55 protein-coding genes and 3 pseudogenes (1 of these 58 only partly in view) are annotated in these 56,838 nt (G+C 67.3%); 32 read left to right on the plus strand and 26 right to left on the minus strand.

From position 1 onward, the window contains the following. The 25 genes from ACODS4_RS23585 to ACODS4_RS23705 all read left to right on the plus strand — a co-directional run. The coding region (locus tag ACODS4_RS23585; RefSeq protein ID WP_488868116.1) for a leucine-rich repeat domain-containing protein at window positions 1-2,612 on the plus strand (2,612 nt) is incomplete at its 5' end. Window positions 2,613-2,707: 95 nt separating this feature from the next. Further along, a complete protein-coding gene (locus ACODS4_RS23590; protein WP_488868117.1) occupies window positions 2,708-3,244 on the plus strand; it encodes a hypothetical protein in 537 nt (178 codons plus the stop codon). Continuing rightward, entirely contained in the window at window positions 3,241-3,528 is a 288-nt protein-coding gene (locus ACODS4_RS23595; RefSeq protein ID WP_488868118.1) for a hypothetical protein, read from the plus strand. The genes ACODS4_RS23590 and ACODS4_RS23595 overlap by 4 nt, the downstream gene beginning before the upstream one ends. 24 nt (window positions 3,529-3,552) lie before the next feature. Beyond that, window positions 3,553-4,416 carry a hypothetical protein gene (locus ACODS4_RS23600; protein WP_488868119.1) on the plus strand — a complete coding sequence of 288 codons (864 nt, stop codon included), beginning with the start codon at window positions 3,553-3,555 and terminating at the stop codon, window positions 4,414-4,416. Then, complete coding sequence (locus ACODS4_RS23605) at window positions 4,416-4,634, plus strand: hypothetical protein (RefSeq protein WP_488868120.1); 219 nt, start codon at window positions 4,416-4,418, stop codon at window positions 4,632-4,634. Before ACODS4_RS23600 ends, ACODS4_RS23605 begins: the two co-directional genes overlap by 1 nt. 16 nt (window positions 4,635-4,650) lie before the next feature. Beyond that, on the plus strand, window positions 4,651-6,369 hold the full coding sequence (locus ACODS4_RS23610) for a hypothetical protein (protein ID WP_488868121.1): 1,719 nt from the start codon (window positions 4,651-4,653) through the stop codon (window positions 6,367-6,369). A gap of 15 nt (window positions 6,370-6,384) precedes the next feature. Next, complete coding sequence (locus ACODS4_RS23615; RefSeq protein ID WP_488868122.1) at window positions 6,385-6,807, plus strand: hypothetical protein; 423 nt, start codon at window positions 6,385-6,387, stop codon at window positions 6,805-6,807. Continuing rightward, on the plus strand, window positions 6,807-7,127 hold the full coding sequence (locus ACODS4_RS23620) for a hypothetical protein (RefSeq protein WP_488868123.1): 321 nt from the start codon (window positions 6,807-6,809) through the stop codon (window positions 7,125-7,127). Before ACODS4_RS23615 ends, ACODS4_RS23620 begins: the two co-directional genes overlap by 1 nt. A gap of 16 nt (window positions 7,128-7,143) precedes the next feature. Beyond that, window positions 7,144-7,407, plus strand: coding sequence for a hypothetical protein (locus tag ACODS4_RS23625; protein WP_488868124.1), 264 nt, complete (start codon window positions 7,144-7,146; stop codon window positions 7,405-7,407). Between the two features lie 63 nt (window positions 7,408-7,470). Continuing rightward, window positions 7,471-9,342: a hypothetical protein gene (locus tag ACODS4_RS23630; protein WP_488868125.1), complete on the plus strand. Its 1,872-nt coding sequence runs from the start codon at window positions 7,471-7,473 to the stop codon at window positions 9,340-9,342. Beyond that, window positions 9,342-10,751 carry a hypothetical protein gene (locus tag ACODS4_RS23635; protein ID WP_488868126.1) on the plus strand — a complete coding sequence of 470 codons (1,410 nt, stop codon included), beginning with the start codon at window positions 9,342-9,344 and terminating at the stop codon, window positions 10,749-10,751. The genes ACODS4_RS23630 and ACODS4_RS23635 overlap by 1 nt, the downstream gene beginning before the upstream one ends. Next, entirely contained in the window at window positions 10,748-11,539 is a 792-nt protein-coding gene (locus tag ACODS4_RS23640) for a hypothetical protein (RefSeq protein ID WP_488868127.1), read from the plus strand. Before ACODS4_RS23635 ends, ACODS4_RS23640 begins: the two co-directional genes overlap by 4 nt. A 47-nt stretch (window positions 11,540-11,586) precedes the next feature. After that, complete coding sequence (locus ACODS4_RS23645; protein ID WP_488868128.1) at window positions 11,587-12,711, plus strand: hypothetical protein; 1,125 nt, start codon at window positions 11,587-11,589, stop codon at window positions 12,709-12,711. Further along, window positions 12,708-13,334: a hypothetical protein gene (locus ACODS4_RS23650; protein WP_488868129.1), complete on the plus strand. Its 627-nt coding sequence runs from the start codon at window positions 12,708-12,710 to the stop codon at window positions 13,332-13,334. Before ACODS4_RS23645 ends, ACODS4_RS23650 begins: the two co-directional genes overlap by 4 nt. Next, on the plus strand, window positions 13,318-14,421 hold the full coding sequence (locus tag ACODS4_RS23655) for a baseplate J/gp47 family protein (protein ID WP_488868130.1): 1,104 nt from the start codon (window positions 13,318-13,320) through the stop codon (window positions 14,419-14,421). The genes ACODS4_RS23650 and ACODS4_RS23655 overlap by 17 nt, the downstream gene beginning before the upstream one ends. Next, window positions 14,421-15,941 (plus strand): hypothetical protein, encoded by a 1,521-nt coding sequence (locus ACODS4_RS23660; RefSeq protein WP_488868131.1) that lies wholly within the window; start codon window positions 14,421-14,423, stop codon window positions 15,939-15,941. Before ACODS4_RS23655 ends, ACODS4_RS23660 begins: the two co-directional genes overlap by 1 nt. Next, on the plus strand, window positions 15,938-16,327 hold the full coding sequence (locus ACODS4_RS23665) for a hypothetical protein (RefSeq protein ID WP_488868132.1): 390 nt from the start codon (window positions 15,938-15,940) through the stop codon (window positions 16,325-16,327). The genes ACODS4_RS23660 and ACODS4_RS23665 overlap by 4 nt, the downstream gene beginning before the upstream one ends. Window positions 16,328-16,405: 78 nt before the next feature. Beyond that, the gene (locus ACODS4_RS23670) at window positions 16,406-16,888 is read left to right on the plus strand and encodes a hypothetical protein (protein ID WP_488868133.1); all 483 of its coding nucleotides are present in this window, start codon (window positions 16,406-16,408) and stop codon (window positions 16,886-16,888) included. A gap of 10 nt (window positions 16,889-16,898) precedes the next feature. Next, window positions 16,899-18,842: a DUF4815 domain-containing protein gene (locus ACODS4_RS23675; RefSeq protein WP_488868134.1), complete on the plus strand. Its 1,944-nt coding sequence runs from the start codon at window positions 16,899-16,901 to the stop codon at window positions 18,840-18,842. A 12-nt stretch (window positions 18,843-18,854) separates the two neighbouring features. Beyond that, window positions 18,855-20,054: a hypothetical protein gene (locus tag ACODS4_RS23680; RefSeq protein ID WP_488868135.1), complete on the plus strand. Its 1,200-nt coding sequence runs from the start codon at window positions 18,855-18,857 to the stop codon at window positions 20,052-20,054. An 11-nt stretch (window positions 20,055-20,065) separates the two neighbouring features. Next, the gene (locus tag ACODS4_RS23685) at window positions 20,066-20,263 is read left to right on the plus strand and encodes a hypothetical protein (RefSeq protein ID WP_488868136.1); all 198 of its coding nucleotides are present in this window, start codon (window positions 20,066-20,068) and stop codon (window positions 20,261-20,263) included. A gap of 10 nt (window positions 20,264-20,273) precedes the next feature. Then, window positions 20,274-20,642: a hypothetical protein gene (locus tag ACODS4_RS23690; protein WP_488868137.1), complete on the plus strand. Its 369-nt coding sequence runs from the start codon at window positions 20,274-20,276 to the stop codon at window positions 20,640-20,642. Window positions 20,643-20,654: 12 nt separating this feature from the next. Then, a complete protein-coding gene (locus tag ACODS4_RS23695) occupies window positions 20,655-21,023 on the plus strand; it encodes a hypothetical protein (RefSeq protein WP_488868138.1) in 369 nt (122 codons plus the stop codon). Between the two features lie 14 nt (window positions 21,024-21,037). Further along, window positions 21,038-22,741 carry a hypothetical protein gene (locus ACODS4_RS23700; protein WP_488868139.1) on the plus strand — a complete coding sequence of 568 codons (1,704 nt, stop codon included), beginning with the start codon at window positions 21,038-21,040 and terminating at the stop codon, window positions 22,739-22,741. Between the two features lie 3 nt (window positions 22,742-22,744). Beyond that, window positions 22,745-23,344: a DUF4376 domain-containing protein gene (locus ACODS4_RS23705; protein WP_488868140.1), complete on the plus strand. Its 600-nt coding sequence runs from the start codon at window positions 22,745-22,747 to the stop codon at window positions 23,342-23,344. Here ACODS4_RS23705 and ACODS4_RS23710 read toward each other — a convergent pair. The 5 genes from ACODS4_RS23710 to ACODS4_RS23730 all read right to left on the minus strand — a co-directional run bounded on the left by ACODS4_RS23710 (window position 23,320) and on the right by ACODS4_RS23730 (window position 27,227). Further along, the gene (locus ACODS4_RS23710) at window positions 23,320-23,874 is read right to left on the minus strand and encodes a hypothetical protein (protein WP_488868141.1); all 555 of its coding nucleotides are present in this window, start codon (window positions 23,872-23,874) and stop codon (window positions 23,320-23,322) included. The two genes, ACODS4_RS23705 and ACODS4_RS23710, sit on opposite strands and share 25 nt — an antisense overlap. Continuing rightward, a complete protein-coding gene (locus tag ACODS4_RS23715; RefSeq protein ID WP_488868142.1) occupies window positions 23,864-24,772 on the minus strand; it encodes a hypothetical protein in 909 nt (302 codons plus the stop codon). Before ACODS4_RS23715 ends, ACODS4_RS23710 begins: the two co-directional genes overlap by 11 nt. Window positions 24,773-24,927: 155 nt before the next feature. After that, complete coding sequence (locus ACODS4_RS23720; RefSeq protein WP_488868143.1) at window positions 24,928-25,155, minus strand: hypothetical protein; 228 nt, start codon at window positions 25,153-25,155, stop codon at window positions 24,928-24,930. Between the two features lie 199 nt (window positions 25,156-25,354). Beyond that, window positions 25,355-26,212 carry a ParB/RepB/Spo0J family partition protein gene (locus ACODS4_RS23725; protein ID WP_488868144.1) on the minus strand — a complete coding sequence of 286 codons (858 nt, stop codon included), beginning with the start codon at window positions 26,210-26,212 and terminating at the stop codon, window positions 25,355-25,357. Continuing rightward, a complete protein-coding gene (locus tag ACODS4_RS23730) occupies window positions 26,202-27,227 on the minus strand; it encodes an AAA family ATPase (protein ID WP_488868145.1) in 1,026 nt (341 codons plus the stop codon). Before ACODS4_RS23730 ends, ACODS4_RS23725 begins: the two co-directional genes overlap by 11 nt. Before the next feature lie 692 nt (window positions 27,228-27,919). Here ACODS4_RS23730 and ACODS4_RS23735 point away from each other — a divergent pair. Beyond that, window positions 27,920-28,960, plus strand: a complete 1,041-nt coding sequence (locus ACODS4_RS23735) for a replication initiation protein (protein WP_488868146.1) — start codon at window positions 27,920-27,922, stop codon at window positions 28,958-28,960. Window positions 28,961-28,988: 28 nt separating this feature from the next. Here ACODS4_RS23735 and ACODS4_RS23740 read toward each other — a convergent pair whose 3' ends face one another. The 3 genes from ACODS4_RS23740 to ACODS4_RS23750 form a co-directional block, all read right to left on the minus strand. Next, entirely contained in the window at window positions 28,989-29,522 is a 534-nt protein-coding gene (locus ACODS4_RS23740) for a DEAD/DEAH box helicase (protein WP_488868147.1), read from the minus strand. A gap of 193 nt (window positions 29,523-29,715) precedes the next feature. Beyond that, complete coding sequence (locus ACODS4_RS23745; RefSeq protein ID WP_488868148.1) at window positions 29,716-31,524, minus strand: DEAD/DEAH box helicase; 1,809 nt, start codon at window positions 31,522-31,524, stop codon at window positions 29,716-29,718. Continuing rightward, window positions 31,415-32,641, minus strand: coding sequence for an SWIM zinc finger family protein (locus ACODS4_RS23750; protein WP_488868149.1), 1,227 nt, complete (start codon window positions 32,639-32,641; stop codon window positions 31,415-31,417). The genes ACODS4_RS23745 and ACODS4_RS23750 overlap by 110 nt, the downstream gene beginning before the upstream one ends. 378 nt (window positions 32,642-33,019) lie before the next feature. Here ACODS4_RS23750 and ACODS4_RS23755 point away from each other — a divergent pair, with 378 nt between their 5' ends. Then, the gene (locus tag ACODS4_RS23755) at window positions 33,020-36,568 is read left to right on the plus strand and encodes a CHAT domain-containing protein (protein WP_488868150.1); all 3,549 of its coding nucleotides are present in this window, start codon (window positions 33,020-33,022) and stop codon (window positions 36,566-36,568) included. Window positions 36,569-38,565: 1,997 nt separating this feature from the next. Here ACODS4_RS23755 and ACODS4_RS23760 read toward each other — a convergent pair. Together ACODS4_RS23760 and ACODS4_RS23765 are read right to left on the minus strand one after the other, a co-directional pair. Next, window positions 38,566-38,892, minus strand: coding sequence for a hypothetical protein (locus ACODS4_RS23760; protein ID WP_488868151.1), 327 nt, complete (start codon window positions 38,890-38,892; stop codon window positions 38,566-38,568). 13 nt (window positions 38,893-38,905) lie between these two features. Then, window positions 38,906-39,958: a hypothetical protein gene (locus ACODS4_RS23765; protein ID WP_488868152.1), complete on the minus strand. Its 1,053-nt coding sequence runs from the start codon at window positions 39,956-39,958 to the stop codon at window positions 38,906-38,908. Between the two features lie 404 nt (window positions 39,959-40,362). On the opposite strand from ACODS4_RS23765, the gene ACODS4_RS23770 reads away from it, so the two are divergent. From ACODS4_RS23770 to ACODS4_RS23780, 3 genes are all read left to right on the plus strand, one after another. After that, entirely contained in the window at window positions 40,363-41,541 is a 1,179-nt protein-coding gene (locus ACODS4_RS23770; protein WP_488868153.1) for a type II toxin-antitoxin system HipA family toxin, read from the plus strand. Then, window positions 41,517-42,521 (plus strand): helix-turn-helix domain-containing protein, encoded by a 1,005-nt coding sequence (locus ACODS4_RS23775; protein WP_488868154.1) that lies wholly within the window; start codon window positions 41,517-41,519, stop codon window positions 42,519-42,521. The genes ACODS4_RS23770 and ACODS4_RS23775 overlap by 25 nt, the downstream gene beginning before the upstream one ends. A 153-nt stretch (window positions 42,522-42,674) precedes the next feature. After that, on the plus strand, window positions 42,675-43,364 hold the full coding sequence (locus tag ACODS4_RS23780) for an ISAs1 family transposase (protein ID WP_488868155.1): 690 nt from the start codon (window positions 42,675-42,677) through the stop codon (window positions 43,362-43,364). Window positions 43,365-43,453: 89 nt separating this feature from the next. On the opposite strand, the gene ACODS4_RS23785 is transcribed toward ACODS4_RS23780, so the two are convergent. The 14 genes and pseudogenes from ACODS4_RS23785 to ACODS4_RS23850 all read right to left on the minus strand — a co-directional run bounded on the left by ACODS4_RS23785 (window position 43,454) and on the right by ACODS4_RS23850 (window position 54,751). After that, on the minus strand, window positions 43,454-43,870 hold the full coding sequence (locus ACODS4_RS23785) for a type II toxin-antitoxin system VapC family toxin (RefSeq protein WP_488868156.1): 417 nt from the start codon (window positions 43,868-43,870) through the stop codon (window positions 43,454-43,456). Beyond that, window positions 43,870-44,145: a type II toxin-antitoxin system Phd/YefM family antitoxin gene (locus ACODS4_RS23790; RefSeq protein WP_488868157.1), complete on the minus strand. Its 276-nt coding sequence runs from the start codon at window positions 44,143-44,145 to the stop codon at window positions 43,870-43,872. Before ACODS4_RS23790 ends, ACODS4_RS23785 begins: the two co-directional genes overlap by 1 nt. 296 nt (window positions 44,146-44,441) lie before the next feature. Beyond that, window positions 44,442-44,864, minus strand: coding sequence for a PIN domain-containing protein (locus ACODS4_RS23795; protein ID WP_488868158.1), 423 nt, complete (start codon window positions 44,862-44,864; stop codon window positions 44,442-44,444). Further along, window positions 44,864-46,120 carry a type II toxin-antitoxin system HipA family toxin gene (locus tag ACODS4_RS23800; protein WP_488868159.1) on the minus strand — a complete coding sequence of 419 codons (1,257 nt, stop codon included), beginning with the start codon at window positions 46,118-46,120 and terminating at the stop codon, window positions 44,864-44,866. The genes ACODS4_RS23795 and ACODS4_RS23800 overlap by 1 nt, the downstream gene beginning before the upstream one ends. Beyond that, window positions 46,117-46,410, minus strand: coding sequence for a helix-turn-helix domain-containing protein (locus ACODS4_RS23805; RefSeq protein WP_488868160.1), 294 nt, complete (start codon window positions 46,408-46,410; stop codon window positions 46,117-46,119). The genes ACODS4_RS23800 and ACODS4_RS23805 overlap by 4 nt, the downstream gene beginning before the upstream one ends. Window positions 46,411-46,488: 78 nt before the next feature. After that, window positions 46,489-46,626: pseudogene (locus ACODS4_RS23810) on the minus strand (nitrilase-related carbon-nitrogen hydrolase); the annotation flags it as partial. A 16-nt stretch (window positions 46,627-46,642) separates the two neighbouring features. After that, window positions 46,643-47,671, minus strand: coding sequence for an ABC transporter permease (locus ACODS4_RS23815; protein ID WP_488868161.1), 1,029 nt, complete (start codon window positions 47,669-47,671; stop codon window positions 46,643-46,645). 10 nt (window positions 47,672-47,681) lie between these two features. Next, on the minus strand, window positions 47,682-49,181 hold the full coding sequence (locus ACODS4_RS23820; RefSeq protein ID WP_488868162.1) for a sugar ABC transporter ATP-binding protein: 1,500 nt from the start codon (window positions 49,179-49,181) through the stop codon (window positions 47,682-47,684). 64 nt (window positions 49,182-49,245) lie between these two features. Beyond that, window positions 49,246-50,334, minus strand: coding sequence for a TMAO reductase system periplasmic protein TorT (torT, locus tag ACODS4_RS23825; protein WP_488868163.1), 1,089 nt, complete (start codon window positions 50,332-50,334; stop codon window positions 49,246-49,248). Between the two features lie 73 nt (window positions 50,335-50,407). Next, a complete protein-coding gene (locus ACODS4_RS23830) occupies window positions 50,408-51,379 on the minus strand; it encodes a 5-oxoprolinase subunit C family protein (RefSeq protein WP_488868164.1) in 972 nt (323 codons plus the stop codon). Then, window positions 51,369-52,244 (minus strand): 5-oxoprolinase subunit B family protein, encoded by an 876-nt coding sequence (locus ACODS4_RS23835; protein WP_488868165.1) that lies wholly within the window; start codon window positions 52,242-52,244, stop codon window positions 51,369-51,371. The genes ACODS4_RS23830 and ACODS4_RS23835 overlap by 11 nt, the downstream gene beginning before the upstream one ends. Before the next feature lie 9 nt (window positions 52,245-52,253). Next, on the minus strand, window positions 52,254-53,651 hold the full coding sequence (locus ACODS4_RS23840) for an acetyl-CoA carboxylase biotin carboxylase subunit (RefSeq protein ID WP_488868166.1): 1,398 nt from the start codon (window positions 53,649-53,651) through the stop codon (window positions 52,254-52,256). A 4-nt stretch (window positions 53,652-53,655) separates the two neighbouring features. Continuing rightward, the gene (locus tag ACODS4_RS23845; protein ID WP_488868167.1) at window positions 53,656-53,892 is read right to left on the minus strand and encodes an acetyl-CoA carboxylase; all 237 of its coding nucleotides are present in this window, start codon (window positions 53,890-53,892) and stop codon (window positions 53,656-53,658) included. A gap of 73 nt (window positions 53,893-53,965) precedes the next feature. Continuing rightward, window positions 53,966-54,751 carry a 5-oxoprolinase subunit PxpA gene (locus ACODS4_RS23850; protein WP_488868168.1) on the minus strand — a complete coding sequence of 262 codons (786 nt, stop codon included), beginning with the start codon at window positions 54,749-54,751 and terminating at the stop codon, window positions 53,966-53,968. Between the two features lie 264 nt (window positions 54,752-55,015). Here ACODS4_RS23850 and ACODS4_RS23855 point away from each other — a divergent pair, with 264 nt between their 5' ends. Further along, window positions 55,016-55,927, plus strand: coding sequence for a LysR family transcriptional regulator (locus tag ACODS4_RS23855; RefSeq protein ID WP_298380392.1), 912 nt, complete (start codon window positions 55,016-55,018; stop codon window positions 55,925-55,927). A gap of 6 nt (window positions 55,928-55,933) precedes the next feature. On the opposite strand, the pseudogene ACODS4_RS23860 reads toward ACODS4_RS23855, so the two are convergent. Further along, window positions 55,934-56,139: pseudogene (locus ACODS4_RS23860) on the minus strand (IS30-like element ISAzs27 family transposase); the annotation flags it as partial. 239 nt (window positions 56,140-56,378) lie between these two features. Here ACODS4_RS23860 and ACODS4_RS23865 point away from each other — a divergent pair. After that, window positions 56,379-56,717 (plus strand): annotated as a pseudogene (locus ACODS4_RS23865) (DDE-type integrase/transposase/recombinase); the annotation flags it as partial. A 111-nt stretch (window positions 56,718-56,828) separates the two neighbouring features. Here ACODS4_RS23865 and gcvA read toward each other — a convergent pair. Beyond that, window positions 56,829-56,838: the 3' portion of a transcriptional regulator GcvA gene (gene gcvA / locus ACODS4_RS23870; RefSeq protein ID WP_488868169.1), read on the minus strand. It continues 917 nt past the right edge of the window; the window shows 10 of its 927 coding nt (coding positions 918-927); the start codon falls outside the window, past its right edge; its stop codon occupies window positions 56,829-56,831.

Here is a 56,838-nt window from a genome sequence, read left to right on the forward strand (position 1 = left end):
AGGTCAGCGATCTGGCCCCGCTGGCCGGATGCGCAACACTCCAGACACTCCACTGCTCCGTCACCCAGGTCAGCGATCTGGCCCCGCTGGCCGGATGCGCAACACTCCAGACACTCCACTGCTCCTTCACCCAGGTCCGCGATCTGGCCCCGCTGGCCGGATGCGCAACACTCCAGACCCTCCGCTGCTCCAACACCCAGGTCAGCGATCTGGCCCCGCTGGCCGGACGCGCAACACTCCAGACACTCAACTGCTCCTACACCCAGGTCCGCGATCTGGCGCCGCTAGCCGGATGCGCAACACTCCAGACACTCAACTGCTCCTTCACGCAGGTCAGCGATCTGGCCCCGCTGGCCACCTGCACGGCGCTGAAAACACTCGACTGCTCTGGCTGCCAATTGCGGTCTCTGCCGGCGGAGGTTCTCAATCTTCCGGCGCTCTCCTGCCTGCTGTTGATTGAAAGCCGCGTGGTCGGCATGCCGCCAACCGGGGTGCTTTCCACGAACCAACTCGACAATTGCCTGGATCGGGTGCGCGCCCATGTTGCCGATCTTGCGGCGGGGGCGGAGGCGATTCTCAGCGTCAAGCTTTTGCTGCTGGGCAATGGCGGGGTCGGCAAGACGCAGATCGCCCGCAAACTGACCGGCCAGCCCTTCGCCCCCGACTGGGATTCCACCCACGGGATCGAGGTTGGCGGCGTCGTTCTGCCGGGCGATCCGGCCATCCGGCTGCGCATCTGGGATTTCGGCGGTCAGGACATCTACCACGGCGCCCACGCCCTGTTCCTGACCAGCCCGGCCATCCTGGCCGTGGTCTGGACCACGGACAGCGAGGGGCGGGACACCCACCGCTGCGGCGGGTTGGAGTTCCGCAACCAACCGCTGCCCTATTGGATCGATGTCGCCCGCCACCAGGGCCACCCGGACAGCCCGCTGTTGATCCTTCAGACCCAGTGCGACCAACCGGGCGACGACGCCCGGCGCTTTCCCCTGCCGGACGCGCAGTTGGACGCTCTGCCCTACGTTCAAACGCGCTGCGTCAGCGCCAAGACGGGACGCGGTTTCGCCAGCGTGATGGAAACCCTGTCGGACGCGGTGGCCTGGCTGCGCGCGCCCGAACGGCTTGGCCAGCCGCAGATCGGGGCCGGTCGCCTGCGGGTGCAGCGCCGGTTGGAGGCGCTGCGCGACGCCGACCAAAGGCTGCCCGCGCGCGCGCGCCGCCATCGGCTGCTGAGCCTGGACGAGTTCGCGGCGATCTGCGCCGAGGAGGGCGGGGTGTCGGCGCCCGAACATCTGTTGACCTATCTGGACGCCGACGGGACCATCCTGTACAAGCCCGGCCTGTTCGCGGATCGCATTGTGCTGGATCAGAATTGGGCGTTGGAGGCGGTCTACGCGGTGTTCGAGCGGGCGAACGGCGCCCTGACGGAGATCCGTCGGGCGAACGGCCGTTTCACCCAATCCCTGCTCGCCCGCCTCGTCTGGCGGGAGCATGAACCGGCCGAGCAGGCGCTGTTCATCGACCTGATGCGCTCCTGCGGCGTCTGCTTTCTCCATCGTCGTTTCAACGATGGAACGGACGAGATCGCCGAGTACATCGCGCCCGACCTGCTGCCGGAACGCGCCGCCGTCGCCGACCGTCTGGCCGGGCGGTGGGAGGAGGGACGGGCGGGCGAAACGGCGCGGTTCCATTACCCGCTGCTGCATGGCGGGTTGATCCGAACGATCATGGCGACGGTGGGCGAACAGGCGGGGCCGGACGCCCTCTATTGGCAAGGCGGTTTGTGGGGCTATGAGGCGACCAGCGGCAGCCGGTTGCGCATCGAACAGACCATGACCGGCCCCTGGCAGGGCGACATCACCGTTCGGACCCAGGGCGGACGGGCGGCGGAGTTGCTGGACCGCCTCATCGGTTTGGTGGAAGGGGCGCAGCATCGCCTGGGCCTGCGCCCGTCGGCGATGGAACGCTCGACAATGATGAACCCGACGTCGGAGACAACGGACATGCGTTTCGCCCAAGAGAAACCGGCCCAGCCGGAATGGTATGTGTCCTACGCCTGGGGCGACAAAACGCGCGCGGGGAAGGCGCGTGAAGAGGTGGTGGACCGGCTGTGCGCCGCCGCCGAGGCGCGTGGGCGCAAGATTCTGCGCGACAAAGAGGTTCTGGGGCTGGGCGACAGCATTTCCGCCTTCATGCGGCGGATCGGCGGCGGCGACCGCGTCTTCGTCATCCTCAGCGACAAATATCTGCGCTCGGCCCACTGCCTGTTTGAACTCAGCGAGATTTGGCGCACCAGCCGACAGGAGGGGGCGGATTTCCTGGACCGGGCGCGCGTCTTCGCCCTGCCCGACGCGACGATCTGGACTCCGCTGGATCGGGTGAATTGGGGGGTCCATTGGAAGAAACAGCATGACGCGCTCGACGCCATCGCGCGCGAGCATGGCGTGGGCGTTCTGGGTGAATCCGGCAGCGCCGAACTGCGGCTGACGCAGCGTTTCTACACCCAGGTGACGGACATTCTGGCGACGCTCACCGACATCGTGCTGCCCCGCAGCTTTGAGCAGTTGGAACAGTATGGCTTCGGCGAGGATGACGCGGCGGGATCGCCCTGACGGATCGCCCTGGACTTGCGCCAGAACGCGTTGCGCGGCGGATGATGGGGTGATATTCCTAGGACTGAAAACCATCACGACCGACGGGGCAGGCCATGGAACCGACGCTGATCCGGTGCGACCGGCGCGCCTTGACGCTTTCCCGCGAGAGTTGCGCCGCGTCCTGGCGGGCGGCGGAGCGCAAACGGCCCGATCCGTGGGAAGGCCGCTGGCATTGCCGGGCCTGCCCGGTCGGCGCCGCCCACGCCGGACGCCCGCAGGCGGAAACCGCCATGGTCGTCGAATCCCTTCAGCGCGTCTGCCCCCGCTGCGGGCGGCGCGCCATGCGGATCATTCAGGGCCGCCTGTGCGTCAGTTGCTACAACCGCGAGCGCGAGGTGTTGAAGGGGCGCAACGCCAAGGGCGGCGTGCCGCAATTGACCGCCGTCCTGCATGATGAAACGGTTCTGATCGTCCGCGACGGGCTGCTGTTCCGCCACACCCTGCGCCGCGTCACCGGGGCGACCGAAGCGATGCTGACGCTGGGCAAGGCCGCCACCGGCGCCCTGCTGTTCTCCCGCCCGCCCGCGCCGCTGGTGGCGCGCCCCCGCGCCGCCCACACGGCCCCCCGCCAGTTGGAGTTGGCGCTGTGAGCGGCGGTTGGAGCTTGACCCCGCATTGCTGCCGCCATTGCGGCATCGGGCGGGTGTTGGAGCGCGAGGGCCTGTTCCGCTGCGCCCTGTGCGGGGTGGAGGCCAAGGGCCGGGTCGCCGCGCTGTGCGCCTGCGGGGTCCAGGGCTATCGCTGCGCCGCCAACCCCGCCCGCAGCGCCGCCAACCCGTATGAGTTTCTGCCGCGCCTGAGCGCCGCCGCGCCGTCCAAGGCCCGGCCCGCCGCCGATCCGCCGACCGACGGCCTGTTCGCCTCGCCCCGTTGATGGTCGTGACGGCATCGTGCCGTCATGAGCATCACGCACATCCACCCCCTGCCGATCGGCAACGCCCTGCGCCTCGTCATCACCCCGCCACGCGGGGCGGACTGGTGGCGCGTGCTGCGGCGAACCGCCGACGCCTTCACCGGCCCCGACGATCCGGGCGCGGTTCGGGTCGCCGACCAGTGCGCCGACAACGCCCTGCTGGACGACGCGGGCCTGGTCAACGGCGTCCCCTATGTCTACCGCGCCTATTACCGGGTGGGGGAGGGCTGGACCGCCTCCGGCCCGGCGGTCGGCGTCGCGGCGGCGACCTATCGCGGCGAAGGGCCGGACGCGCCGTCGATCCTGCGCGACCGTCTGGCCGCCGGGCTGGCGGTGGAGGTCGGGCGCGGCGCGCTGACCCCGGCAAGCGGCGCGGTCCCGGTGATTGCGGCCCCGCTGGCGGCGGTTCCGACCATCGCCTTTCCCTGCCTGTCGGTTCGTCTGGACAGCGACGCCCCCGCCGAACGCGGCCTTGGCGACCTTCCCGCCGCCGACCGCCGCGCCCCGGAGGATGGCTGGCCTGAGGACGGCTGGATTGAATCGGAAGGCTGGTTGTCGCGGGTGCGCATCAGCGTCGTCGGCGCCAGCCGGAACGCCGACGAACGGTCGGCGCTTCGTCAGGCGATCCGCCGCGTCGTCGTCGGAAACCTGCCGGTCTTCGCCGCGCATGGCCTGTCCGAGTGCGAATTCACCCAACAGGACGGCGAGGATCTGACGCGGACCGACGGGCCGCTGTTCCTGACCACCGGCAGCTTCGTCTGTCTTGCCCCGACCCTTGTCAGCGACGCGGTCGGCGCGATCACGGACGTCGACGCGACCCTTTTCACCTCTGGCATGGAGCCAACCTGATGGCCAAGACCGACACCACGAAAACCGCTGCGGCTGGGGCCGAAGCGTCGGAATACCCCGTCACTCTGGACGAATTTTGCGCGCGCTTTTCGGCGACGGACAAGCGCGTCGAGCTGATCGCCGCCTTCCACCAGGACGAGGAGTCCGCCGGACGCCGCGTCGATCTGGAAGGCAATTACAGCAACCGCCTCGCCGCCTTCGCGGCGCGTCCGGTCTAACAGGGAGGTCGCGGCTATGGCTTCGCGTTTGTTTTTCTCCGGTCGGCTGTGGACAACCCCGGCCACCATGTCCACCATCGACGACACCGCCATGCAGCCCAAGGGGCTGACGGTCGGCAACATTCTGGCCCTGGTCGGCAAGGCCGACGGCGGCCAGCCCAACGCCGTCCTGAAATTCGGCGCCCCCGACGAGGCGCGGGCCAGCTTGCGCGGCGGCGAGCTGCTGGACGCCGTGCTGGCGGCCTTTGACCCGTCGGCGGAAACCAACGCCCCATCGACGGTGGTGGCGGTGCGCGTCGGCCAGGCCACGCAAGCGGCCCTGGCGCTGAAGGACGCCGCCGACGCCACGGTCGTCACCCTGCTGTCCGACGATTACGGCCAGGGCGCCAACCGGATCAAGGTCAAGATCGAGGCCGGATCCGCCAAGGGCAAGAAAATCACCACCCAGATCGGCGCCGATTACCGCAGCGCCGACAACATCGCCCGCGACGCCCTGACCGTGCGTTACAACGGCGCGGGCGCGGCGGCGACGCTGGCCGTCGCCCCGGCGGCGGTGACGCTGACGGTGGACGGCGTGGCCACCGTGATCGAGCTGACCGACGGGCTGACGGTGGGCCAGCTTGCCGACCGCGTCGGCGCGACGCCCGGCTTCGCCGCCGCCGCCGCCCCCGGCTCCGAAGACCGCCCGGCCCTGAACGGGCTGGACAGCCTCGCCGCGCAGAACGTCCAATCCGCCCCCGTCACCGTCACCGCCCATCTTCAGGCCGTCGTCGATTGGCTGAATTCGACGGCGGAGGGCTACGTCACGGCCACCCGCCCGCCCGGCGTCGGCGCGGTTCCGGCCAACATCCCCTGGACCTATCTGAGCGGCGGCGTCAGCCCGGCCCCGACCATGGCCGATTGGACCGAGGCCATCGCCGTTCTTCAATCCGCCGACGCCCAATGGATCGTGCCCTTGACCGGCGATCCGGCGATTCACGCGGCGGCGGACGCCCATTGCGCCTACATGAGCGCCGTCGCCCGCATGGAGCGCCGCTGCCTGGTCGGCCCCGCCGCCAACACCAGCCTGTCCCTGGCGCAAACCCTGCCCAAGGCGCTGAACAGCGACCGGACCAGCCTGGTTTGGCCCGGTCATTACGCCTATGACGCCGCTGGCAAGCGGGTTCTGCGCGCGCCCTACATGACCGCCGCCATCGTCGCGGCGGCCTTCGCCGGGGCCAATCCCGGCACGCCGCTGACCAACAAGAGCCTGAAGATCCGGGGGCTGGAGTTCACCCCGCGCAACCCCACCGACACCGACGACCTGATCCAGGCCGGGGTACTGTGCCTGGAAGACACGCCGTCGGGCTTCAAGGTGGTCCGGTCGGTGTCCACCTGGCTGGTGAACGACAATTACAACCGGGTCGAGGTGTCCACCGGCGTGGCCGCCGATTTCGTCGCCCGCAACGTCCGCAACGCGCTGGACGTTCTGCGCGGGGCCAAGGGGTCGCCGATCCTGCTGTCCCGCGCGGTGTCGATCGCCGAAACCACCCTGCGCGAGCTGGCGCGGCCGGAACCGCAAGGGCCGGGCGTCATCGTCGGCGACGCGGCCAACCCGGCTTACAAGGGAATCGCCGCCACCCTGGACGGCGACGTTCTGCGCGTGCAGTTCCAATGCTCGCCGGTGGTTCCCGTCAATTTCATCCCTGTGTCCATCGCGGTCGTGCCCTATTCCGGCGCCGCCGCCGCCGCGTAAGAAGGACGGCCCGCCATGCGCGAGAACTTGCAAACCCATTCCGGCAACCGGATCGTCGTCGAATTTGACGGCAAGGTGATCGGCCTCGTCCAATCCGTCAAAATGGCGGACAGCTACCCGATGGAGGAAGCCGTCGGCATCGGCGACATCCATGTTCAGGAATATGTGCCGACCAAGGCCACGCACATCCTGACCGTCAGCGCCCTGGTGATGATGCGGCACAACATGCGCGACGCCGGCGTCGCCCCGCAGAACGGCGACGACGTCCTGCGCGGTCTGGTGTTCGACCTGTGCATCTACAGCAAGGACAGCGGCCGTCTTCTGCGCAAATACATCGGCTGTTCGTATGAAAGCGGCGACACGACGATCACCGCCAACAAGATCGTCGCGCAGACCGCCACCCTGAAGGCCCTGGACGTCGTGGGGACCAGCCTCTGATGAGCAACCCTGACCGCAGCTATCCGGTCAGCGTGGACGGCGTCGGCGACTTTGTGTTCCGACGCCGGATCATGCGCGACCAGTTCCGCATCCACGCCGAAACGACGCGCATCCTGGGCGGGCCGGTCAACGACGCGACGCTGTGGAACAGCGCCGCCGCGATGGCGACCATCGGCGTTCTGATGGTGTCCGGCCCCAGCCGGGATTGGAACGTCGAAACGCTCGACCCGCTCGACCCCGACGACGTCGCCACCCTCTACAAGGTGCATGGGAGGCTCCTCGACGAGGAGGAGACCTTTCGCCGAACGTCTCAGCCGTAACGCGCGGGCCTGGGGATTGGAACTCAGCGAAACCGTCGAGTTCCATTTCCGCCGCCGCTACAATCTGTCGCCCACCGACCCGCGTTTCCTCGACACCGGCCAGGACGACATGCTGATCGACTGGTGGGCGCATCGTTTCCTGGATGATCCCCGGCTGAAGGACGAGGTCGTCAACCCCGATTTCGACGCCGAAATCGCGGCGTTGGAGCGGGCGGCGGCGGCGGACGGCGACGACGGGTCCGCCGGGTGGGACGAGATCGCCGCCGACCATTACGAATGATCGGCGGCGCCCTTCCGTCGTGACGGCAGGATGGCCCATAGCCTCACCGCATGGGCCACCGCCGTGTCCGATCTTTTTCCGATGTCCCTGGACGCCGAGGGCGTCGCCGCCGCCCTCGACCGCGTCCGCGCCGCGATCCGCCAGTCCGGCCAGGACGGCAAAGCCCTGTCCGACCTGGATCCGACCCACCCCGCCCTGCGCGACGTCGCGGCGGACCTGCCCCGCCTGCAAGACCAGTATGAGGCGCTGCGGCGGCTGCGCCCCGGCGGAACCGCCGCCGCCCTGCGCGCCATCGACGCGGCGGACTGGTTGAGCTGGCACGACCGCCACGCGGCGGCCTTCCCCGACGACGACGACGCCCGGCGGCGGCATCTGGTCCGCGTGGGCGGCCACATCCTGCGGGGAAGCCGCCACGCCGCGCCGCCGCAGGAACCGGGCCTGACCCCCGCGCCCGCCGCGCCGCCGCCCCCGCTCGCCCGCCGGACGGCGGACGCCCCGCCGGACGACGCGCCGTCCCCGCCGACGGCGCCCGCAAGCGGGCTTGAAGCCGCCGCAAACCAGCAGGCGGCCCGACCGATGGGCCAACAGGCGGGCGTGACCCTCGCGCCCATCGGCGGCGACGGCGCGCCCGGCCATGCGGCCACGCTGGACCGGGAGCGGGCGGCTTGGCCGACGATTCCGGCGGTTCCCACGGCGCAAGCGGCGGGGGAGGGCGGGACGACGCCCGTTCCCGCCCCGCCTGAGCGCTCCGACCCGGCCCGTTCGCCCCCGATGGTCGCGCCGCCAATCGACGCGCCGCCGCGCCGATCCGACGACGACCCGCGTCATCCCGCGCCGATCCCACTCCCCCCTGCCCTTCCCGTCCCGCCCGCGACCGCCGCCACCGCCACCCCGGCCCTCGCCCCCGTCATCGGGCGGATCGGCGCGGCCTCCCCCCGCGCGGAGGCGGGCCGCCGTGACGCCAGCCCGTTCGGCGCGGGCGGGTTCGCCCCACGGGAACCGGCGACCGTCGGTCGCGCCGCGCCCTGGTCGGCCCCCCCTGCCCTCTCCACCCCCGACCCGACCGGAACGGCGGGCGTCCGATCCGGGGGCGGCGTCAGCCGGTCGCCCGCCCTCCCCTCTCCGGTCAAGCCGCAGGCGGGACACGCGGCGGCCCCGTTTCCGCCCCTGCCCGCGACGCCGCGCGCGACGCCCCCGTTCACGCCCGCGCTTTCGGTCGCCACGCCCCTCGACCCGTCCTTGCCCCTGCCGGACGCTTGGTCGTCGCCGACGCGCGGCGTCGGCGCCCTCCCCGCCCCCCGCCCGGACGCCTCCCTTCTGAGCCATGCGGAGGGACGCGCGCCGGTCGCCGACAGCCCGACGACGCCCGGCGATGGCGGATGGCGGCTTGGCCCTGCCCCGGCGCGTTCCGAGGGGAGCGGTCGGGAGGAGGGCGGCCCCGCGCCCGCCCTCCTCCCGCCATCCATCCTCCCGTCATCCCTCCTCCCGCCCGCCCTCCTCCCGCCCCTCGTCCCACTGACGACGCGAGAGCCGCCGCCCGCCCCCGACCAAGCCGCGCGTTCCGGGCCGCTGTCCGGCGCCATCCCGCACAACGATGCGACCGCCACAACATCGGCAACTTTAGGTGTTGTTTTTCCAAGCCGCGCCCCGCAACCCGCCACGCCCATCGGGCGGGCGGGCGTCGCGGCGCTCGCCGCCCCGACGCTGTCCGCCCCGAAGGACCACGCGCCCAGTCCGCCCCGGCTGGAAGGGCCGCCGGTCGGCACGCCGATCCCCGGCGGCGACCGCAACATCCGGCCCCAACCGGCCATGGACCTGTCTTTCAGGATCGATCCCCTGCGCATCGTGCATGAAGGACCGAATGGAGAGGTTTTGAACGTGGAACATCGAACCGTCGCCCCGATCCGCCCGCCGCAGCCCTGGGGGGTGGCGTGATGCCCGTCCGCACCCACGCCCCGCGTGTCCAAGTTCGCCTCGTCAAGCTGGTGGCCCGCCGCGACGGCGTGGCGGAGCGTTTCGCCGCCGCCGCCCGCGATCTGGACCTGACGCCTTATCTGGGAACCGCCGGAGACGTCACGGTCAACACGTCCCTGCTGGACGGCAACGGCAATTTTTCCATCACCGTCGCGGATCGGTCCCGCGACGGGCAGGACACCGTTTACGCTCTGGCCGAACCGATGGATCTGGTGGAAATCCGCGCCAGCCGAACCCCGACGGGCGACGGCCCGCTTCCCCTGGTGATGCGCGGCTTCATCGATTCGGTGCAGCGCGCCGAATCCGTGGGCGAGGATGGCGCGGTGAACCGCGCCGTCACCATTCAGGGCCATGATTGCGCGAAGCTGTTGCAGATCACCGCCGCCCGCCCCCAATCGCGCCAACCGGGAAGCGAGCCGATCCTGTCGGAACTGATGCTGAGCAGCAAAGACGGGATGGCCGCGCGGGTCATGCCGGTGGTTTCCTTCATGGAGACGATCATCACCCGCGTCGCCAACCCGGCGATCCAGGCCCTGTTCGCCGTGGAAGGCAAAACGCTGCGCCCCTTCCGGCTTGACGCCGGGGCGGTGGACGGCGCGCTGATCCCCGGCATGACGGCCCCGACCGAAGAATCGGTCTGGACCCTGTTGAACGCGTTCGTGGATCGTCCCTGGAACGAGCTGTTTGTCGAGGATGAGGAAAGCGGCCCGGTCCTCCGCTTCCGGCCCACGCCCTACAAGGACGTCGACGGGCGTTTCATCATGCCCGGCGCGCGCGATCCCGGCGTGGTCGCCCTGTCGATCGACGACGTGGCGTCCTGGTCGGCGCGGCGCGGCGACGCGAACGTCGCCAACTGGTACGTCGTGCCGCCGGGGCAGGCCGCCGCCCTGACCAACAACGCCGTCAACCAACAGACCGTCCCCGGCCTGGACGACCGCGACCACCCGAACGCGCGGCTGGAGCTGTACGGGCGCAAGGCGATGAAGCGGGACACCGCGCTTGGCCCGATCATCGCCCTTTCCCCCACCGCCGCCCCGGCGGCGGAGCGCATGGCCCTGGCCGACCGCCACATCGCGTGGCGCCGGACCCGCGCCGAACAGCTCAAAGCCATGAACCGGGACAACAGCGTCTTTGAATCCGTGACCGCGACGGTCAAGGGCAGCGAAACGCTGAAGATCGGGCGGCGTCTGCGGCTGACGCGCGGCGGCCTGACCATGGAGGGCTACATCACGACCGTCGCCCACACGATCAAGCCTTTGCGCGCCTGGACCACGGCCCTGACCCTGGACCGCTGCACCGGATTTCTGGAGCGCTCCCGCCGCGCCGACCCGCCCTATCGGGCCGAATTCCTTGGAGGACCCTACCGATGACCCTGCGCGTCGCCCAGGTGGTCGCCGTTCACCCGTCCCGCCGCCGCGTCGATCTGGTGTTTCTCGACGATGGTTGGCGGGTCGCCAACGCGCTGGTCGCCGCCGGAACCGCCAGCTCCGACAGCGGAAGCTGGGACGTTCCCGACGTGCCCCGCCCCGCCAGCGAGGCCGACGCGGGCGGTTACAGCCGCAACGGGCGCAGCCTGCTGGCGCTGTGCGGCTTTCTCGACGGGGCGCCGGTCGTCGTCGGTTGGGTCAACCCGCTGGCCGGGGAAATCGGCTTCACCGAACAGAATCGCGAGGTGCGGCGCCACCCGTCCGGCACCTGCTGGACCATCGCGCCCGACGGGTCGGTGGAGATTTTCCATTCCGGCGGGGCCTATCTGCGCATCGGGTCGGGCGATCACGAGGATCTGGCGGGCAAGGCGGCGGGCGGTTGGACCCCGCCCGCCAACAGCCCGGCGCGCATCACCCTGGCCACGACCGGCTTCAGAATGACCGTCGCCCCCGGCGGAACCGTCGCCATCGAGGCCGAGGAGTCCGTCACCCTGACCACGCCGACGCTGACCGTCGCGGCGCCGCAATCGACCTTCACCGGGGCGGTGACGGTGAACGGGCGGCTGACCTACCAGGGCGGCCTGTCCGGGTCGAGCGGCGACGGCGTCGCCGCCGCCATCCAGGGCGACGTGACGGTGGCCAACGGCGACGTCAGAGCCGACGGCGTCGGGCTGAAGACCCACACCCATCCCGACGCGCAGGGCGGCGACACCGGCGTCGGGGCCGGGTGATCGCCCGAGGCGCCCGCCCCGCCCGGTCGTGACGGCAGGATGCGGGCATGGCACCTGAACCCCAAAAACACCGCAAGATCGGCTTCTATCTGGACGGCGGCGGTCCCGCGACGAGCTGGACCTTCGCCATCCGTCCCGAGGAGCTGAATCGTCAGGAACCCTCGCGCCTGACCGTGCAACCGACGCTGGGCGGCGCCTGGGCGGACACCGCCGGTCGGGACGTCTCCACCATCACGCTGGACGGTCACACCGGCTGGCGCGACGGGGCGGGGCGGTTTGAAACGCTGCGCGCGACGGTGTTCAAGGACTGGCATGACCGGCGCATCCTGGCGGCGGCGCGCGGGCAGGATCCCGACGACGTCGCGCTGTATTTCGCCGACACGCTGGACCGCGTCACCGCCCTGGTCGCGCCGAAATCCTTCGCCTTGAAACGCTCGAAAGCCTCGCCGCTGCTGATGCGCTACAAGATCGAGCTGGCCGTTCTCGACGATGTGGGCGAGGGCGAGGGCGAACCCGCCTCCGCCCCCGACGCCATCACCGGCGCGCTGTTCGATCCGCTGCGTTGGATGGCGGCGCGGCTGGGGCTGGAAAAGCTGGTGGCGGAAATCGGCGTCATCATCGACGACGTCCAGCGCCTCTACGCCGACGCCGCCGACGCGGTGACGCAGATCTGCGTCTTCATGCAGAGCTGCGCCCAACGCGCGCTTGACGCCGTGGACGCGGTGGAGGGCGGCGTCGACCGCCTGACCGCCCCCTTTCTGGAGACGGTCCAGCGGCTGGCCGAAGCGGCGCGCAACGGCATCGGCGCCTTGGCCCGCGTGCAGTCCGCCAGCCCGGTCAAAAGCGCGCTGATGCGCGCCGCCAGCACGATGAACGACATCGCTTGCACCCTCGCCAACGGCTTTGGCGTGTCCCGCCAATTCGCCAGCTATGACGATCTGTATGGCGCGTCGAGCTGCTCGTCCACCGGCGGCGGGCGGGGCTGGTCCACCTTCGCCGAAGAGGGAAGCAACCCCTTCCACAGCCTGTTTCCGCCGGTCGCCGCCCGGCTGACCCTGTCCACCAGCGGCCGCGACGCGCTGGACACCCTGCGCCGCGACCCCCTTGGCCTGACGCCGACGACCGCCGCCGCCGCGCTCGCCGCGCTCGCCGCCGGAGCGACCCTTCCATGAGCTGGACCAAACCGCTTCCCGGCTGGCGCCGGGTCGAAACCCGCGTCGGCGACAGCCTGCCGACCATCGCCGCCCGCGAGTTGGGCGACGCCGCCCGCTGGCCGGATCTGGCGCAGATCAACGGCCTTGTCCCGCCCTACGTCACCGACGACCCCGCCGAAGCCGGGCCGGGCGTTCTGCTGTCGGGCGACCCGATCCAGATTCCCGCCCCCGCCGCCCCGCGCGCGGGCGTGACCGACGCCGACGATCCGTTCGGCCAGGACATCGCCTTGACCAACGGGCGCGTCACCGCGACCGACGGCGGCGATTTCCGGCTGGTGGCCGGGGCGGCCAATCTGAATCAGGCGCTGCGCCACGCGCTCGCCACCGATCCCGGCGCCTTGCCGCGCCACCCGCGTTACGGATGCCGGGCGCGCGCGTTGATCGGGCGCGGCGGCGACGCCGTCAACAACCAGCTTGCCGCCGCCTTCGTCGCGCGCGCGCTGCGCGCCGACCGGCGGATCGCCCGCGTCGTCAACGCGACCGCCGCCGTCACCGGCGACGCCCTGTCCGTGGAGGCCACGGCGGTCGCCGCCGACGGCAGCCCTGTTCCCGTGAGGATGACCGATGCCCTTTCAAATTAAGGACTTCCTTTCAATCGTCGCCGGGATGGTCAACCACATGCGGACGACGTCGCGGGCGATCACCGATTTCAACGTCGGCTCGGTCGCGCGCACGATGATCGAGGCCCCCGCCGTCGAAATCGACGAGCTGTACCAACAGATGCTGGCCGGGCTGGTCGAGGGGATTCCGACGGCGGTCTACCGCTCCTTCGATTTTCCGTTGCTGCCCGCCGTCGCCGCGTCGGGGCTGGCGCGCTTTTCCGCCCCCGCCGGGCACGCCGACGCGGTGGTTCTGCCGGTCGGGGTTCGGGTGGCCAGCGACAGCGCCGTCGAATACCGCACGGTCGAGGCCGCCGTCATCGCCGTCGGCCAGACCAGCGTCGAGGTGCTGGTGTCGGCGGTCGCGCCGGGAAGCGGGGGCAACGCCCTGCCCGACGCCGTCACCCGGCTGATCTCGCCGATCAGCGGGGTTTCCGCCGTCACCAACCCCGCCGCGCTGAGCAACGGGCGCGGCGCGGAGACGGAGGCGGAACGCAAGCTGCGCTTCGCCGAATTCATCCAAAGCCTGGCGCGCGGCACCGTCGGATCGCTGATCTTCGCCGCCAAGGCGGCCAAAGTGACCGACCCGACCGGCGCCACGACGTTGGAGCGCGTCGCGCGGGTGGCGGTGCGCGAAGGGCCGGGCCATGTCCGGCTCTACGTCCACAACGGGGCGGGCGCCACCTCCGCCCAGCTTGTGCGAGCGGTGACGGACCGGATCGAAGGCGGCGAGGATCCCGCGACCGGGACGATCACCCCGGGATACCGTCCGGCGGGAATGCGCGTGGACGTCGAAGCGATGACGGAAATCCCGGTCGCCGTCGCCATCCGGGCGCAGGTTCCGGCGCTGCGCCAGACCGAGGAGACGCGCGGGCAGGTGGCGGCGGCGCTGTCGCGCGTCATCCGCGCCACCCGCAGCGGCGGCGAGCTGCGCCCCCTGGATCTGGTCAACGCCACGCTGGCGCTCGCCGGGATTCAAGGGGCGGAGATCGCGCAGCCCACCCTGTCCGTCCCCTGCCCCGCCAGCGCGGTTCTGGTTCCCGGCGCCATTCTGGTGGAGTGGGTCTGATGATGCGGACCCGGCTTCTGTCGCGGCTGCACCGCGTCTTCAACCCAACCCCGGAGACCGCGCCCGCCTTGCGTCTGCGGTCGCCCGGCGGGTTGCGGTGGCGGATCGCCGACGACGCCCTGACCGTCGCCCGTCCCGGACAGCCCGACCTGACGACGCCGCTGGCGGGCCTGACCATCGCCGCGTTGGGAAATCATCTGGCGGCGGCGGGCGTCGCGGTCGCCCTGCCCGACCCGGCGCTTGAACGGCTGGGGGCGTTGGCGCTGCTGCCCGGCGCGGGCGACCAGGACGCCAGCGACGGCGACCGCCTCGACGCCTATGGCTCCATCCTGTGGAGTTGGGCCGACGCGGTGGGGCGGGCGCTGGACCGCGCGAAGGCCGACATCGGGCAGGCGCTGAACCAATTGACGGTTCCCACGGCCGACGGCGAATGGCTGGATCTGTGGGGAAGCTATTTCGGCGTCGCACGCCGCGCCGACGAAGCGGACGCGGCCTTCGCCGAACGGATCCTCCAGGAACCCCGCCGCCCCCGCTCCAACCCCGCCGCGATGCGCGCCAACATCCGCCGCGCCACCGGGGCGGAGGTTCGCGCGCGCGAACCCTGGCGGGAAATGATGACCCTGGGCCGGTCCCGTCTGAGCGGCGGCGACAAGCTGCCCGACGGGCGGGAATACGGCTACCACACGCTTCAACTGGTTTCGCGCCGGTTCGTGGATTGGGACGCCGTGACGCGCGAGGCGGAGGCCGACCGCCCCGCCGGAACGCGGCTGCTGCCGCCCGTCACCATCCCGCCGCCCTTCGGCGTCGTCGCCGACGCGGGCGTCGCCGCCGGGCTGGCGCGCCATGACCTGTGGTCCGGGCGGGCGCAGGATTCCGACGGCCAGATCATCGGGTACAATTTCCGCCCGTCGGCGGGCTTCGTCCGCCGCAACCCGGCCTTCGCCATCTTCGACAATTGGTCGGGCGAGGCGGACGGCCTGCCCGATCCGGCGGGTTTCGGGCCGACGCGGACGGTCTGCAAGGGCGAAATCATCCTCAACGTCCAGGGGCCGTTGGGCGGCCTGCAAGCGCGCCTGCCCGGCCGCCGCCGGGTCGAACGCGGCGCGCCGCTGACGGCGTCCGGTTCGGCGCGCCTGTCCGATCACCTCTGGCGGCTGGTCGCCGAGCCGGTCGAGGAGTGGCGGGTGGACCGCCTGCCGGTCGCCAACCCCGCGCCCGATTACCCCGGCCCGCTCCGCTTGGCCCGGCTGGAAACCCGGTTCCTGACCGCCGCGCGCGACGACGGGAACGACAGCCCGATCGGCTGGGAGGACACCCACGCCCTGGCGGTCCCCACCCTGTATGGCGACGCCTGGGTCGCGGGGTGGGACGAACGCCGGTGGGGCGCCATCGCCTTCGTCGGCCCGGATTTCTCCAGCCCGCGCGTCACCGGCCTGACGCCGGACACCCTGGCCAGCGGAACGGGCGAGCCATTCGCCGACGCCGACGGCGCGCCCTTGCGCATTGAGAGGACCGTATGATTTCGATTGCAAGCCTGCCGGTCGCCGACCGCCTGACCGGCGATGAAAAGCTCCTGATCCTGCGCGACGGGCAAGCCATGCTTCTGGCCTGTTCCGACGCCGCGCAGGCGTCCCCCGACCTGATCGCCGACGCCGCCGGATCGCCGCTCGACCAGGGGCGCGAGAGCAAGCGCAAGGCGATGGCCGCCGTCGCGGCGGCGCGGCGGCTGAGGGCGCACGCGCAACACGCCAGCGTCCTGTCCGGCATGCCCGGCGCGCTGAGCCTTCCCGGCGTGAAGACGGAGTTCGACAACGCCCTGGCCGCCATCGCCAACCGTTTGACCGCGCTGACGGCGGCGGTGGACGCGGCGGCGACCCTTGAAGACCTCGACGCGATCACATGGTGACGCACGGCGCCCCGTCGTGACGCCATGGTCGCGTGACTGGCGCGCCTGTCACGGGCGCAACTCTGGGAGACGACCTGCATGGCCATCCTGACGACCAGCGGACGCACGGCGATCGCCGTCGCGCTCGCCGCTCAACCGATTCATTTGGCGTGGGGGACCGGCGACAGCGCCTGGGACGCCGCCCCCGAAGCCGAACCAACCGCCGCCACCGCGCTGGTCAACGAATTGGGACGCCGCACCGTCTCGGCGCTGAAATATTGCACGCCGGATCCGGCGGGCGAAATCGACGTGCCGACCGGGCGTTACCGCGAGACGGCGGAGCCGTCCAACCACCTCTATGTCCGCTTCAACTTTGAATACGCCGACGCGAGCGCGGCGAAAATCCGCGAATTGGGCGTGTTCTCCGGCGCCGCGCCGAAAAGCGGCCTGCCGCCCGGACAAACCTATTTCGCCCCGACGGAGCTGGAGAAAGCCGGCACGCTGCTGGCCTTGCAGCGCATCCCGGCGATCACCCGTTCCCCATCCACCCGCCAGAGCTTCGAGCTGGTGCTGACGCTGTAAGGACACCGCGATGGCCATCCAACTGCAAGATTACTACAGCCGGTACGGAACCGGACGGCACGGCGATTACGAACGCGTCCTCTACCGCACCGGGCGCGTGGTGCAAGGCGCGGAGCTGAACGAAACGCAAGAGGCGCAGATCGACCGCGTCCGGCGCATCGCCGACGTGCTGTTCAAAGACGGGTCGATCATCCGCGACGCCCGGATCGTCGTCAATCCCAACAGCGGGGCCGTCACCGCCGAAAGCGGCGCGGTCTATGTGCGCGGCGCCGTGCGCGGCCTGCCGCCCGCCACCTTCGTCATCGCCCTGTCCGGCACGGTCCAGATCGGCGTCTATCTGCGCGATCTGGTGGTGACGGAGCTGGAGGATCCCAGCCTGCGCGATCCCGCCCAGGACGTGTTGAACTACAGCGAGGGCGGGGCGGCCCGCCTGCGCGTCGACGCCCTTTGGGGCTTCCAGGGCGACGGCCAGAGCGGCGAATTCTATCCGGTCTACACCGTCGTCAACGGCGTGATCCTGTCCAAGGAGCCGCCGCCGCAGATCGACGGCGTGGCCGTGGCCATCGCCGATTATGATTTGGCCTCCACCGGCGGCAATTACGTGGATTCCGGCCTGCGCCTGACCCTGCTTCCCGACGTCGACGGCGATCAGGTCTATTCGCTGGCCGAGGGATCGGCCCGCGTCAACGGGCGCGCCGTGCGGTTGGCCCACGCCCTGCGCCTGACCCAAGCGGCCACGCCCGACCTGAAGGAGGTCGTGGCCGAACCGCACGCGGCGGCGGGCGGCAGCGAGCGCGTCACCCTGAACCATGGCCCCATCCACGCCGTCACCCAGGTGACGATCACCGTCGAACGCACCGTCACCCTTCAGCATGGCGGCTTCGCCGGGGCCGCCGACGCCCTGCCCGACAGCCCGGTCATCGCCCTGGCGTCGGTGACGCAGGGCGCCGTCACCTACGTCCAGGGAACCGATTACAAGCTGACCAGCGACAAGGTGGATTGGAGCCTGACGGGGGCGGAGGTCGCCCCCGGCTCGACCTACAGCGTCACCTACCGCTGCATCAAGACGGTCACGCCGACGGCGGTGGACGCCACCGGCCTGACCATTTCCGGGGCCGTGCCCGGCACGCTGGTCAACACCACCTACAAATGGCGGCTGCCGCGCGTGGATCGCCTGTGTCTGGGGCCGGACGGCTCCACCACCTGGATCGTCGGAACGCCGAGCGAAACGACGCCGTCGATCCCGAACGCGCCGTCGGGCTTGCTGCCCATCGCCTCGGTGCTGCAAAGCTGGGACGCCAACCGCAAGATCGTCTCCGACGCCACGCGCGCGGTGTCGATGTCCCAGCTTGAAGCGATGCAGACGCGCATCGACACCCTGTTCGCGCTGGTGGCCACGCAACAGCTTCGCGTTGACGCGACCATCGCCGACCCGGCGGCGAAAAAGGGCGTCTTCGCCGATCCGTTCCTGGACAACGACCTGCGCGATCCGGGTCTGGAGCAGGACGCGGCGGTCATCAACGGCGAACTGATGCTGCCCATCGAGGCCGCCATCATCGACCCCAAGGGATCGGCGCGCGTCACGCTGGATTATGAGCTGGACGAGGTTCTGGCCCAGACCAAGCGCACCGGCTCGATGCTCATCAACCCCTATATGGCCTTCGATCCGATTCCGGCCACCGTCACGCTGACGCCCGAGGTGGATTTCTGGACCCAGATCCAAACGCAATGGACGGGCGACAGCACCACGCGCTTCATCCAAACCGGGCACGTCACCAGCAGCAGCCACGTCGAATGGACGTCCACCAGCGTGTCGGAGGAGGTGGTGGGAAGCGCCACCACGCGGCTCGAACATCTGCGTCCGATCACCGTCGCTTTCACCATCAAAGGGTTCGGCCCGAACGAGATCCTGGACAAGGTCACGTTCGACGGTCTGGACGTCACGCCGGTCTGAGGGGATTGAGCCATGGCAAAGTTGCAAGCGAACGCGCAAGGCGAACTGACCGGATCCTTCGCGATCCCGCCCAACGTTCCGGCGGGCGCCAAAAAGGTGTCCTTCCAGGGGGCGGGCGGCTCCCACGGCGACGCGGCGTTCACCGGGCGCGGCTCGATCACCGTGGAGCAGCGCCGCCGGATCGTGACGATCAACGAATACCACGTCGATCCGCTGGCCCAGACCTTCACCCTGACGGCGGGGCGCCATCTGGCCGCCATCGACCTGTGGTTCACCGCCAAGGGCGGGGCCAAGCCGGTCTATGTCCAGATTCGCGGCGTGTCGGTCGGCATCCCGACCAGCGAGGTTCTGGCGCAGGGCGTCATCGCCGCCGCCGACATCCGGTTGGGCGGCGCGCACACCCGTTGCGCCTTTGATCCGATCTGGGTCGAGGCCAACAAGGAACACGCCATCGTCGTTCTGACCGACGATCCGGGGCACGCCCTGGCGGTGGCCGAATTGGGCAAATACGACCCGGCCACCGGCTGGGTCACGCAGCAGCCCTATCAGGTCGGCGTGTTGCTCTCCAGCTCCAACGCCAGCACCTGGACCCCGCATCAGGACCGGGATTTGGCGTTCCGGCTGCACGCGGCGACATTCACCAGCCTGACCCGCACGGTCAATCTGGGGATGATCTCGGCGGCGGACGCCACCGACATCATCGCCTCGGCCACCGTGGAGCGCCCGGCGGCGGACACCAACGTGGAGTTCGTGTTCACCCAGGACAATGGCCGCCAGATCCGCGTCGGCGACGGCCAGATCGTCACCCTGACCGAACCGCTGACCGGCGCGCTGGGCGTGTCGGCGGTGCTGAAGGGGTCGGCCCTGCGGTCGCCGGTGCTGTATCCGGGCGCGCAAACGGTGCTGGGCAAGCTGAAGGAAACGGCGACCTACATCAGCCGCGCCTTTCCCTGCGGGGCCAATTCCAAAGTCACGGTTCTGCTGGACAGCCTGACGCCGGGAACCAGCGCCGTGAAGGTCGAGGTCCGCAAGGACGACGGAACCTACGTCACGGTTCCGCTGAGCGCCGCCGCCCCGTCGGGCGACGGTTGGGAGGAGCGCGCCCACGTCCTGACCGGCTTCACCGCCGCCACCACCCGCATCCGCGTCACGCTGTCCGGCACGGCCCTGTACCGCCCGAAAGTCAGCAAGCTGCGCGCGGTCGTGACCTGATGATCGGGGGCATGATGACCGATGATCCCAAAGACGAACGGTCGGCGACGCGGGGCTACCCGCTTCCCCACCCCGACAACCGCCTGCGCGACGACGTCGCCCGGCTGCGAACCGCCACGGCGATGGTGGACGCCGACATGACGGAGACCCGCCGCCGCCTGCTCACCATCGAAGACGCCCTGTTCCTGGGTTTCCAGGATCTGGTTTAGGGGAAACGACATGCCCTATGCGACCACGCCGGACCTGACCGGCGCCATCAACGCCATCAAGGCCAAAACCGAACAGGTCGTCACCGGCCTGACCGATCCCAAGGAGATCGCCTTCCTCGCCAAAAGCGTGGAATCCCTGACCGGCTCCGTGACCATGCAGCAGGTCAAGGACGAGGGCGGTCTCCAAGTGGGCAACCTCCAGACGGCGGGGACCAGCGCCCTCAGCGCCCTGGCCGCCGCCCGAACCGACGCGTTGGACGACGTGGGAACAACCCGCGACGCCGCCATCGCGCAACTGAACAGCCTGTTGGCCACCGGCGCGGCGACCATGACGGACGCCGCCGCCGAAGAGGCCATCGCCCTTTCCCTGGTGCTTTAGGAGCAGCCGCCCATGGCCTCGACTTTTGACCGCAAGGTGTCCACGCCCGGAACCACCCTCGCCGACGCGACCAACCTGGGCGACAGCGCCGTCGTCCAGGTTCCGCCCGGCAAGCAATGGGTGCTGATCGGTTGGATCTACACCAACAAAAGCACGTCGGCGAATTATCTGCTGGAAGCGGCGTTGCTGCGGTCCGGCGGCGTCGCCGGAGCCGACGAGGATTTCCAGGTCCGGGATTTTTCCCTGCCCAAGGGATCGAAAATCAACCTGTTGCCGAACGGCGAGCGGATGATTTTGAAGGCGGGCGACCGCATTCGCCACAAATTCGGCAGCGCCACGGATGGGCGGATGATCCTGTCCTATCTTGAACGCGCGGCCTGAGGAGGGACGCCCCCATGTATGACCGCAACAACGGCCTTTTGGTGGACGGTTGGCAAGGCGCGCGCGGCCTTCTGCACAGCGGCGGCGCCCAAATGGCTCTTCCGACGCAGGCCACTGGAGACGTGCAGGGGGCCTATTCGCTGCAAGAGGCGCTCGCGCTGCGCGATCGTGGCCACCTGCCCTACACCCCGGCCTGGGGCGGCCTGTCGGGAACCGTCAAATCCCCGCTGGTCAACGTCCATCCCAACACCACGGTTGGTCTGTATTATTCGGATGTCCAGTGGACGACGGACGGGCGGATGATCCTGAATCCCAACGTCAACGCCAATCTTCAGATCCAGGTGATCGACTTCAGCGGCGACACGCCCGGCGTCAAGATCGACATTCCCACGCCCACGGCGATTTCCGGGGCGCCGGGCGGCCTGTTTCTGGAGGCCAACGGCGACGTTCTGACCGTGACGCACAGCCACAGCCAGGCCAAAAAACAGTTCGTCTGGTGGCGGTTGAACGCCGACAACAGCCTGACCGAACTGCGCCGCGCCAGCTTCGATTGGACCGGCTACACCCCCGCCAATTTCAGCGCCGCCATCGACGCCCGCGTCCTGGATTGGACCATGATGCGCCCGCGCAAGGTGGCGGAAAACCTCTACATCGTCATGCAGGGCTACAACGGCGTCGGGTGCTTTCATCTGTTCGAGTATGACGGCGCGACCGGGATGATGCGATACCGCGACGGCCGCCAGTTCTACCCAAACGGAACCAACTACAACTGGGCGGGCGCCTTTCTGTTGGACGTGATGCAGGTGGCCCCGCAAGCCTTCCTGTACCGCATGTATCAGCTCAACTGGGACAACTCCGGCAATCAGGCCCGCTACTGGGGGGCGCTTTCCGTCAACCCAACGACGAAGAAACTCATGGTCTCCAGTTACCCTTACGGTTGGGGCGGCGGAACGAACAGCGCCAACTACATGGACCAGCGGTTCAACCGCATCGACGCCCGGACCTTCGCCGTCATCACCAACCGCGTTCGCAGCGACAATGTCCAGGACACCTATGTGCAGATCGGCAAATTCACCGCCGATTACAGCGGTTGGGATTGGTTGATGGATGACCCGGACTCCATGCAGTCGGCGGCAAGCCGCTTCCTGACGATGTATCGCAACGACGAAGGAAGCAGTCATCGGGCGCGGCACACCGATCTGACGGTGATCTCCTCCACCGCGTTCGCCTTGGCTTATTTCAAGGCGAATGTGCAAAATCTGGGGGCCAACCTGAAAAGCACGCGGCTGTGCGTGCGGCCGGTGTGGTTGAACGCGGCGGGCACAGGCTGGGTGTGGGGGCAGGAATACAGCCTGCCGGTCCGCTGGTGGCGCACCAGCTACGACAGCAACAACAGTTTCACCAACGCGCTGTATGTCGGCGAAACCGACAGCGACGGCGTCGCCCCCATCATCACGATCTATAACGCCTTCGCCGGTCTCGGGGCGGCCGGCTACAAGTGCGACTACACGACGGTGCGGTTCCGCCAGAACGCCGACAATTCGGTGGAGGTCACGACGCCGAACAGCGAACCCGTGGAGCTTTTCACCGGCGTCAACAACGCAAGCCCCGACGTCTATCAGGTGGGCGACCAGATCAAACGCCTGCCGGACGGCAGCGCCGTGTTTTTCTTCGGGGTGGGCGGCCCCGGCTACGCCATCAAACTCAGAAAGGGCTGAACCATGCTGGTTCTGACGCATATGGACAGCGGCGCGGTGGTCCACACCGCCCCGGACGACACCCCCGCCGCCTTTGGGGCCGACGGCCTGATGATCGGGGACACGCTGTTCCCGTGGGCGACGCCCGACACCGCCGTCTTGCATCGGGACGCGCCGGATCCTGACGTGCCGTTGACCGGCGACACGCTCTATGACGGCGCGGTCTGGTCGCTGCGGACCGAAGGCCTGCCGGCGCTGCGGTTGCGGCGGGTGGCGGAGGTGGAACGGTTGAAGGCCGACAAGCTGGCCGTTGGCGTCGTCCACAACGGCCACCGCTTTCGCCTGACCGCCCAAGACCGTACGGACATCGGCGGCGGCGTCGCCCGCGCCGCCCTGGCTTTGCAAGGGGCGGCGGATTGGCCGGACACCCGCGTCTGGATCGACGCGGACAACGCCCTGATGCCGGTTCCGACGGCGCAAGCGATGGTGGCCTTCGGTCTGGCGGTGGACGCCGCCTATGAGGCCATCGTCCTGCGCGCCCGCCAGCACAAGGACGCCCTGTTGAGCGCAGGGCTTGTCTCGGTCCCGGCGGTGCGGGATTACGACATCGCCGCCGGTTGGTGACGGTCCCCCGGGCCGTCCGCCGTCGGTCGGCCCGGCCCGGTTCCCGGAATGCGCAGGGCGATTCCGGCCTCCGCCAGAATCCGGCGCACGCGGTCCTGGGCCGGGGCGCTGCGGTCGATGGGGGCGGGGAAGGGCGGGAGCGGGGCGGGGGAGGGCGGCGTTTTCCGCCCGACCGCCGCCGGTCCGGCTTGGCCGCCCGCCTGAACGATGGCGGCCAGCCGCTGGCGTCTCACCCGCAATTCGGTGCGATGATCGTCCAGAACGTCGCACAGCTCCTTGTAACCGGGAAAGAAGGTGAAACGCCGGGCCGCCTTGCGCAGCGAGGCCGGGGTGAAGCAGGCCTCGGGATAGTCCAGGCTGACGGCCAGGGCGTCCACCCGCTGGCGGGCGTCTTCCAGCGTCATGACGCCCGCGACCAGCGGGGCCAGATCGATCAGCCATTGCCGGACGCGCGACGACGGCGCGACCGATTCAGCGGCGTCCATCGCCGCCAGGGCGGCGGCGGCCTCCGCCCGCAGGTCAGGCGACACGGACGGCGGCGGCGTCCAGATCGAAGGCCGTTCCGTCCCATCCGGCAACACCTCCACCCGGCTTTCCAGGGCTGAGGCCAAGCTCCTGTTCGCGGAGTTCAAGCAGGCCGTTGCGGCGGCGCGGCGGCTGGACAGAGGAACGATGTCGGTCATGGGCGGTCTTCCGGTGTTTGAGGGCGGCTTCGATCCAGGCGACGGGACCAACGACGGGGGGCGATTGGCTTCGGCAATCGGACATCACGACCAGCACATGGTCGGCGCCATACACGGCGCACCAGCGGCCAATCAGGGCGCGCAGGCCGTTGGCCGCCTTGCCGCTGGCCTGCGACAGCCACGCCAAGCCGTCGCCCCAGACCAGTTCCGCGTCGGTCGGCGCGGTGGGCGCTTCACGGCGCGCGGTCGCAAAGGCGTCAGCCTTTGTGGATGGTTCCGGGTCGGGTTCAGGTTCTGGGATGGGCAAAGGGTTTGGAAACCGTTTGGCGTACCGTTCCAGGAACCCGTCGGGAAAGCGTTCCCGGCAGGGCGACAGCGCGCGCAACAGCGCGTCGGCGAAGGGCACGGAGGCGGGCACCTGTTCCAGCATCCGCACGCAAGCCTTGCCGACATTGCCGTTTTCAATCTCGTTGTGGCGCAGGTAATTGACGATCAACGTCCAGCCCGTGCGGGGGCAGCGGCGGGCGAAGCGGGCCTCGACCAATTCGCCAAAGGCCCGCTCCACGCGCGCCCGCTCCCACCCCACATCGTCGGACACATAGCCGCTGGGCAGCCGGTAGCACCCGACCGCGTTGGCGTGCGGGCTGGTCAGCAGATACAGCGCCAGCAGCTTTCCATCGTCGCTGAGCGACGCGACGCGGTCGTCGGTCCAAAAGACCGTCCGCACCTTTCCATAGTCTCTCACCGCGTCCTCCCTGGTTGCGCGCCCAACAGACCGCCGCCGCCCGCCAATCGACGCGCGAGCGCGGCGTCCGGCGCCGCGCGTCGCCGAAACTCTGCGCCCATGGCGCGCCTCCTTCATTGTCGGACATTCTGCGCCGCGTCCTGCGGCCCGGCCCGTCAGCCGGGCGGCGACCGCAAGCCGCCCGCGCGCGGCCAGGAACAGGGCAGGGGAGGGAAGGTGGATCGGCTGGCGGACAGGAACAATGTCTTGTGTTCGTCGTCCCCCGGCCATCGGGCGTCGGCCATCGGGCCGCCCGAACGGTTGAAGGCCCGAACCGGCGGGCTTCCTGAATTTCTATCCGCTGATTCGCAGCCTTCGCCGCCCGCGCCCGCCGAACCCGTCACGACCATCCTCCCGCCCCGCCGACGGGAAAACCAGAACACGACAGGAACAAAATCTCAAGCGCGCCGGGTCAAAATTTGCAAAAAGCGGGCGCGCCGCAGCGCGTGGGACCGTCACGCCCGAAACGCTGCGACGTCACAGCTCGCCGAAAAATTGAGTGACAAACAATCCTATGGCGAGCTGTGACGTCGCAGGATGCGGTCAATCACCGGCCAGCAACCGCCCGATCTCGGCGTGCAGTTCGGCCAAACGGCTGCGGTGCGCCGCGCCCAACCCGTCGCGGGCGGCCTTCAACGCGTCGACCTCCCGACCGATGGCCTTGACGCTTTTCGCGACCCGCAAGGCGAGCGCGTCGTCCGTCTCGCCAGCGGCCTCCGCCTTTTTGGCGACGCGGAGCTGTTTGACCGTCAACCCCTCCGACGCTTTGCGCCACAAGCGCCGCTGCGTCGGCTCCTCGCCCGCTTCGGCGATTTCGCGCAGCACGCTGGCGCTGACCTGACGGGCGCGGTTGGTCTGGTAATCGGCCAGAATGTCCGACGGCAGCCGCAACACCGCCAGGGATTTGGTGACGACGGTCGCGTCCTTGCCGATCAACGCGCCAAGCGCGTCGTGGGTGTAGCCGTGACTGTCGATCAGCCGTTCCAGCCCGCGCGCGAAATCGACCGCGTCGAGATCCTCGCGCAGCACATTCTCGATGATGCTGATTTCTTCGGGCTTGCCAGCGGTGATGATGGCGAAGATCGTCGCCCGCCCCAACATCCGATGGGCCAGCAAACGCCGCTCCCCCGCGACCAGCCGATAGACGCCGCGTTCCGGCAGCTCGGCCACCAGGATCGGCTGTTGCAGCCCATGGCGCGCGATGGAGTCGGCCAGGGAGCGGAGCGCCTCCTCGTCGAACACCGTCCGGGGCTGGTCGGGGTTGTCGCGGATGGCGTCCAGGCCAACCTCGATCAGGCGGGGGAAATCGCCGGACACCCCGGTCAGGCCATCCACCACGCCGATTCCGCCCTGCTCATAGGCGCCGATCCGGGTCGGCTTGCGCACCAGTTTAGGCGGCATCGGCGGCCTCCATCCGTTCGGCGGCGTCAATCAGGTCGCGGGCGATGGCGACGTAGCTTTCCACCCCCGGCGCGCCCGGATCCGCCGCCAGGGTGATCGTCTGGGCGGCGGACGCCTGGGCGTAGACGGCGCTGCGCGGCACCGGATCATACACCTTGAAGCGCGGCCCCCACAGCGCGTGAATCTCGTCGAGCGAGGCGCGGTCCTGCGTCTGCCGCGCGTTGTAGAGGGTGGGCAGAATGCCGAGAACCTTCAAACGCGGGTTTTCCCGCTTGGTCAAGGCGCCGATGGTTTCCTGCACCAGATCCTCCACCGCCATCACGGCGAAGCTTTCGGTCTGGCAGGGCATCAGCACCCAATCCGCCGCCACCAGGGCGTTGAGCGTCACCGTGCCGATGGCGGGCGCGCAATCAACGATGACGAAGTCGTATCGGTCGCCGACGCTGCGAATCACCTCCGACAGGCGGGCCAAACGTCCGAAAGGCTGGCCGTTCAATTCGCTTTCCGCCCGCGCCAACGCGATGCTGGACGGCAGCAGATCCAGATTGGGGGCCTGATCCACCGACACGATGGCGGCGGCGGCGGTCGCCCGGTCCAGGATGACGTCGGCCAGCGTCAAGCGCGCCTTGGTCAGCGCGACCAGACGCTCCTTGTCCAGCCCGACGTGAACCGAGGCGTTCGCCTGGCTGTCGGCGTCGACCAGCAGCGTCCGATAGCCCGCGCGGGCCAGAATATAGGCGATGTTGACCGCCGATTCCGTCTTCGCCGACCCGCCCTTGGTCAGGGTGGTGGACAGCACCAGCGGACGCCCGCCGCCGCGCAGCTCCCGCCCGCCCAACGAGGCGATCAACAAAGTGCCTTCAATTTCGCGGGGGATTTTCTCCCGCTCCGTTTCCCAGCGGCTGATTTTCGCGCCGTCGTAACGGCGGTTGAGCGTGTCGTTGAGCCATGCGGCGAAATCGGGCTGCGTCAAGCCCCGCCGCTCGCGGATGGCCCGCATCTCGCTCCCGGTCATAGCGTTTCCCCCTTGAAGGATCGGCGGCATCCTACCGACTTGATACAAGGTGGTCAACGCCATCAAGACGGCGCGGCGCGATCACGAAGCTGGAGCCTGAAACGGAGTCGGAAGGGGACGACTCGGAATCCGACCAAATGTCCGAATTCAATCCGGTGACGGCGCCGCCATCCAGGTCGAAAGGGCAGGGGGCTGTCGATGTTTTTGTCCGCGTCGCGAAGGAAAGGCGACGGCTGAGGCTTTCACGGCCCACACTCTTGCGGAGGAGGAGGGTCGTTTGCCCCGGCCAAATGTCCGAAATCCGCTTTCCTTCTTGATTCCTGGATTCCTTCAGATTCCTAGGGGCCGGATTTTGGATATGAATCAAGGTGTTGCGGGGTAGGTTCGGACATTTGGTCGGGTATTTCGGACGTCTGGTCAGGCTTATACGGACATTCGGACAGGGATATTCGGACGGCAGGGCAGGGGGATCGGGGCTTTATCGGACATTTGGGCAGGGCGACGCAATTCGGACAGTTTGGCAGGGCAGGGCGACGGCGGCGCGAAGGACGGGGCGCGGCGCTGGGGCATGCTGACCGGGTCGGATCGCGGCGTCACCCCTGTTTTTAAATCGGACTTGACAGCGGTTTCCTGTCCGATAGTTAATTCGGACATGAGCGCTGCGGGAATGTCCGGGAGATCGGGGGCGGGGCATGGCGGGGGAAACGACAGCGCGGCAGCAAATCGCCGCCAAACCGGGTGGGCAGTTCCCGAAATCAACCGGCGCGGTTGAAATCAGCGAACCGGAAGGGGCGTTGACGCTGGCCGACCGGCGGCTGTTCAACCATCTGCTGGCCGCCGCCTATCGCGACATGGGCAAGGTGCCGTACCACACCGTCAAAATGTCCGAAATCCGTTCCTTCGCGGCGGCGGCCCGCGACGGGGTGGAGGATTCCAGCAATCGGCGGCTGAAGTCGAGCATCACCCGCCTGCAAAAGACCGTGGTGCAATTCAATTACCTGGATTCCGCCCGTGGCGAGATTTGGCGGTCGTCCCAATTGCTGGGCGAATGCGAACTGGTCGAACGCACCGGCGAATTGACCTACGCCTTTCCCGCCGGATTGGCGGAAAAACTGGTCGAACCGGCGCTCTACAGCTACATCTCCTTGAAGGTGGTGTATCAGTTCGAATCGAAATACTCCCTGATCCTGTACGAGATCCTGAAACGCTACGCCGACCGCGACGCGGCGGCCCCCTTCTGGACGGTCAAAACGTCCGAATTGCGCGATCTGTTGGGCTGCCGCGACAAGCTGAAGGATTGGAAGGATTTCAACATCCGCGCCCTGCAACCGGCGTTGGAGGAAATCAACCAATTGGCCGGATTTGAAGCGGCGATGTCCGAAAAGCGGCAGGGCCGGGGGCGCGGCGGCGGGCAGGTGGTGGAGGTGACGTTCCACATCACCCGCAAGGACACCACCACCGCCGAACAGGCCGCCCGCGAATTGGACAAGCTGCGCATTCAGCGCCGTGGCGAAAAGCGGTTGAAGGTGGAGGAAGCCACGACATCCCGCAACGCCCGGCTGGCGCTGAACTGGCTGGAGGGCGCCGACGTGGCCACCCGAATGCGTTGGCAAAAGCGCGCCGAAGAGGCGGGGATCGCGGTGCCCAAGGGCGGCGCGGCGCGGGAAAATCTGGTCTTCTGGGTTCCGTTGATCGCTGACAGCATCGTCGCCGACGAAGCTCTGGCGGACTGAGGCGGGGGCGGCCCGAACGTCGGCCCGATCACCCTTCGATGGGCGCCAGCAAGACGTCCAGATCGTCGGCGGTCAACAAATCGGCTTCCGTCGCCGTCGCGTCATAGACCGCTTCGCCCAACTGGCGTTTGCGCTCCTGAAGGGTGAGCATCCGCTCCTCCACCGTGCCGACCGTCACCAGCTTGTAGACGAAGACCGGCTTATCCTGGCCGATCCGGTGGGCGCGGTCGGTGGCTTGGTCCTCCACCGCCGGATTCCACCAGGGATCATAATGGATCACCGTGTCGGCGGCGGTCAGATTCAGCCCGGCGCCGCCCGCCTTCAGGCTGATGAGGAACAGCGGCGCCTCGCCCGCCTGAAAACGGCGCACCGGCGTCTCGCGGTCGCGGGTGTCGCCGGTCAATTCGACGAAGGGAATCCCCAACCTCGCCAGTTCCGGCTTGATGAGGTCGAGCATGGATGTGAATTGCGAGAACAGCAAAATCCGCCGACCATCGGCCAGCAGGTCGGGCAGCAGTTCCAACAGACGCTCCAGCTTGGCCGACGCCGCCCCCTTCTCCACCCGCTTGCGCGCGCTCTCCAGCTTGACCAGCCGAGGGTCGCAACACAGGGCAATCGGGTGAAGGCTTGAAATTCCTTCATTAGGAAATTAGTCATCACCGCGAAGGCGGGGATCCAGAGTTCCCAGAGAGAATCTGACCGAAAAGCCTGGATCCCCGCCTTCGCGGGGATGACGGAAAATCCTCTATACAGGATTATAACCCTTCACCCGATTGCCCTGGGTCGCAGCAGACCTGCCGCAGCTTCAACAGCGCGTCCAAAATGGTGATGTGGCTGCGGGCCAAGCCCTTGCGGGCGATTTCCTCGCGCACGCGCTGGTCCATCGCCAGCCGGATCGTTTCGTACAGATCACGCTGGGCGGCCTGGGGATCGACCCGCTCGACCATCTCGGTCTTCGGCGGCAGCTCGCTGGCGACCTCCTCCTTGGTGCGGCGCAGCAGGAAGGGGCGGACCCGACGGGCCAGCACCCGCCGCCGCTCCGCGTCGCCATGCTTTTCGATGGGGGTGCGGAACAGGCGGCGGAAGCCGGTGCGGTCGCCGAACAGCGACGGCGCGGCGACGGAAAACAGCGACCACAGCTCGTCCAGATTGTTTTCCACCGGCGTGCCGGTCAGACACAGACGTTGCCGCGCCTCCAGCGCGTGGGTCGCCTTGGTCGCTTGCGAGGTCGGGTTTTTCAGATACTGCGCCTCGTCGAAGATCGCCAGATGCCAGGGCTGCGCCTCCAGCACCGCGCGGTCGCGCGGCAGCAGGGCGTAAGAGGTGACGACCAGATCATAATCGGCCAGATCACCGTGCGCCGCCTTGCGCTGCGGGCCATGCAGGACCAGCGTGCGCAGATCGGGCGCGAAGCGCGCCGCCTCGCCGCGCCAGTTGCCCAACACGCTGGTCGGGGCGATCAGCAGGCAGGGGCGGTCCATCCGCCCGGATTCCTTCTCGATCAGCAGATGGGTCAGCGCCTGCACCGTTTTGCCCAACCCCATGTCGTCAGCCAGCAGCCCGCCGAACCCGTGCGCGGCCAGGAATTGCAGCCAATTCACCCCCGTGTGCTGATAGGGCCGCAGCGTGGCGCGCAAGCCGTCGGGAAGATCCGCCACCGGCACCCCGCCCGCCTCGCGCAGGCTGCGCGCCATGCCGCGCACGGCGTCGGCCCCCAGCACCGGCACCCCGGCGGCGGTCGCCGCCTCTTCCAACGCGGCCAGATCCCCCAGATGGGTCCGCCCGATCCGCAACGGACCGCCATCCGCGCCCGGAGCTTGCAGCCCGAACAGCTCCATCAGCACGCCCAGCATCGGGCGCAACCGCTCGACGTTCAGCGGCAGGAAACGATCCTTGCCGACCCGAACGAACAGCACCCCGTCGGGGACCAGCGCGTCGAGCGCGGTTTCCATTCCGTCGTCGGCAAACTCATCCTCCCCCAAACGGCCCAAAACCCCGATGAGGGAGCGCAGAACCGGCAGCAGATCGACCCGCTCCCCGCCCACCTCGATGCCGAGCGACAGGCCGAACCAATCGATTCCCGTCCCCTCGCCAACCTCCATCGTCCAGCTCTGCGGCGCTTCGAGGATCTGATAGGGGAAATCGGCGTCGATCTCGATCCCCCACCCCTCGGCCCGCAGATCCGGCAAAAGTTCGAGGCAGAAATTCAGCCAGTGGCTCGTCTCGTCAAATTCGCCGGCTGGGCCGGTTGGCGACACGAACAGGCCCCGCCGCACGCTCGGCCCGCGCCCGACGTTGAGCGGCGTCTCGTTCAGGACCAAGCCCGCCCGGCGCAACCGCGCGGACGCGGCGGCCTCCGCCTTGGGCTGGCGGTGCGCGGTGACGAGAACCCCGTCCTCCATCCATTGCAGCGGCCCCGTCTCCTCCGCCAGACCAACACGTTGCCCGCCATAGTCAAAGCCCAACGCCGCCACCGCGACCTTGTCGGATACGGTCATGCCATAGGCGTAGGGCGTGTAGGGCCGGGTCGCCTGCCCCAGACGCAACAGCGGGCGCGGCGTCACGCGGCGGGTTTCCGTCTGGGTCGGGGCGGCGGGCCCGCGTCGGCAGCGGCAGGCCAAGCGATTCCACCCCGGCCACAAAGGCGGCGACCTCCCCCGGCGGCACGGGCGGCGCGGACAGCAGGGCGGCGGCCAGATGCGGGCGGATGTCGGCCTCCACCACGCCGCACTCCCCGCTCTCCCGATCCACATACAGCAACGGCGTGGTCGGCAACGTCAGCGCGGCGGGGGAGTCCAGCGCGATGGAAAACCGCTGCCGCCCCCGCTCGTCCGCCACCCAACAGGCCGTTCCCCGCCGCGTCGGGCCGGAGCGCAGCGGCGGGTTGGCGCGGAAATCCTGCCAATGGAGCCGCCCGGTTTTCAGCATCCGCTCGACCAACCAGCCGCTCCATTCCCCCCGCAACACCCGGCCTTCGTCGCGCGCGCCAGCGGTCGACCGGGTGTTTTGCGCCAGATCGGTCAGAATGGTCCGGTCGGACGGGGTGATGAACTTCGCCATCGTCACGCTGCGGATCGGGTCGAGGCTGAGGGGCTTCTCGTCCACGCCAAAGGCGCCGTCCTTGCGGATGGAGACGGACAAGGGTTGAACCACCGCCTCGGCGCCGCCCGCTCCGCTGTCCAACCGCAGCGCATACAAAAGCCGCTTGCGCACCGTTTCGGGATAGACGTCGCCGCCGTCCACCGCCGCCGCGTCGCTCAACCGGGACAAAAGCGCCTGCAAGGACGGGGACAGCGCGGGGACCGCCGTTTGAGGCGGCGTAAATTCCGGGTCGCTCGGGACGCGCCGCGCCGTAGTCGTTGGCATCGTCGTCGGCGCCGTTGGCTGGTCGGAACTCAACACCCAGGCGATCAGAGCGGCGGCGACATGCTTGCAATTGAAGCCAACCGGGCAATCGCACTCGCCCGAAAGCGCCGAAAGCGTGTTGCCAGCCCACTGAAACAGGATGCTCTGCGCGTAGGGGATTCGGTGCGACCCCCGCACGGTCGCGGACAGGCGGATCGCGCCGTTCGCCAAGCGCTGCGCCTGAAGGGCGGAAACCCGCCCTTCGCGCTGATAGGCGGCCCCTCGGCTGAAGGTGGCCGCATCGAAGAGGCGTTGGAGAGACGAGAGGGGGATCACGCGCCGGATGTCCTTGTGGCCGGTCGCCGTTCGGCAGGCCCTATCCTTTTTGGCGGCTGCGAGCGCGGTGTCAAGACCGCGTCGGCAGGCGCCGTCATGTGTGGGCGACCGCTGCGGCGCAAGGAAAAGAGAACTCCTTGGACGTTATCCTCATGAGGCCTCCTGATCCGCGCTGTTGTCTCAGAAGGCTCTCCACTTTGCCAGGGCAACTCCACTCTGGGGAACGGGGACCACCTCACCCCCTGAGTGAGGGAAAGAACAGGGGGCGTCATCGCCAAAATCACCTCCATGCAACACGCCTTCTTGCGCTTGCGGCCGTTTATGACCGCAAAGCCGAAACGGGGTACAATCGCGGTGGACCTGCTTGGGAGGTGTCGCGTGGATTGGCTGGAATGCAGGCCACTGGTCGAGGAATTCCTTGAGTTGGAAGAGGATGACCCCGCGCATTTCCGGCGTTGCGCCGAATTGGCGAGGACCATCCTGCCAGCAGCCACGGATATGCTGGAAGCATTGGTCGATGCCGGACAAGCTCCTGAAATCCGCTTGCACTTTGCCGACTTGATCGAGGTGCTGGCCCGTTCGGTGGCGAAGTGGGGAGAGATGCAAGCGGATCCGGGCTTTCTTCAGGACGCCTTGGACGCCTATGCCGCCACCTGGCTGGTGATGACATATGCCGACCGCCCGGCGCAATGGGCGATGGTTCATAACAATCGCGCCAGTGTCCTCGGCAACCTCGCCAGGATTACCGGTCGAAGACAGGAGTTCCTGGAGGCCCTGGCCGCCTACGATGCCGCACTGGAAGTGCAAACTTTTGAAAGGGATGCCAGGGGGTGGGCCATGATCCAGATGAACCGGGCTTCCACCATGGCATCCCTGATCGGGATGGAGGACGGCGAGGAGGATTGGGCGGCCTTCAAACGGGTCGAGGCTATCTATGGCGAAATCCTGGAGCGGATCCCCTTTCAAATCTTGCCGGAACTGTGCATGTCGGTTCGCAGCAACCGCGCGGCTCTGCTTTGTCAGATCGCCGCGCAGGGCAACAGCGACCGTGACGCCCTGCGCCGGGCTGTCGCCGATTCCGATGCCGTCCTGAGCGCGGTAAGCCGACAGACCGATCCTGTCAAATGGGCCAACGCCGCCAACAATCGCGCCAGCGCTCTTGCCGGGCTGGGTGCTCTGGCGGCAGGCGGAGAACAACGGTCATGGTGGCTGGAGGCGCTCGCCCAGTACGATGCCATCCTCCGGATTTTCACGAGGGAAAACACCCCCGCCAAATGGGCCATGGTGCAGGGCCATCGGGCCGACCTGCTCCGCTCCCTCGGACAGATGGATGGGGGGGATGATGGACGCGCATGTCTGCGCGATGCGATCGAAGCCTGCGATCGTGCGCTGGACGTGACGGATAGGCAAACTCATCGGGCGGGCTGGGTGTTCATCCAGAGAATTCGTGCCTCGACTTTGGTGGCGTTGGGGGAGATGACGGGTGAAGCCGAAGGCTGCGGCAGGATCCGCGATGCCGTCGTCATCTTGGAGGACACGCTGACCGCCACGCTCCAGGACGAAACGTCGATCGATTGGGCTCGGGGTCATAGTTGCCGCGGCACCGCTCTTCTCACCTTGGGTGAAATGGTGGACGGCCGTGAGAGAGAGCGGCTTTTGCGCCAAGCTGTTGAAAGCTATGACGCCGCACTCACCGTCTACCGGCAGGACAGCAGGTCGGCGGACTGGGGCATGGTCCAGATGAACCGGGCCACGGTTCTGTTCCGTCTGGGCGAGCAAAAAAGCGGGAGCGCCGGGCTGACCTTTCTGAAGATGGCCCTGGCGGGCTATGACCTTGCCTTGACGGTGACGGATCGTGAGACCATGCCTGTGGGTTGGGCGGCGATCCAGAAAAACCGGGGCAGCGTTCTTTTCCGCCTTGGACAACGGAAGGCGGGTGACGACGGCACGGTATTGCTGGAGCAGGCCATTTCAGCGTTCGATATCGCCTTGCAGCTTGCCCCCAGGAACAGCCTGCCTCTGCCATGGCAAAGGACAGTCATCAACCAGATATCGACCTTGATCGACCTTGCCGAACGCAAAACGGGTGCTGAGCGCCGCCAGCTCCTGCAACAGGTGTTGAACAGCAACGCGATCCTGTGCGCCGACCTTGAACGATCCGGCCATTCCGGGAACCTGATTTCGGCCATCCGCAGCGGCGTGGAGGCGCGCCTTCTGCAAGAGGACTGGTCCGGCTGTGCCGAGACTGCCCTGATTGCGCTGGAACGGGCGAATTCCTGGTTGCTGGAGGCTTCCACCGCTGCGGAGGCCGTCGATCGCATCAACCGCCTGACCGGGCTGGGAGACATGGCCGGCTTCGCGCTTGCCCGGATGAACCGGGGTGCCGAAGCCGTGCTGGCGGTGGAAGCCGGACGGGCGCATTTCCTGCGCGAGCATCTGCGCCTTGCCGAGGCCGCACTGAACGAGGAAGACCGGGAGCGCCTGGATGATTGCAGGCGTCGGCTGCACGAGGCGCGCCGTGAACTCGAACGGCGGCAATCGTCGTGGGCGACTGCCGCCGATGCCGCCGGGCGGGCGACGGCCCATGTCGGCCTTGAGAAGCCGATGGAGGAAATCGCCGCGATCTACCGCGAGTTCGTAGCCCTGCTGGACCGGTGTGGCCTGAACCGTCCGTTCCCACTGGCCTTCGACAGCATCGTGGCCGCCGCCGACATCGGAACGCCGGGGGCCGCCGTGGTGATTTCCACCACCGCCATGGGAACGGCTTTCCTGGCCATTCCCAACGGCGCCACGCATCCGGATCAGATCCTGCGTCGTCTGGTCCCAGGTTTTACCGAGAAGGATCTGGAAAGGCTGTTGGTGAACGACGACGGCGATGGCTGGATGAACGAATACACGGCTTTCGTCGCAGACCTGAATCGCACCGCCGGACGCGGCAGCGAGGAGGGAGGGGCCGCTTGGAACCGGTGCGTCTCCTCCACCCTGGAAAGGCTTTGGCGGGACATGATGGAGCCTCTCGACCGGATGCTGAAGGACATGGGGCTCGAACCGGGTGCGAGCGTCACCTTGATCGCGCCGGGGCGTCTGGCGGTTCTCCCTTTGCACGCCGCCGGGCAACGGGATGGAAACGGCTGCTGGACCTGCATGTTCGACAACTGGAACCTGTCCTACGCCCCCAGCGTTATCGCCCTGGCCCGGACGGGGCGGCGTACATCGGCCGGGAAGACGAACCCGGACCTGCTGCTGGCCGTCACGGACCCGTTGCGGGATCTGTCCATCGATCCCAACCCGGCCGCAGCGCTCTTTGCGGCCGAGCAGGTCGATGACCATCAGGGCAGCCGCGCCACCCTGGCGCGGATTCGGGGAAAGCTGTCCTCCTGCACCTATGCCAGCTTCATGTGTCATGGCCTGTGGGATCCCCAGGATCACAACCGGTCCGGATTGGTTCTGGCTCGCAGGGAACTCCTGACGGCGGGCGATCTGCGCGCTGCCGGCATGGAGCGCTGCCGTTTCGCCGTTCTCGGCGCCTGCATGTCGGGTTTGGCCAGCGTCGAGCGCACGCCCGACGAATTCCTTGGCCTGCCGACAGCCTTTCTTCAGGCCGGCGTGGGCGCCGTCGCGGCAAGTTTCTGGCCAGTCTTTAACACCACGTTGAGCGCGCTCGTCCATGACATCTTCCTCAACCTCCGGGGGCTGGGTCTGGAGCCGACCGAAGCGTTGCGACGAGCCCAGCAACGGCTGCGGAATGGACACGGCGGTCGGTCTGACGCCGTATGTCCGCAAGCCGCGTCCGTTCCCATCGCCGCCGTGTGGGATGAGGAACTCGAAGCGGAGGATCGCGGCGGTGATAGCGCGGTCACGTCCGCGCTGACCATGGACTTGGCGCAACCGATCCACTGGGCCGTGATCGGGCTGTTCGGCCGATGACCCGGATCGGTCGCCATTCGCCGAGCGGAACGCAGGCCTGGCCCCCTGCCCGACGGCATCAGCCGCCGAAGAGGCCATAGACCGCCCAATGTATCGGCTGTGAAAAATCCCCGATCATGACGGTCCTGCGCCCGTAACCACTCGACCGGCGTCGACGACTGGTCCAGCACCGAAAGCGCGGCGCCGCACGCATCGACCGCCGCGTCGAGAAGGGTACGCTCGTCGGCGCCGTCCGTCAGGGCGGCGAGATCCACCAGGGCGTTGGCGCGGTTCATCTGTGACCCGGCCCATTCCAGCGGTGCGGCTTCCGGTGTGCGTACGGTCAGGGAGTCGTCGAAGTCGGCGAGTGCGTTCCGCAGCAGCGCAACACCCTCGAAACCGCCGGTCAGGTCCGCCAGCCGGCGCAAGGCGTTGCCGCAGTTCATGTGGGTGCGCGCCCAGTGGACGGGCATGCCGTGCAAGGTCTGTACGGTCAGCGCCGCGTCGTAGCCAGCCACGGCGGCGTGCAGCAGGTCGATGCCGCGGCGGCCGCCTTCGATGTTGCCAAGGGCCTGCAACGCGTTCGCCCGATTCATTTGCGTCCACGCCCAGTTTTCCGGATGCCGGTCCGGGTCGAGGGCCGTCAAAGCCGCATCGTAGCCGGAGATGGCGGCACGCAGGCCAGCGGTCCCCGCCTCGCCGTCGGTCAAGCTGCCGAGCCGTTCGAGGGCGTTGGCCCGGTTCATCTGGGTGGTCGCCCAACGGAACGCCATGTCCTTGCGTGTCCGGACCTCCAGTCCGGCATCATAGTCGGCAATCGCGGCCTGCAACCATCGCGCGGCCGCCTCGCCGCCTTGGCGATCCGCCAGAATCGCCAAGGCGTTGGCACGGTTGGTGTGGGCCAGGGCCCAGATCGCCGGGGCATCCTGCCGGGATAGGACGGTCAGGGCGGATCCACAATCCGCGATCGCCGACCGAAGGGCCTGGGAGGCCTCGTCACCGCGCAGGATATGTGCCAGTTCGGTCGACACATTGGCCCGTGACGCCAGGGCGGCGGCCCAGTCGGCGGGAAACACAGCGGCGCTCAGCCCGTCCAGCGCCGTGCCGTAACCGGCGACTGCGGCCCGAAGCCGGGCTTCCCTGTCCGGGCCGGAGAGATGTGCCGCCAGATCGCCGAGCGCATTGGCACGGTTGATGTGCAACTGCGCCCGGTCTTCCGGCAAGGCATCGGGATCGCAGACCGCGAGCAGCATGTCATAGTCGTGAATGGCATCCGTGAGATGTGCCGCACCATCTGCCGCGCCCTTGACCGAGCCAAGGCGCAGCCTTGCCGCCGCGCGGTCGGTCATGATGCGGACCCGCTCCCCGTGATCCACGTCTTCCGGAAGCGCTTCCCAGGCGGCATCATGGCCGACGACCGCCGCTTCCAGCAGGGCGATCCCGCCGGAACCGCCCATCATCTCGCCGAGAATCGATTGTGCCGAAGCCAGATATGACATCGTCCGCGCCCATGGTGCGGGCATGCTTTCCGGAGTCCTGACCGTCAATCCGGCCTCATAGCTGGCAATCGCCTCCCCGATCAGGCGTTCCCCCTGGCGGCCCTCGCACAGGGTCGCCAAACTGACCAGCGTCGTGGCCCGGTTGATGTGTGCCGTGGCCCAGTCCTCCGGAGCCGCATCCTTGGGAAAACCCCGGAGGGCAAGGTCGAAGGCGGCAACTGCAAGCTGAAGAAGCGTGGCGTCGTTCCGAATCTCGCCATATTGCGTCAGTGCGTTTCCGCACTCCCCCGCGATGGCGCCTGCGACGGCGATCATATCCGGCGTGTCTTCGGTCGACGGGTGGTCGAGCCATTCCTCGACTGCTGGAAGCAGGATCTCCGCGAGTTCGCCCCCGCGACGGAACCCCTCCACCGTTCCGGGAAGCGAGCCCAGTTCGTCGGCGAGAGCGGCGTAAGCGTCCGGCAACCCCACTGCTGACCGTCTCCATCCTTATTAGGGCCGATCATGGATCGGCCCCGCTCAGGGCGCGTCGAACCCCGGACCATCCCAGCCCGCCCCGTCGCCGATACGGTCGCCGGAGGCTGCGGACCGGCGGCGCAGCCAGCCCCGCACGAACAACACTTCGCCCTGGGTGAGGTCGAGCCGGTCGAGTCCGGTCCCAGCCGCATCCAGGCTGCGGCCGGAATGCACGCCCTCCTGATGGCCGACCGCCCATACCCCCTCTGCGCTGCCCTCGATCACCATGACCCGCGCAGAGGCCTCGTGAACGATCCGGAGCTGGCGGTCCCGGATGACCTGCCGCATCGGGAGCGACACGGTTCGATCCAACACGATCAGATCCTCCATAGCGGACGTCTCCCTATGGACTGGGCGGAGCCGCCAACCCGGTGTAGCCAAGGTGATGACGGGTATAGTCACACATCGTCCAGCTGTTGTTTCTCATGATACACTCTACGCCGCCATTCGCTGCACCGTTCTGGCAATTGTCGTTCGGCCATCCGAGAACGCCATGCCGACCGCCGGTGGAGCAACCGCTGGCGGCATATTCGTCGGGCGCGCCGAAGATGTGGCACGCCTCATGAGCGAACACCCTATCGATGTTGCCGGGACCCCAGCCATTATTGGCGAAATGCATCGTCAGACGCGGGCCGCCCAAATCGGCATAGGCGAAATGCCACAGCCTGTATTTCGTGAAGAGGGCGCAAAATGCGCGCTCGGCATTGAGTTCGTTCTTCAGCGCCAAGGCATAGGAGAAGATACCGCCCATTCCGGGCTGGTGGCCGAGTTGCCGAAGCGCGGCGTCGCGCCACGTCGCTTCGTATGCCTCGAAGCCTTGGCCTGTCGCGGTATTCGGGACATCCACCTCCACGACCCGAATTTCCTGAACCCAGGTTATGTCCATGACCGGCCCGCGGCTGCCCAGCCAACTCAGCGCTTCCTGGACGTCGGCTTGGATCTTGACCAACTCATCGTCGACGAACTGCAGGTCGGGGGTGGGGCCGGAGACGATTATGGTGCCCAGGGCGATCCGGCCGGCCATGCGGTCACTAAGGCATGCCGTCGGCGCGCCGACCGGCCCCTCCTGGATAACGGGAATGCCCGGCGGCACAAGCGGTGTCGGCCCGCCGGCGCCCGGTGCGCCCCAGGAGCGATTTTCATGGGCTCGTTGACGCTTTTCCTGAAGGAACTCGGTGGACCGTCTGAGATCAAATGCCTCCTGTCCCAAACGCTCGGACAGGGTTAACGGCTCGGGGGACAAGATCGGACCCATGGCCCTGGCCATGTTCAGCGGCGGCGTTCCGACGGCGACCTTCACGCGACGGCCATACTCGTGCAGTACCTTCGGAACTGCGGCTTCGTTCGATGATCCGTCGTGGAACAGATACTCTTTGATATTGAGGACTCCGGCCACGGCGCTGTCCTTTCCGGTTGATCGCATTCCAAAGAAAATCTACCGTCCGGTCCCCATCCGTGCATCTTTAATTTTTTTCGGCGACGTTCCTTGGAGTCCATCCACAAAACGGGGGCAACTCCACTGGGGGGCGATCCAGCCCTCCGCAAATTGGCTCGGCAACGCCTCCATGCGCCAACGTCACGGAAAGTGGCTGCCAATGTCGGTTATTTGGATCATTGCTGCCCACGCAGCCCACCAGTCGCGCGATTTGCCTGCCATGCGAGACACAACAGGCGAACTCCTGGCGCTATGTCTCTCATAACGGACATATTGTGTTGAAGATGGCCTTATGCTTGCCATATACAACGTGCAGCCGGTCCTTGCGGCGGTGAGGCTGGCTATGTCGGATAAGGGCGACTGTCGTGACTGAGCGTACCGCAGATATCCTGTATAAGGGACAAAGGGTCGGGGTTCTCTACGAGACGCCGCAGGGCGGCACGCGCTTTGTCTACAATCCAGACGTGACAGAAACGATCGCCTGTGTCCTTCCGGTCCGGGAGCGGGAGCACGCGTGGCCGACTGGTCTGCATCCGTTCTTCCAGCACCTGGGGCCTGAGGGCTGGCTTCGCGAGAAGCAGGCGCGCGCCGGCCGCGTGGAGGACGAGGACGATTTCGGCCTCCTTCTGCGCTATGGCCAGGACTGCATCGGCGCCGTTGGCGTCAGCGCCGTGCAGCCGCTTGCGGCGCCCTTGGTCGCGGTCGATGCCGAAACCACCGCAGCCGCAGCGGGCAAACGCACCGTCTCCGGTGTGCAAAAGAAGCTTCTTGGCTTTCGCCACGGCGACCAATACCACCCGGCTGAAGCCGAAGGGCCGGCCACCCACATTGCGAAATATAACGATCAGACCAACGCTACGTTGGTACGCAACGAATATCTCACCCTGCGCTTTGCCCGCGATGTTCTTGGCGCCAAGCAGGTCACGGAGTTCGAGACGGCATTTCTCGCTGGAATCGAAAATTTGGCGCTCGTCGTAAAGCGCTTCGACCGCACGGACAATGGCGAAAAGCTCCGTCTGGAGGATTTCGCCCAGATCCTTGCCCGCCCGCGCGGTCGCGATTTCACCGGCAAATATGCCGGGAGTTACGAAGAGATCGCCGGCGCCATCCGAGAGCATTCCGCGCGCCCACAAATCGATGTCGAACAGTTCTTCCGGCGCGTGGTCTTCTGTGCGCTCATCGGGAATGCCGACGCGCACCTGAAGAACTTTTCACTTCTGGAAACGTCGCGCGGCTTGCGACTGTCGCCGGCCTACGACCTGCTGAACACGCTGGTCTATGGCGGCGCGTACAAAACCGAGTTCGCGCTGTCGCTGTGCGATGATCGCGTTCAGACCGACCGGATCGACCGCAGACTGATTGTCGCCTTCGGTCAGGCCATCGGGCTTCCGGAGCGGGCCATCAAACTGGCCCTCAAGGAGCTTGGCGATCGTGTCCGCCGCAGCCAAGCCATCGTGCCGCCGGCTGCGGAGCCGGCGGACGGCTTCGTCCATCGCTACGCCGAGATTGTGGAGGGCGCATGCCAGAGAATCCTCAAGGAGTAGTCCAGCCGCTCGACTGGCCGACGCTCGTCGCTGAAACCATCCGCCGGCGCAAGGATGAAGGGCTGACCCAGGCGCAGCATGCCGGCTTGGCTGGCGTCGGCAGGACCACGGTGGTGGCCTTCGATCAGGGCGACACATCGATCACCCTCAGCCGCGCGCTGGCCATCCTAGGCGTGGTAGGACTGGTCGCCGAGAACAACGCCAACCCGCAGGATGCCTTCGTGTCCGTGTGCCGGCAGCGCTGGAACGACTTGGTCGGCAAGCTCCCCGACGATGCCCCCGCGCGCCAGGTGCGCGGCCACTACAGCTTTGACTACGAGGTGGTTGGCCCAATCACTCGACTGTCGCCAAAGCGACTGCTCGTTGCCCTCGACAAGTCCGTGGCGCGCTACACCGGCTGGCCGCCTTTCTGGGTCCCGACCAGGGAAGATTTGGCCCCGGTGTGCGATGAGAGCGGCGTCGAGTGCTGGCTTGGTAATCCCGAAGCAGAGCGGGTGTTTGATGATGCCGCCCACAGCGACTACTGGCGAGCCTCGACAGACGGGCGGCTCTACCTGCAGCGCGGCTACCAGGAGGACGGCTCTGACGTGCTTCAGCCGGGCACCTTCTTCGATATCACCCTGCCGATCTGGCGCGCCTGGGAAGGCCTCTCTCACGCGGCCCGCTTCGCCAGGCTGACCGCACCCGTCGGCGACCCGGAAATCCGTTTCCGCGTCCGTTATGCCGGTCTCGGAGGGCGCGACCTCGCCTCCTGGGCAAAACCGGCGGATCGCAGCCTCATCGTTGGGATCCACCGCAGCCGCTTGCCGGAGGCCCATCTCGCGATCGCCACGTCGGCGCTGCGAATTGACGAGGATCCCGTCGGTGTCGTGCACGAACTGCTCAAACCGCTCTATGAGCGCTTCGACGGCTATGTCCTGGAACGCGATCTTGTTGAGCGCGAAATCCTCGACATGAAGAGCCGGCGCCGTTCTGGATAGGGCACAGATCGGCGTTGGTGCAAAAAGGACCGGAGTGGTGGCGATCGACGGCAAGACGTTGCGCCGCTCTTTCGACCGCGCCGCCGGTCGCTCGGCGCTGCCCGTCGTCACCGCGTTCGCCTCCGGCGCCCGTATGGTGGTGGGCGGCGGGCGGTGGGCGAGAACGAGATCACCGCAGCGCGGGCGCTGCTGGAACTGTTCGACCTCAAAGGCGTGCTGGTCATGGGCGACGCCTTGCATTGCCAGGGGGAGACGGCCCGTCTCATCCAAGAGCGAGGCGGCGACTGGCTGTTCCCGCTCAAGAACAACCGGCCGACGCTGCGGGCCGAGGTGGAGCGCTGCTTCACGGATCCGGCGACGGTGCTGGGAGACGCCCACGTCACCACCGACGCCGATCACGGTCGGCTCAAGGCGCGCCGCCATTGGACCAGCCCGGAGGTGGCGTGGCTGGCTTCCGACCGCCGCTTTCCCGACGAGGCGCCCTTGCCGGGTTTGGCGACCTTGGGTCTGATCGAACGCGCCGTCACCGGTGCGGATCAACGCACGACCACCACCCGCACCCTGTATCTCTCCTCTGCCCAACTGGACGCCAAGGCGTTGGCCCGGGCTGCGCGCAGCCACTGGAGAATCGAGGCCGCCGTCCATTGGGTGCTCGACGCCAGCTTCGACGAGGATCGCGCCCGCAACCGTAAGGACCACGGACCGGAAAATCTCGCTGTCTTGCGCAAGCTTGCTCTTAACGTCCTTCGAGCCGCCAAAAACAGCGACTCAATCCGAGCCAGGCGAAAGCGCGCAGGATGGTCCGACGATTACGCTCGATCCATCCTCGCCCAAATGCGATAGCCGTGCAGTCTTCCTGGGTCAGCGGTTGTTCGGCCATGGTGCGGATCCTCGTGTAGCTGGGCGGCGTTTTCTGGAAATGCTGGACGGTGTTAACTGCTGCTCCAGGGGTTGAACAACGGAACGCCCATCGGCTCGAAATCACGCACGTTGCGGGTAACGACGGTCAAGCGATGAACCAGCGCGGTGGCTGCGATCAGGCTATCGCCCTGTGGCCGAGGATCAGGAACGTGGAGCGTCGCGCAGCGCTGCGCCACATCTACATCGACCGGCAGGATACGGCCCCTAAAGGTCGGCATCACCTGGGTGTCGATCCAGTTGCGCAGCACTGCCCCTTGCGCGGCGTCCCTACGACCGATCTGCCCAGCGCCCAGCTCGATCTCGAACAGGGTGATGGAGGACATGAACAGGTCAGCCGACAGCACGCCGCCCGCCCAAGCGAGAAGGCCGACATTGGCCCGCGCCGGCCGACGCAGTTCGGAAATGGCATTGGTGTCGAGCAGGAACATCAGTCCAGCGCCGTAGGCCGGGCAATGTCGCCGATTCGCGGCGGCTCGAAGTCGAAATCGGCCCCGGCGTCATCTTGGCGCAGCATCTCGACGATGGAACTGCCCTTTTCGCCCGACAAGCGCTGATAGGTGTCGTAACGCAGAAGCACATAGGCTGGCTCTCCGCGATCTGTGACGATCACCGGGCCATCCTTGGCCGCACGCTTAGCTTCGCTGGGATTCTGATTGAACTCTCTGCTGGACATCATTCGGCCCATGCTATGCACCCCAGCCATTATGATAATGCTACAATGCTACATCAAAGCGAGAACAGCAAATCAATATGTAGGCACAATCCTACAAAGTGGTCTGTGGCACAATCGGGGCGAAGTCGCCTACTACGTGTCGTCGGTCGACGACCTCCCGGCCACCGCATGGGCCGCCGCGATCCGAGGCCATTGGGCCATCGAGAATCGCAACTATTACGTTCGCGATGTCTCCTGCGACGAGGACAAAAGCCGGATTCGGGATAACCCCGGCATCATGGCCCGCGCCAGGAGCTTCGCCCTCAACATCTTGCGCAAGAACGGCATCACCAACGTAAGCGGCTGGGGAACGCCGCCTTGTTGGGGCTGAGGAAGTAAGGGAAGAGCGGGTCTACGGAGGCTCCATTGGAGTCCAGAAGGAGGCGCGCTTGATGCAGAGTGGTGCGGCGCTCGCCATCCGGCATGGTGGCGATGCCGAAGCGAATTTCCGCAAGGGTGATGGTGGAGAGGTAGAGCGTCTCGACAGACTGGGCATCGATCCACGTCAGGACGCCCGGATCGGCGTTAGGCTTGAAAAGCCATATTCTTGTGAACGCCGCCGTTTTCCAGCTTGCGGGAGCGTCACCGTTCGCCTTGATCCGCGTCGCGTCGGCCTCAATGGCGGCCCGGTTTTCCGGGGAAAGACTGGTCTGTCGCAAAAGGTCGAGGGCAATGATGGACGTTGCCAGCGGGCGCCGCAGTCCCCTCATCAGGTTTTCCGGCGGGTTCGTCGCGGCGCAATGGCGTTCCCGATCCGGTTGCGCGATGTCCGCCCCACCCCGCTGTCCTCGGCGAAGTCGCGCCAGCGGTCCACCGCGCCGCGCACGAGGTCGATGATGCCGCCAACGTCGGTCGGCGGAAGGGAGAACTCCGCCGCCATCGCCCGCAGATGCCGTTCGCCAGGATCGCGCCCTTCGCCCAGAATGGCCGTGGAATGCTCGCCTCCGGGGCCATCCGCATAGGTCAGGTCGTAGGCGGGCGCCAACGACCAGCGGCCCGTCCGGTCCATCAGGTAGGCGAATTGGCGGCCGTGGTCATCGCGGTTGTGGGCGAACAGGTTGAAGGCGGCGCGCCGGAACATCTCGACCACTTGCCGGTGATCCTTGGTCAGTTGGAAGGTGAGGATCATCAACGTCTTGTAGTCCAAGCTCGGCTGCCGGAAGTCGGCGTGGAGGTGGCCGCAGGCGGAGTGGAGGTGAAGCCGACCGGTCGGACCGACACGGTCGAACCGCTGCGCTGCGAAGTAGGCCGGCGTCTTCGGGGTTCCGCTCGGCAGCAGGCGGGTGGGCGGCAGGGTCACGCCGGCGGCGCGCGCCATCTCAGCATAGGCCTGCTCAATCGGACCGATGTCGGCCGGGTCATCCTTGCCGCGAAACTTCACCAGCCAGTGCGACCAGCCATCCGGCGCCACCAGGGCGCCATGGATCAGGTCGCCGCTTTGATCGTCGCGGCAAACCACCGCCTTCGGTCGGGCGCCGCCGGGAGAGCCGCCCACCCGCAGCAAGGTGGGGAAGAGCGCCTCGGGCGCCCCCGCGAGAACCTGACGGCTCTGTGTGGCGATCCGGTCAAGATCGATGGCGCCGGTGTCCACGGGTTCCTCGGTCTCCGGTCGGTAGACCAAGGCTCCCATCGCCCACTCCCCCATGCAGGCCAGCATGTCGAGGGGAGTCAGCGCCAGGGGATTGAGCTTGCTGGCGGCGGCCCGGCGATGAATCAGCAACCGCCCCCACCCATCGGGCAGGCTGTCGTCGAACACGCCATGGAGGCCGGAGAACGGCGCGTCCGGCCCTTGCAGCACGCCTGGGCGCGGGGTCCGCAGAAACCAGGACAGGACCCGACCAGAGGCGAGAAAGGCGTCGTCGAATTCGACATAGGTTTTCCCGTCGCGGCTGGCGAGGCGTCCGACGGCTTCCTCGTCGCCCTCCCTCCAGCGCAGCGACACCTCCAGAACGCCGACATGCTTCATGGGATCACCGTCCGGCGCCTGCCCCGCTGGCGCTTTGGCCGCTCGATCACCTCATCGAGGCTGCGGAACTCCGGTTCCGGGAACAGCGCCCCGAACTCCTCGATCGCGTCGAGCACGACGGCGACGCGGACCAGCGCATCGAACGCCAGCTTGCCGCTGGCCTCGAACCGCCGCAGCGTCCAGATGTTGACCCCGCTGCGGTCGGCGACCTCCTGCTGGGTGAGCCTAAGGGCGACCCGGCGGGCACGGGCGCGCGCGGCCACGCTCCGCGCCACGTCCCCAGGAGTCATGAGGCTAAGTGGGATCATAAGACAACTTAATCAGGAAATTTTCTATAAATTGGATTATGAGCAAACTTATCGGCGCCGTCAAGTTGGCGGCGGAGCGGTTGCTGGCGGCGGCGTCGGACAGCAGGAAGGCGGCCAGGGCATGATCTTGCGGTATTTCTGCACGATCTCGCCCTGGTCGTTCATCAGGATCAGGGTGTTGTAGGGGGCCTTGTCGGGGTGGTTCTCGCGCCGCTCACCCCATCATCATGCGGTAGCGGATTTGGTCGAAGATCACGGCCAGGATCAACAGGCCGCCAAGCAGCACCATTTGCAGGTAGGATCCGATCTGGGCCAGATTCATGCCGTTCTGGGCCAGAACGATGAAGAAGGCGCCAAGCGTCACCGTGTCCACCCGCCCAATGCCGCCGCGCAGCGACACCCCGGCGATCACGCAGGCGGCGATGGATTCCAGGGCGATGGTTCCGCCCAGATTGGCCTCCCCCGATTCCACGCGGGCGGTCAACAACAGACCCGTCAAGGCGGCCAGACCGGCGCACAGGATGTAGGCGAGGATCAAGGTCCGCCGGGTGTCGACGCCCGACAGGCGCGCGGCCTTCAGGTTGCCGCCCACCGCGTGGATGTGCGCGCCGACACGGGTGCGGGTCATGACCACCCAGACGACCGCCACCGCCAGCCCGGCGACCAGCACCGGAACCGGAACGCCGAACCATTTGCCGAAGCCGAAGAGGTTGGCGAATTCCGGCGGCAGGCCGGACACCGGAACGCCGCCGGTCAGGAACAGCGAGCCGCCCGCGACCACCGAACTGACGCCCAGCGTCATGATGAAGGGCGACACGCCGAACAGCGCGACGCCGACGCCGTTCGCCAACCCGACCAGCAGCGCCGCCGCGAAACCGGCCAGCGCCCCCAGCGCGATCACCGGCGCGACGGCGTCGGGCATCAGCGCCAGCAGGCTGACCATCACCAGGGCTGAGACGACGGAGGTGACGGCGACGGTCGCCCCCACCGCCAGATCAAAGCCGCCGGTGATGAGCGCCACCATCTGCCCCATCGACACCAGAACCAGATAGACCGACTGCCGGGCGACGTTGACGAGGTTGTCCAGCGTCAGGAATCGGTCGGACGCCAGCCCGAAGAGGATCAAGGCGGCGACCAGGAAAAAGGGCAGGACGCCCAAGCGAACGAACAGGGCGCGGGCCAGCGCCCGCAGGCGGGGGGAGGCGTCGGTCGGGGCGACCGTGGCGGGGGAGGTGGCGCTCATGCGGGCGGTCTCACATCGTCGAAGGAAGGGGATCGAAGAAATGGGCGAGGATGGCGGATTCGGTGACGGCGTCGCCCTCCAACGCGGCGACGACGCGGCCATGCGAAAAGACCAGCAGGCGATGGGCGAGATTCATCGCCTCGGGCAGGTCGGACGAGATCACCACGACAGCCTTTCCAGCCTCCGCCAAGTCGCGGATCAGCCGGTAGATGGCGGCGCGCGCCCCCATGTCGACGCCGACGGTCGGCTCGTCGAAAATATAGAGGTCGTAATCCCGGCCCAGCCCGCGCCCGAACAGCGTTTTTTGCTGGTTGCCGCCGGACAGTTGCGCGACCTTGCGGCGGCGGTAGGCGTCCGGCAGTTCGACCCGGTCGGCGATGGCCTCGCAGCGCTCGCGAATGCGCCGCCAGGGCAGCAAGCCCCGTCCACGGTCGGTTCCCAGAACGCCTTGGGCCAGATTGTCACGGGTGGAGAAGGCCAGTTGCAACCCTTCCTCTTTGCGGTCGGGCGGCAGATAGCAGACGCCCGCCTGCATCAGTCGGCGGGTGTCCCAGCCGGTGACGTCGGTTCCTTTCAAGGTCGCCCGGCCTCCTTGGGTCGGCGACAACCCCATCAGGGCGCGGAAGCTGCGTGATTTGCCGGACCCGACCAGCCCGGCGACGCCCAGAACCTCGCCGGGGCGGATCTCCAGATCGACGCCCTGGACGCCCTGGGCGCGCAGCCCCTCCACCCGCAGCAGGGGCGGGCCGGGGTTGCGGGCGATGGTCGGGTAGATTTCGGTGATGGCGCGGCCCGCCATCATTTCCAGCAATTCCGCCTCGCTGGTGTCGGCCATGGCGACCGTGCCGATCTTGCGGCCGTCGCGCAGCACGGTGACGCGGTCGGCGATGCGGGCGAATTCCTGCATCCGGTGCGAGATGTGGATGATCCCGACGCCGCGCGCCTTCATGCGGGCGATCACGGCGAACAGGTGATCGACCTCGCGGTCGGTCAGGGATGCGGTCGGCTCGTCGAGAATGAGGATGCCGACCTCGCCGTGCAGGGCCTTGGCGATCTCCACCATCTGCTGCTCGGCGCGGCTCAGCGTGGCGACCATACGGTCGGGGTCGATGGTGAAATCGAGATCGGCGCACAGCGCGACCGCCTTGCGCCGCGCCGCCGCGTGGTCAAGAAAGGGACCACGGCGCGGCTCGTCGCCCAGCGCGATGTTCTGCGCCACCGTCATGGTCGGGACCAGCGAAAATTCCTGGAACACGGCGGACACGCCGACGGCGCGGGCGTCGGCGACCCCGGAGAAGCGGACGTTGCGACCGCGCACCAGGATTTCGCCGTCGCTGGGGGCCGACACGCCCGCCAGCAAGCCGATCAACGTGGATTTCCCGGCGCCGTTTTCCCCGAACAGCACATGGACCTCGCCAGGGCGCAGGTCGAAATCGACCCGGTCGAGGGCGGTCACGCCGGGGTAGCGTTTGGACAGGGCGACGGTTTGGATCAGGACGGGGTGTTGCATGCGCGGAGTCCTGGAAAAGAGGCCGCGTGGCGCGGGGAACGGCGGGCCGCGCGGCCTTGGAAGGTCACTTCACGCTGAAGACCGGGCTGAAGCCATCGGGCGGCAGGATGCTGTCGCGCGGCACTGTGTCGATGTTGGTCTTGTCGACGACGAAGATCTTCGGCCCGACATGCTTGACCAGATCCTGCTTCTCCAACGCGCGCACCGCCTGATCGATGGCGATGCGGCCCTGGATGACCATGGAATCCGCCGGCGCCGCCTGGATGAAACCGCGCTTGACGCCCTGATAGACGCCGGGGGTCATGTAAAAGGCGATCAGGCCGATCTTGTCGGTCAACCCGCGTTCGCGCAGCAGGCCCTGCGCCGCCTCGGCGGTCACGGCGGTGCCCGCGATGTATGCGACGTCGGGGGTCGCTTGCAACACGTCCTCCACCAGACGGAGCTGCGCCTCCTTTCCGGTGTCGCCGTAACGCGGCTCCAGCACCTGGACCGCCGACCCGGCGACCGCCGCTTGGAAGCCCTTGTTCGCGGCCTCGACCCAGCCCGCGCCCGCCGGGCCGGGGAACCAGCCGACCTTCACCGCCGGGCTGCCCGCCGGGTGTTTGGCGGCGAGGTAGCGGCCCGCCTCGAACCCCATGGTGTGGAAGGACACCAGCGACTTGGCGGTCAGCGCGGGGGAGGAAATTCCGTTGATGACGTCGATCACCGGAATGCCCTTTTTGGCCAGCTCGCCGACCAGATTGTTGAGGCCGTCGAAGGAAATGGCGCCGATCACCACGGCGTTGGCCCCGCGCGCCACGCAATCCTCGATCTGGCTGATCTGCTTGTTCAGCTCGGTGTAGCCGCCCGCGTCCACCAGGTTGATCTTGACGCCGAGCCGTTTGGCTTCGGCCACCACGCCGTAATCGACGCCCAACCAATAGGCGTCCTTCATGTGCGGGAAAGACACGCAGATGTCCCACGCCTTGGCGGCCTTGGCCAGCGGTGTGTAGGTGATGTCCTTGGGCGTGGCGTCGGCGGCGAAGGCGGGAACCATCTCCGCCGCCGGGTAGGGAAACCAGTCGGCGGCGGAAGCCGTGCGGGGGGCGAGGGGGGCGGCAAACCCGGTTCCAACGATGGTTCCGACGACAAGAGCGCGAGCGAAGGCGTTCATGCGGGTGGTCTCCACGGCATGGGGATGGGAAGAGCAGAACGGGGAAAGACGAGAGGAGAGGGCGGAGGCCGTCTCAGGCCAGCGCCTCCCGCAGCCGGGCGAGCCGTCGCGCCTCGTCGGCGCGGGCGGCCAGCGCCTGCTCCATGTCCACTTTGACGAAGCGGACGCTGGTGTGCGGTTGCATCTGGCCGATCAGATCCATGTCGGCGGAAATCACCGCGCCCAGCGTGAAGTATCCGCCGCCCGACACGGCGTCGCGGTGCAGCACGATGGGTTCGCTGCCGCCCGGCGCCTGGATTGAGCCATAGGAATAGCAGGCGTCCACGATGTTGGACGGGTTGGATCCGGCGCCGAAGGGCTGTTCGCGCGGCTCGAAGGTGAGGGGGCGACCGCCACGGAAGCGGTAGCCCATGCGGTCGGCCTCCGGCGCGACCTTCCAGACGTCGTCGAAGAAATTGCGTCCGGCCTCCTCGGTGATGAGGCGCCAGTAGAGACCGGGCAACACGCGCAGCTCGGCGCTGTGGCCCGCCGGACGGCGCAGGGATTCCGGGACCTCGACGCCGTGCGGAGCGGCGCGCGGCGCGCCAAGCGGCACCATGTCCCCCACCGCCAGGGCGCGGCCATGATAGCCGCCCAGCGCCCCGATGACGTAGGTGGAGCGGCTGCCGAGCGCGGGCGGCGTGTCGACGCCGCCGGAAATGGCGATGCAGGCGCGGGCGCCGCCCTTTAGATAATCAAAGGACAGCACCTGTCCGGCGCGCACCGGAAAGGCGGTCCAAGACGGGTGCGGCACGCCATCGACGCGGGCGGGCAGATCGGCGCCGGTGACGGCGACGGTGACGTCCACCTCGAACTCCAGTTGCGGCCCCATGAAGACCGCCTCCAAAGCGGCGGCGCCTTCGGGGTTGCCGACCAGAAGATTGGCGGCGCGCAGGGCGAAGCGGTCCATCGCGCCCGACATTGGAATGCCCAGATGGAAATATCCGGGCCGCCCCAGATCCTGAACCGTGGTCAGCAGGCCGGGGTGGAGAACCTTAAACGCCATGGAGAGCCTCCATCAGCCGCTGGTTGGCGCCGTCGATGTCCGCGTTGAAGGCGTCGAGGTCGAAGGTGACGTTGCGGATGCGCGGCTCATAGCGGTTGGCCGCGACGTCGGCGGCGATGGCGTCGTATTCCTCGCGGTTGATCGGCTTCCATTTGACGATGTCGCCGGGTCGGAAGAAGACCATGAACTCCCGCAGGTGGGACACGGTTTGCGTCGGGTCGTAGATCGGCATCGGCGTGATGCCGAACATCTGGTAGCCGCCCGCCCCGCGCACCGAATAGACGCAGCCGAAACAGCCGCCATGCCCGATGGTGTGCTTGGGCGTGTCGGTGCGTGGCCGCAGGTATTTCGGAACCTGGATCTGCCGCGACCGCTCGACCAGTTGATAGAGAAAGGGCAGTCCGGCGACGAAGCCGACCATCGACACGAACCAGGGGGCGGCGTGGTGGGCGTGGATGAACTGCTCCACCGTGTCATAGCCGTTGATCCGCGCCGCGTAATCCAGATCGGTTCCGCCCGGCTCTTGGTGCCGTTCGCGGAAGCGCATCAGCGTTTCGGTGGTCCAAGGGTCGCGGTAGAAGACCGGAACCTCGATGATGCGGGTGTCCAAACGCCGATCCGCCGTTTCCGCCGCCTGTTCAAGCGCTTGCAGCCGGGTCATCAACGCGTCGGGCGCGATGCGGTCAGGATCGAAACGCACCTGGAAACTGCCGTTGGCCGGGCAGATTTCCGTGACGCCCTCGATGGCGGCGGCGCGCGCCGCGTTGGTGATGGACATGCTTTTGAAAAAGGCTTCCAGCGACATGTCTTCGTCCATTTCGACGAAGATGTGCTCGTCGCCACCGTAGGAATAACGGGTCTGCATCCGATCCTCCTATTGCGCGGCCTGCGGGGGCTGAAGGGCGGGCGGAGCCTGGAACGCGGGGTTCCCGGCGAGCCAGCCTTCCAGAAAGCGGGTGTGGGTTCTGTCTTGACGAACGTCGGGATCGGCGGCCAACGCCTTGTGCAGGGCGATTGTGGTCTTGACGCCGGTGACGGCGAAGCGGTCGAGCGCCGCCGCGAGACGGTCGATGGCCTCCGCGCGGGTCGCGCCATGGACGATCAGCTTGCCAAGCAGCGAGTCATAAAAGGGCGGAACCGTGTAACCCTCATAGATCATGCCGTCGAAGCGCACCGATGGATCCTGCGGGACCGTCAGGCCGCCGATGGTTCCGGGGCTGGGCATGAAACCGTTGGCCGGATCCTCGGCGTTGATGCGGACCTCGATGGCGTGGCCGCGTCGCGTCACCGAATCTTGGGTGAACGGCAAGGGTTCCCCGCCCGCGACGCGGATCATCGTCGCGACCAGATCGATGCCGGTTATCATCTCCGTCACCGGATGCTCGACCTGGATGCGCGTGTTCATTTCGATGAAGTGGAACGCGCCGCTCGCCTCGTCATAAAGATATTCCAGCGTTCCGGCCCCGCGATAGCCGACGCTTTCGGCCAGCGCCACGGCGGACGCGCACAGACGCGCGCGGGTGGCGTCATCCAGGCAGGCGGCGGGAGCCTCCTCCCACACCTTCTGACGGCGGCGCTGGAGCGAGCATTCGCGTTCAAAGGCGTGAATGGCCCGTGTCCCGTCGCCGAGGATCTGCACCTCGATGTGGCGGGCGTCGATGATGACGCGTTCCAGATAAAGCCCGCCGTCGCCAAAGGCCGCCTGGGCTTCCGATTGGGCTTGGGGGGCCAAGCGCCGCAGCTCGTCGGGCGTTTCGGCGATGCGGATGCCGCGCCCGCCGCCGCCCGCCGCCGCCTTTATCATCACCGGGTAGCCGATGGCTTCGGCGGCGGTCAGCGCGGCGTCGATGTCGGCGACGCGGCCTTGCGATCCCGGAACCACCGGCACGCCCGCCGCGATGGCGGCGGCGCGGGCGGCGGCCTTGTCGCCCATGCGGCGGATGGTGTCGCCGGTCGGACCGACGAAGATCAAGCCGGACGCCTCCACCCGATCCGCGAAATCGGCGTTTTCGGCGAGGAAGCCATAGCCGGGATGGACGGCGTCGCAACCGGCCTCTTGCGCGGCGGCGACCAGCTTTTCCGCGTTCAGGTAGGAGTGGCGGGCCGCCGGACGCCCGACGCAGACCGCCTTGTCCGCCATCCGAACCGCCAGCATGTCCTGGTCCGCTTCGGAATAGGCCTGGACGGTTTCGATGCCCAGGGATTGGGCGGCGCGGATGATCCGCACCGCGATTTCGCCACGGTTGGCGACGAACAACCGCCGGATCGCCATCGTCTCAGCCTTCCAGCGTGACGAGCGGCGCGCCAGCCATCACCGGCTCTTCATCGTCCGCGCCGAAGCTGACGATGGTCCCGGCGATGTCGGCCTTGATTTCGTTGAAGCTCTTCATCACCTCGACCAGACCGACGACGTCGCCGACCTCCACCCGGTCGCCGATCTCCTTGAAAGGCGGTTGGTCCGGGGCGGGACGCCGATAGAAGGTGCCGGGCAGGGGAGAGCGAATCTCAGGCATCGAAACAATCCTTCTGGCAGAGACGAAGAGAGAAAGGCGGGAACAAGCGGCGGGATGGCAAGCGGTGAAGTGGTCAGGCCGGTTGGCCGACCAGATCGGCGGCGGCGACGATGCGGACGCCATCCTTCACCAGCGCGTCGCGCAGGGCGGTTCCGATGGCCAGCGCGCCCGGCGTGTCGGAATGAAAGCAGATCGAGTCAAAGTTGATGTCGATGTCGTCGCCCTCCACCGTCCGCACCTTGCCGTCGCGGCAGGCGCGCAGGCATTTGTCGGCGACCTCCGCCGGGTCGAGCGGACGCATCCGGCGGGCGAAGACGATGGAGCCGCTGCGGTCGTAATCGCGGTCGGCGTAGAATTCGCGCACCACCGGCATGCCGGCGGCGGTGGCGACGGCGCAGGTCTTGGACATGTCCATGCAGAACAGCAGCGTGTCGGGGCTGGATTTCAGCAACGCCTCCACCATCAGGCGGGACAGCGTCTCATCCCGCGCCGCCTCCATGTAAAGCGCGCCGTGCGGTTTGACATGTTGCAGGCGGGTTCCGTGCCGCCGGGCGAATTCGCGCAGCGCGCCGACTTGATAAAGGATGTCGTTGACCAGCTCGTCGGGTTTGGCCTGGATGACCCGGCGTCCGAATCCCTGGAGATCCCGGTAGCCGGGATGCGCGCCAAGCGCCACGCCGCGTTCCACGGCCAACCGGACCACGCGGTCCATCAGATTCGGATCACCGGCGTGAAACCCGGTGGCGACGTTGGCCGAACTGACGAGGTCCATGAGAACCTCGTCCGACGCCTCGCCCAGCGTCCATTGGCCATAGCCTTCGCCGAGGTCACAATTGAGATCGACCATAGTGCGAGCCAACGCCTTACTCCCTTGATGTGTCCCTTGGGGATCCGACCGTCCCGGGCGGCGTTCCGAACGACCGCTTGATGACAAGAGTATGCTCATCACCCATTGTTGCAATTTCTAAATTCTAAGATTATAATATCGAAAAATCAGATGATAAAATCTGACCATAAATAAGGCGGAACGTCGGGTTCATTGGGAAAATCGCCGATTTCCTGCGGTTAAAAATCAGGTAAATTCTGTTTTATCAATAGCAAATCACACAAAAATAGGTGATCGATGCTGAATTTCCGTCATGTCAAGTATTTCGTCGCGACCGCCAATCTGGGGCAGGTGTCGCGAGCGGCGCGGGAGTTGTCGATCTCCCAATCGGCGATCACCTCCGCCATCAAGGAGTTGGAGGCTGAGGTGGGCGGGCGTCTGTTCGTCCGCACGGCGCAAGGCATGGAGTTGACCGACACCGGGCGCCGCTTTCTTGCGGCGAGCCACCGGATCATGGCGAGCGTGGAGGAGGCGTTGCACCCCGCCGACGTCGCCGCTGAAATCGCGGGCAGCCTGACCATCGGCGCCAGCTACACGGTGCTCGGTTATTTTCTGCCGCAGCATCTGGAGCGGTTGGAGCGGCGATACCCCAATCTGCGCATCCACATCCACGAACTGACGCGGGAGATGATCGAGGACAACCTCATCACCGGGCGGCTCGACATGGCGGTGGTTCTGACCTCCAACATCAGCAACCCGGACCTGACGACCGAAACGCTGATCGGCAGCCAACGGCGTTTGTGGGTGCCGACCGGGCATCGCTTGCTGGAGCTGGATTCGGTGGGTTTGCAGGATGTGGCCGAATGCCCCTACATCATGCTGACCGTCGACGAGGCGGCGCACTGGACGACGCGCTATTGGAGCGCGTCGCCCTTCCGTCCGAACGTTCGTCTGCGCACCTCGTCCATCGAGGCCGTGCGCTCCACCATCGCCAACGGCCAGGGCGTGACCATCCTCTCCGACATGGTGTACCGGCCCTGGTCGCTGGAGGGAAAACGCATCGAAACCATCATCATGCGCGAACGGGTGCCCGCCATGGACGTCGGGTTGGCGTGGCGCCAGGGTGTCGAACTGACTCCGGCCATGCGCCTGTTCCGAACCCATTTCAGCGAGGTCTATCAAACACCGCAAAGCCGCATGCCACGGTGACAAGAGGGCGGCGGCCAGAAACACATACAAGTTCAACTCGCGCCGTCAGGACCGTAGATGAAACGGTCGATGGTCTCGTGCGACAGGGTTCTCAGGGGCAGGGCATCGTGCTTGAGCCTCCCGACGATCTGCTGGGGCGACCAGCCTTCGCCCAGCTTGGCGATGACATGGTCGCGCAAGCGTGGATTCAGCGTCAGCTTCAAGCGCCGCCGCTCCGCAAAACTGATCTGCGAATGATGCTGTCCCATGACCGCCCCCAAAGTTTAAGCCCTTGTTCTAAAACAAGAGTTGCACTTCAGGATAGAACCTGCCGCGCCTACAATCAAAAAAACTCATAATCCTCCTTATGGAAAATATAAAGTTCCATTTGCTGGAGCGGGGCGTTGCGTCATGGACGTGCTCAATCCGCCGACTTGCCGCCAGCCGCGCGCAGCGCTCCGGCGTGCGCTTCATCACCCGTCTGATGCGGAACAACGGCATGAAAGCGCTGCAAAAACGACGATACAAGAAGACGACCGACAGCGACCATGGCGGCCCGGTCGCGCCGAATGTTCTGGATCAGGATTTCAGCGCCGCCGCGCCGAACCAAAAATGGGGAGCCGACATCTCCTACATTTGGACGGTCGAAGGCTGGCTGTATCTCGCCATCATGGTGGATCTGCATTCCCGCCGGATCATCGGTTGGGCCACGAGCGACCTTGGACGCTACATCGACGGGTTCTGTAATCTTGTGCGGCGACATTCGGCGCTTGCCTACAAAAGCCCATGTGATTTCGAGGCTGCCGCATAGCCCAAAGTCGAAGGCTTTCCATTTTGCCAGGGCAACTCCACGACCAATACGGCCATCAAGAGTGAAAATTTCAAGCCTCAGCGGAGGATAGGAGCCAACAGGGCCACGTTTCTACGCGTCT

This window comes from Azospirillum sp. FG154 (genome assembly GCF_057809575.1).

Excerpts from the sequence above, each read along its gene's own strand:
- ACODS4_RS23590 (WP_488868117.1), top strand. The coding sequence starts at position 2,708 with ATGGAACCGACGCTGATCCGGTGCGACCGGCGCGCCTTGACGCTTTCC.
- ACODS4_RS23600 (WP_488868119.1), top strand. The coding sequence starts at position 3,553 with ATGAGCATCACGCACATCCACCCCCTGCCGATCGGCAACGCCCTGCGC.
- ACODS4_RS23605 (WP_488868120.1), top strand. The coding sequence starts at position 4,416 with ATGGCCAAGACCGACACCACGAAAACCGCTGCGGCTGGGGCCGAAGCG.
- ACODS4_RS23610 (WP_488868121.1), top strand. The coding sequence starts at position 4,651 with ATGGCTTCGCGTTTGTTTTTCTCCGGTCGGCTGTGGACAACCCCGGCC.
- ACODS4_RS23615 (WP_488868122.1), top strand. The coding sequence starts at position 6,385 with ATGCGCGAGAACTTGCAAACCCATTCCGGCAACCGGATCGTCGTCGAA.
- ACODS4_RS23620 (WP_488868123.1), top strand. The coding sequence starts at position 6,807 with ATGAGCAACCCTGACCGCAGCTATCCGGTCAGCGTGGACGGCGTCGGC.
- ACODS4_RS23635 (WP_488868126.1), top strand. The coding sequence starts at position 9,342 with ATGCCCGTCCGCACCCACGCCCCGCGTGTCCAAGTTCGCCTCGTCAAG.
- ACODS4_RS23640 (WP_488868127.1), top strand. The coding sequence starts at position 10,748 with ATGACCCTGCGCGTCGCCCAGGTGGTCGCCGTTCACCCGTCCCGCCGC.
- ACODS4_RS23645 (WP_488868128.1), top strand. The coding sequence starts at position 11,587 with ATGGCACCTGAACCCCAAAAACACCGCAAGATCGGCTTCTATCTGGAC.
- ACODS4_RS23650 (WP_488868129.1), top strand. The coding sequence starts at position 12,708 with ATGAGCTGGACCAAACCGCTTCCCGGCTGGCGCCGGGTCGAAACCCGC.
- ACODS4_RS23655 (WP_488868130.1), top strand. The coding sequence starts at position 13,318 with ATGCCCTTTCAAATTAAGGACTTCCTTTCAATCGTCGCCGGGATGGTC.
- ACODS4_RS23660 (WP_488868131.1), top strand. The coding sequence starts at position 14,421 with ATGATGCGGACCCGGCTTCTGTCGCGGCTGCACCGCGTCTTCAACCCA.
- ACODS4_RS23665 (WP_488868132.1), top strand. The coding sequence starts at position 15,938 with ATGATTTCGATTGCAAGCCTGCCGGTCGCCGACCGCCTGACCGGCGAT.
- ACODS4_RS23670 (WP_488868133.1), top strand. The coding sequence starts at position 16,406 with ATGGCCATCCTGACGACCAGCGGACGCACGGCGATCGCCGTCGCGCTC.
- ACODS4_RS23675 (WP_488868134.1), top strand. The coding sequence starts at position 16,899 with ATGGCCATCCAACTGCAAGATTACTACAGCCGGTACGGAACCGGACGG.
- ACODS4_RS23680 (WP_488868135.1), top strand. The coding sequence starts at position 18,855 with ATGGCAAAGTTGCAAGCGAACGCGCAAGGCGAACTGACCGGATCCTTC.
- ACODS4_RS23685 (WP_488868136.1), top strand. The coding sequence starts at position 20,066 with ATGATGACCGATGATCCCAAAGACGAACGGTCGGCGACGCGGGGCTAC.
- ACODS4_RS23690 (WP_488868137.1), top strand. The coding sequence starts at position 20,274 with ATGCCCTATGCGACCACGCCGGACCTGACCGGCGCCATCAACGCCATC.
- ACODS4_RS23695 (WP_488868138.1), top strand. The coding sequence starts at position 20,655 with ATGGCCTCGACTTTTGACCGCAAGGTGTCCACGCCCGGAACCACCCTC.
- ACODS4_RS23700 (WP_488868139.1), top strand. The coding sequence starts at position 21,038 with ATGTATGACCGCAACAACGGCCTTTTGGTGGACGGTTGGCAAGGCGCG.
- ACODS4_RS23705 (WP_488868140.1), top strand. The coding sequence starts at position 22,745 with ATGCTGGTTCTGACGCATATGGACAGCGGCGCGGTGGTCCACACCGCC.
- ACODS4_RS23725 (WP_488868144.1), bottom strand. The coding sequence starts at position 26,212 with ATGCCGCCTAAACTGGTGCGCAAGCCGACCCGGATCGGCGCCTATGAG.
- ACODS4_RS23730 (WP_488868145.1), bottom strand. The coding sequence starts at position 27,227 with ATGACCGGGAGCGAGATGCGGGCCATCCGCGAGCGGCGGGGCTTGACG.
- ACODS4_RS23735 (WP_488868146.1), top strand. The coding sequence starts at position 27,920 with ATGGCGGGGGAAACGACAGCGCGGCAGCAAATCGCCGCCAAACCGGGT.
- ACODS4_RS23760 (WP_488868151.1), bottom strand. The coding sequence starts at position 38,892 with ATGGAGGATCTGATCGTGTTGGATCGAACCGTGTCGCTCCCGATGCGG.
- ACODS4_RS23775 (WP_488868154.1), top strand. The coding sequence starts at position 41,517 with ATGCCAGAGAATCCTCAAGGAGTAGTCCAGCCGCTCGACTGGCCGACG.
- ACODS4_RS23785 (WP_488868156.1), bottom strand. The coding sequence starts at position 43,870 with ATGTTCCTGCTCGACACCAATGCCATTTCCGAACTGCGTCGGCCGGCG.
- ACODS4_RS23790 (WP_488868157.1), bottom strand. The coding sequence starts at position 44,145 with ATGGCTGGGGTGCATAGCATGGGCCGAATGATGTCCAGCAGAGAGTTC.
- ACODS4_RS23795 (WP_488868158.1), bottom strand. The coding sequence starts at position 44,864 with ATGAGGGGACTGCGGCGCCCGCTGGCAACGTCCATCATTGCCCTCGAC.
- ACODS4_RS23800 (WP_488868159.1), bottom strand. The coding sequence starts at position 46,120 with ATGAAGCATGTCGGCGTTCTGGAGGTGTCGCTGCGCTGGAGGGAGGGC.
- ACODS4_RS23805 (WP_488868160.1), bottom strand. The coding sequence starts at position 46,410 with ATGACTCCTGGGGACGTGGCGCGGAGCGTGGCCGCGCGCGCCCGTGCC.
- ACODS4_RS23815 (WP_488868161.1), bottom strand. The coding sequence starts at position 47,671 with ATGAGCGCCACCTCCCCCGCCACGGTCGCCCCGACCGACGCCTCCCCC.
- ACODS4_RS23820 (WP_488868162.1), bottom strand. The coding sequence starts at position 49,181 with ATGCAACACCCCGTCCTGATCCAAACCGTCGCCCTGTCCAAACGCTAC.
- torT (WP_488868163.1), bottom strand. The coding sequence starts at position 50,334 with ATGAACGCCTTCGCTCGCGCTCTTGTCGTCGGAACCATCGTTGGAACC.
- ACODS4_RS23830 (WP_488868164.1), bottom strand. The coding sequence starts at position 51,379 with ATGGCGTTTAAGGTTCTCCACCCCGGCCTGCTGACCACGGTTCAGGAT.
- ACODS4_RS23835 (WP_488868165.1), bottom strand. The coding sequence starts at position 52,244 with ATGCAGACCCGTTATTCCTACGGTGGCGACGAGCACATCTTCGTCGAA.
- ACODS4_RS23840 (WP_488868166.1), bottom strand. The coding sequence starts at position 53,651 with ATGGCGATCCGGCGGTTGTTCGTCGCCAACCGTGGCGAAATCGCGGTG.
- ACODS4_RS23845 (WP_488868167.1), bottom strand. The coding sequence starts at position 53,892 with ATGCCTGAGATTCGCTCTCCCCTGCCCGGCACCTTCTATCGGCGTCCC.
- ACODS4_RS23855 (WP_298380392.1), top strand. The coding sequence starts at position 55,016 with ATGCTGAATTTCCGTCATGTCAAGTATTTCGTCGCGACCGCCAATCTG.